Origin of the sequence: Bifidobacterium pseudolongum subsp. globosum (genome assembly GCF_004155535.1) — a bacterium.
GTDB classification, from domain to species: Bacteria; Actinomycetota; Actinomycetes; order Actinomycetales; family Bifidobacteriaceae; genus Bifidobacterium; species Bifidobacterium pseudolongum_C.
The window spans coordinates 115344-173014 of the sequence record NZ_RYUH01000004.1 but is presented as its reverse complement, the minus strand read 5'-3'; the positions used below and the strand labels follow the sequence as shown (position 1 = coordinate 173014).

The window sequence follows — 57671 nt, the reverse complement described above, 5'->3', positions numbered from 1 at the left end:
CGACGGCTTCACGAACAGCGGGTACTGCAACCCCGCCTCGTCCACCAGATCCAGAAAACGCTCGCCGTCGGCGGCGAAGCGGTCCGACGCGTCATACAGGCGCGTGTCGAGCGCCACGCCGGGCGCCACGGCGATGCCGGCGGCCGCGAGCAGCGTCTTCGTATAGTGCTTGTCCATCGCCGCGGCGCTCGCGAGCACGCCGCACCCCACGTATGGCACGCCCATCATCTCGAACAGGCCCTGGATGGTGCCATCTTCGCCGTACGGGCCGTGCAGCACCGGCAGTACCACGTCGATATGCCCCAAGGATTCGAGTGTGCCGTCGGCATTGCGCGCGTAGAAACCATCACCGCCTTCGCCGACGCTCAGCACGACGCTGCGCGAACCGGGTGTGCGCTCCACCTGCGGCAGGCCCTTGTCGAGCGCCCACTGGCGCGGGTCGTCGCCGTCCACGATCCACTCGCCCTGCTTCGTGATGCCGATCAGCACCGGCTCGAAACGGCTCGTATCGAGCGCGCGCAGCACGCTCGCCACGGAAATGCAGGAAATCGGGTGTTCGTCGGCCTTGCCGCCGTACATGACGGCCACGCGCTTCTTGTCTGCCATAGTTCAGTTCGTCCTTTTGCTCCAAAACCCGGATTGCACAACGGCACCCAGAATACTCCGCACAGGCAACGAGAGGACGCGCCACGACGCATGCATGCGAAGGCCCCGGCAGGGCACCGCCCGCCGGGGCCACACCAACGTCACATACCGCGGCGTCACTCCACCGTCACGTCGGCGGGGAACATCTCCGCGATCATCTGCTTGAACGAGATGCCGTCATCGAGCAGGCGCGTCACCGCCTTGGCGAGCGGCGTGCACACATGGTATTGCTCGCCGAGGGCCACGACGGCGCTCGCCGTGGCGACGCCTTCGGCGACGCCGTTGCTCGCCTTCGTGGCTTCCTCCACGCTCATGCCCTTGCCCAGGTTGTAACCGAAGGTGTAGTTGCGCGACAGCGGCGAGCCGCAGGTGGCGATCAGGTCGCCCACGCCGGCCAGGCCATAGAAGGTCTCGGGCAGGGCGCCCGCCGCCGTGCCGACGTCCTTGATCTCGGTCAGGCCGCGCGTCTCGATCATCGCGGCCGTGTTCTCGCCGAAGCCCGCGCCGTGCGACATGCCCACGGCGAGCGCCACCACGTTCTTGAGCGATCCGCACAGTTCCAGACCGATCACGTCGGCGGTGATGAAGGTCTTGAAGTAGTCGGTCGTGCACAGTTTCGCCACGCGGCGCGCCACGTCGATGTCGGTGCAGCCGACCACAGTCGCGGCGGGTTCGCGCGCGGCGATCTGCTTGCTCAGGTTCGGTCCCGAGATGGCCACAAACCGGTCGGTGGGCAGGTCGAGCGCCTCGGTGACCACCTGGTCCATGCGCTTGCCGGTCTTCTGTTCGATGCCCTTCATCAGCGAGACGACCACGGCCTCGTCGGGGATCAGGCCGTTGAACTCCTCGAGCGCCTGGCGCGCGAACTGCGCGGCGATCGCCACCACGACCACGTCGGCGTGCGCCACGGCTTCGGCGCGGTCTCCGGTCGCGGTCATCGAGTCGGGCAGCTTCTCCACGCTCGGCAGACGAACCGGATTGCGGTGCTCGGTCTGGATCGCCTTGACGATTTCCGGCTCGATCGCCCACATCATCACATCGTTGCCAGCGTCCGCAAGCACCTGACCGAATGCCGTGCCCCATGCGCCGGCACCCAATACCGTAATATTCGCCATACTCTGCTCCTTTTATTCAGCCGTGCCGCCGCGCATACGGTGGGCGGCGGTGCACTGGTTTCTATTGTTGGCCCTTTTGCGCAGGCCGCGCGTGATTATGCTCTTGGCTGGGCGTGCACGGGCATATCCGGCAGGTCACCGACCCCACCGCACATCGGGATCGGATCCTGTGCGAGCGCACGCGCATCCACCTGGTGCGGGTCGGCGAACGGCCCCGTCTCGGGCACTTCCTTCATGATCCGGTAGTCGAAGAAGCCCTTCGGCGGCTGCTCGCCGCGGATGTTGGCCATCACGTTCTTCATGCGCACGCGGATGCGCCGCGCCAGTTCGTTCGCGTATTCGACCGGCGGCTCGGGGCCCCAGTCGTCCACGTCTTCGAGCAGGTCACTGTAATCGAGGCGCACGTCGTAGCACATGACGACGTTCTTGCGCGGCCACGGCCAGAAATGATTGATGCTCGCCGCACCCCATGTGACGGCGCAGTACAGCGGGATCTGCCGGCCGAGCCGGCGCGAGGCCTCGAGGGCGATGAACCCCACGCCGTTCTTCATGCTCATCGGCCATTTCTGCGGGTCGCGCGTCACGGTGCCTTCCGGCCAGATCGTCAGCGGGCGGCCGCCGGTCAGGATCGCGATCGACTCCTCTTCAATCTGGCGCGCCTTGCCGCTGCGGCGCGGCACTGGCTGCATGCCCACGGCGCGGAACCATTTGCCGAGGATGGGCCATTTGCCCATCTCGGCCTTCGCCATGAAGCGGGGGCGCCTGCCCATCTCGAACATGGCGATCATCGGCACGAACACGTCGAACTGCGTCACATGCGTGGCGGCGGTGATGTACGGACCGTCGACGGGCACATTGTCGAGGCCCCACGCGCGCAGGCGGCAGCTCGCGCGCAGCACCTTCGCGCAGCCTTTCACCAGACGCGCGGTGAGCTTCGGATTCTGCTCGTTGATCTCCTGCTCGTTCGGCTCGATGCGCCCAGTCGGGTATGGGCGGGTCGGGTCCACGAGGTCGTATTGCGCCGCGAGCTTGGCGACCTGCGCGTCACTGAGCGGTCTGACCGCGGAGCGCGGCGACGGTTTTCCTTTGGATGCCATGCGGCCCATTGTGCCGCACCGCCGGTACATGCCCGGGCGGCGGGCACAATGGGCCGCATGGAAATCAGGGGGGCGTCGAATCAGTCGATCTGCGCGCCGAGCGCGGTGAGCTTGCCGCGGAAATCGGCATAGCCACGGTCAATCAGACTGATGCCACGCACGTCGGACGGGCCGTTCGCCGTCAGCGCGGCGATCAGGTGGCTGAAGCCGCCACGCAGGTCCGGCACGTCGATGTCGCGCCCTTCGAGCGGGGTGGGCCCGAAGATCACCGCGGAATGCTTGTAGTTGCGCTGCTGGAAGCGGCACGGCAACGAGCCGAGGCACTCGCGGTACAGCTGGATCGTGGCGCCCATCTGCGTGAGCGGCTTGGTGAAGCCGAAGCGGTTCTCGTACACCGTCTCGTGCACGATGCTCAGGCCGTTCGCCTGGGTCAGCGCCACGACAAGCGGCTGCTGCCAGTCGGTCATGAAGCCGGGGTGCACGTCGGTCTCAATCGCCACGGGCTTGAGGTCACCCCCCGGGTGCCAGAAGCGGATGCCCTTGTCGGTGATGTCAAACTCACCACCGATTTTGCGGAACACGTTGAGGAACGTCATCATCTCGGGCTGCGTGGCACCCTTGACGAACACGTCGCCGTGCGTGGCGAGCGCGGCCGAAGCCCAGCTCGCCGCCTCGATGCGGTCGGTGAGCGCGGTGTGCGTGTAGCCCTTGAGCTCCTTGACGCCTTCGATGCGGAACGTGCGGTCCACGTCCACCGAGATGATCGCGCCCATCTTCTGCAGCACGGCCACCAGGTCCATGATCTCGGGTTCGGTGGCGGCGCCGGAAAGCTCGGTCTTGCCGTCGGCCAGCACGGCCGCGAGCAGCGTCTGCTCGGTGGCGCCGACGGACGGGTACGGCAGGTGGATCTTCGCGCCGTGCAGGCCGTTGGGGGCGGTGATGTGGATGCCGTCCTTATGTTCCTTGTCCACGTCCGCGCCGAGCTTGCGCAGCGTCTCCAAGTGGAAGTCGATCGGGCGTCCGCCGATGTTGCAGCCGCCGAGCGCGGGGATGAACGCCTCACCCAGGCGGTGCAGCAGCGGTCCGGAGAACAGGATCGGAATACGGCTCGAGCCGGAGAGCGTGTCCACGTCGGCCACGTCGGCGAGCTGCACGTTCTTCGCGTCGATCGTCACAATGCCGTCATCGCCGTTCACGTCCACGTCCACGCCGTGCAGGCGCAGCAGGTCGGAGACCACGTGCACGTCGCGGATCTCGGGCACGTTCTTCAGCACCGACGTGCCGGGCGCCAGCAGCGCCGCCACCATGGCCTTGCTCACGAAGTTCTTGGCGCCGCGCACCTTGATGGTGCCGTTGAGCGGCTTGCCGCCCACAACATGCAGCACGTCATCTGTTGTTTCGACCACGTCTATCCTCTTTCGCCAGTGGTGCACACAATGCGCGGCGCCGGCGCATGGTCCGGTGCCGCGTGTGGGCCGAGTCTGATTGTCTGGTTATCTCTACAGTCGGGCGCGCGGTTTTATTTCCGCGCCGCGCCACGCCGGCAGTTCGTCCGGCGGCGATGTCAGGCAACCAGTTTGCCATAAGGCATGTAATATGCGTGGCGCGTGTGAGGTGCCGGCGCGCGCCACGGGCGGGCGTCAGGCGCCCTGCTCCGCCACGGCCTTCGCGGCCACCGCGCCCACGTAGTAGACGGGCTGGTCGAAGTTCGGTTGGAACAGGAAGTCCACGTTCGCCAACATGTCGATCGTGAACCCGGCTTGGATGGCCACGCTCACCGTGTTCGCCGCGCCCGAGATGTCCGCGGTCGAGCAGAATTGGGCGCCCTTGACGAGCCGTGTCTGCGGGTCCCAGCTCAGGATCGACGTGACCGGCGCGGTGGAGAGCATGAACGCCGGGCGGTAATCCTCCACGAGTTCGGTCGAGCGCACGTCCATGCCGCGGCGGTCGGCGCCCGCCTGCGTCAGGCCGCTCGCCGCGAGCGACAGGTCATAGAGCTGCACGGCGCTCGTGGCCTGCGTGCCCATGTATGTGCGCGTCGGCACATCGATGTTCTGCCCGATGAGCGCGCCCTGGCGCACGGCGTTCGTGGCGAGCGGGATGTAGTCGAGTTCGCCCGTGGGGTTGTAATGCACGGTGGCGCTGTCGCCGGCGGCGTAGACGTATGGCACCGAAGCCTGCATGTACTCGTTCGTGATGATCGCGCCGTTGGCGAGCGTGTCCACTTGGCCGCGCACCAGGTCGGTGTTCGGCAGGAACCCGACGGCGAGCACGGCGAACTGCGCGGTGTAGGCGCCTCCGGTCGTGGTCACGGTCACCGTGCCGTCGGCGTTGTCGGTGAAGGCGGTCACTTTCTCGCCGAGCGCGAGCGTCACACCGTGCTTGCGGTAGCGCTCCTCCACTTGGTCGGTGATGAGCTTGTCGAAATTGTTGGCGAGCACACGGTCGGCGGCGTCGATGAGCGTGGTCTCCACGCCGATTGTGCTGAACTGTTCGGCCAGTTCGGCGCCGATGTAGCCGGCACCGATCACCACGACCGATTTCGCGCCGTGCGCGCGCTCCTTGATCTGCACCGCGTTGTCCCAGTTCTTACACAGCTGCACGCGGTCGGATTCGATGCCGGGGATAGACGGCACCACCGGGCGCGAACCGGTGGTAACCACGAGCTTGTCGAACCGCAGCGTCTGCGAGTCGCCTGTCTCCAAGCTACGGAACTCGAGTGTCTTGCCGGCCACATCGATGTCGGTCACGTCGGTGCGCATGTGCATCGTGGCACCGAGCTTCTCGAGTTCGGCGGGTGAGGAATAGAACATCTTGCGCGGGTCGGACACATGGTCGCCCACCCACAGCGCGATGCCGCATGAGAGGAACGAAAGCGTGTCGCCGCGCTCGAATACGTGCACGCTCCAATCGGGGTGCTCGCGCAGGATCGAAGTGGCAGCGAATGTGCCGGCATGGGTGCAGCCGACGATGGCGACGGTGGTCATGGCAACTCCTTACACATATGTGCGCCCTGCCCGCGGTGTGCGTGCGTGGCGTGAGGCGCTTCAACGAATGGCGCCTGCAGCTAGTTGCGATGATAGGCCACCATGCGGCGGTGTGGAGAGTGTTCGCGCTTCGAGGATTGGCGGTGTCGGTTCGTATCTCGCTTACGCGGGTGCCATAATTCATGGGGTGCCCCCTATGACCCTTGATGCCCCTTGAAATTCCACCGTGTATACCCTTGGGCGCCATGGTTAAGGCACCCGCGTAAGCGAGATACGAAAAAACGGGGCCGAAACATCCGTTGTTTCAGCCCCGATGGGGTTGTTTTGCCTGTGTGTTCGCCCAGGATCAGTCGCCGCCCAGATCGAAGGCGGCCTGCTCGTCTTCACGGGAGTAGGTGCGGAAGGCCATCAGGGTCTGGGTGCCGACCACGCCGTCCACCTTGTCGATCCCCTCGGGGATCACACTCGTCAGGTCCTCGAAGTGGTCGGTGGACACCACGGCAACCAGATCCACGTCGCCCGCCACCGAATAGACGTCCTGCACGCCGTCGAGTTCGACGATGCGTTTCGCCGCCTCGCTCACCATGTCGCTTTCCGTGGTGATGAGCACAATCGCATCAGCCATGCTGCCTCCTTGTTCGTTACTGGTGGTGCCTCCTATGCTACGACGCGGCCTCAGCGTTCGGCAATCGGACCGGGCCAGTCGCCGGCCTCGGGCTCGCGGGCGGAGACCACTGCGGCCTCGGGTTCGCGCAGCACCGGGATCGTCTTCGGCTTGAACGGGAAGCGTTCGGCGCGCATCTTCTCGTAGGCCGCGATGTCGTCTTCGTGCTGCAGCGTCAGGTCGATGTCGTCGTAGCCGTTCATGAGGCGCCAGCGCACGTAGTCGTTCACTTCGAACGGCAGCACCACGTCGCCGCACGTCACGGTGCGGTCCTCGAGGTTCACCGTCATCTGGCGGCCCGGCTCCTCTTCGAGCAGCTTCCACAGCAGCTCCACGGACTCCTGCGGCATGATCGCGGCGAGCACGCCGTTCTTGGCGGTGTTGCCGTAGAAGATGTCGGCGAAGCGCGGCGCGATGACGACGCGGAAGCCGTAGTCGTGCAGCGCCCACACCGCGTGTTCACGCGACGAGCCGATGCCGAAGTCGGGGCCGGCCACCAGGATCTGCCCGTCCGCGTACTCCGGTTTGTTGAGCACGAAGTCCGGGTTGCGGCGCCACGCGTAGAACAGCGCGTCGTCGAAGCCGGTGCGCGTCACGCGCTTGAGGAACACGGCGGGAATGATCTGGTCGGTGTCCACGTTCGAGCGGCGCAGCGGCACGCCCGTACCGGTGAGAGTGGTGAGTTTTTCCATCGTTGAATCAACATCCTCTGTTCAAAAATCGGTCTGGATAAGCCGGGGCCATGCTCACAGGTCGGCCGGTGTGGAGATCGTGCCGCGCACGGCGGTGGCGGCGGCCACGGCCGGCGAGGCGAGGTGCGTGCGCGAGCCCTTGCCCTGGCGGCCTTCGAAATTGCGGTTCGACGTGGAGATCGAGCGCTCGCCCACCACGAGTTTGTCCGGGTTCATGCCCAGGCACATCGAGCAGCCGGCGTTGCGCCATTCCGCGCCGAACTCGGTGAAGATGCGGTCGAGCCCCTCCTCTTCGGCCTGCAGGCGGATGCGCGACGACGCCGGCACCACGAGCACGCGGTGGATCGAATCGGCCTTCTTGCGGCCCTTCATGATCTCGGCGGCGATGCGCAGGTCCTCGATGCGGCCGTTCGTGCACGAGCCGATGAACACGGTGTCCACCGGGATGTCGCGGATCGGCGTGCCCGGCTCGAGGCCCATGTAGGCGAGCGCACGCTCGGCGGCGGCGCGCTCGGTCGCGTCGGCGAAGTCCTCGGGCGCGGGGATGCTCGCGGAGATCGGCAGGCCCTGGCCGGGGTTGGTGCCCCACGTGACGAAGGGCTCGAGGTCCTCGGCGCGCAACGTCACCTCGGCGTCGAACACGGCGTCGTCGTCGGTCTTCAGCGTCTTCCAGTATTCGACCGCCTGGTCCCACAGCTCGCCCTGCGGCGCGTGCGGGCGGCCCTTGAGATACTCGAAGGTCGTCTCGTCGGGCGCGATCATGCCGGCGCGCGCGCCCGCTTCGATGCTCATGTTGCAGATCGTCATGCGCGCGTCCATCGAGAGGTTCTCGATGGCCTTGCCGCGGTATTCGAGCACGTGGCCCTGGCCGCCGCCGGTGCCGATCTTGGCGATCACCGCGAGGATGATGTCCTTGGCGCTCACGTCTTCGGGCAGGTCGCCCTCGATGTTGATGGCCATGGTCTTGAACGGCTTGAGGCTCAGCGTCTGTGTGGCCATCACATGCTCCACTTCGGATGTGCCGATGCCGAACGCGAGCGCGCCGAACGCGCCATGGGTCGACGTGTGCGAGTCGCCGCACACAATCGTCATGCCGGGCTGCGTGAGCCCGAGCATCGGGGCGAACGCGTGCACAATGCCCTGGTCCGCGTCGCCCAGCGGATGCAGGCGCACGCCGAATTCGCGGCAGTTCTTCTCGAGCGTGCTCAGCTGCGTGGCGCTCGTCTCGTCCGGGTTCGGCATGTCGATGTCTACCGTGGGCGTGTTGTGGTCTTCGGTGGCGATGAGCTGGTCCACGTGGCGCGGGCTTCGGCCGGCGAGGCGCAGGCCTTCGAACGCCTGCGGGCTCGTCACTTCGTGCATGAGCATCAGGTCGATGTACAGCAGATCGGGAGCACCGTCGTCACCCTTACGCACCAAATGATCAGCCCAGACTTTCTCGGCCAATGTCATTCCCATAGGTGGATCCTCCTCAGAGTATTCATAAGGCGCAGGGGCGTGTGTGGCCATGGCGTCGCCCAGCCCCGCGTTGTTCACGTCCATATAGCGTATGGGTTGATTAGTCAAGACTTCCGTAATGTGCCGGTATGTGAGATGTGGAGGTTTGATGGAGATACGTTGCACTGCTCAACCGTTGGAATGACAACGGTTTCACCGGTGTGGCAGCACGGTTTTGGAGCATTGGGCACGACTTTTAGACACATCGCTTTTGCATTTCAGAATGTGAGATGGCATAATTCAGTCATGACTTCAAATACGCTTTCCGCAGAATCCAAACAGCACACCGCCGCTGAGTCCACCACTGCTTCCCAAGCGGAAGCGGCACAACCGGCCGACAACGAGATCCACTCCGGCGTTGGGGTGCTCGACAAGACGGTCAAGATCCTCGACGCGCTCGAGTCCGGCCCCGCCACGCTCGGCCAGCTCGTGACCGCCACGAAGCTCGCGCGCCCCACCGCGCACCGCCTGGCGATCGCGCTCGAACGCCACCGCTTTGTGCTGCGCGACCAGCACGGCCGCTTCGTGCTCGGCTCGCGTTTCGCCGAGCTCGCGGCCGCCGCAGGCGAGGACCGCCTGCTCGCCGCGGCCGGCCCGATCCTGCAGACCCTGCTCGACCGCACCGGCGAATCCGCGCAGATCTACCGCCGCCAGGGCGAGCAGCGCGTGTGCATCGCCGCCGTCGAGCGTGCGAGCGGACTGCGCGACTCGATTCCCGTCGGCGCCATGCTGTCGATGGAGGCCGGTTCCGCCGCGCAGATCCTGCTCGCGTGGGAGGATTCCGACCGCCTGCACCAGGGCCTGCGCCATGCACGCTTCTCGTCGGCGAAGCTCGCCGCCGTGCGCAAGCGCGGCTGGGCCGAGTCGATCAACGAACGCGACGAGGGCGTGTGCTCGATCTCCGCGCCGATCCGCAACGCGTCCGGCCAGGTGATCGCCGCGATCTCGATCTCGGGCCCGAGCGGCCGCATGGGTTCGAACCCCGGCCACCGCTACGCGCCGCTCGTCATGGGCGCCGGCAAGTACCTGACCGACGCCCTGATCAAGGCCAGCGCCAGCCGCTGACCCGCATGCGTAGCGCGTGCGCACCACGTACCAACCACGTGCGCACTGCATACCTTCAAGGCACTACCCATATTTGCTACGGGTAGTGCCTTTTGTGTTACGGGTAGTGCCCTACGGCCGCACCCCCATTCAAAAATGGCCATATTCCGCCATTTCTACTCGGAACATGGCGGGAAAAGCACTACCCGTAGCAAAGAAGGCACTACCCGTAACGACTATTTGCCAACGATGGTTGGCAGCTACTTGCCGAGGATGGTTTTGGCGGCGGCATGCACGAAGCGGCTGAAGGCGTTGGGCTTGTGCAGCAGGTGCACGCCTTCGCTCTGCGACTTCGACTCCGCCGCCATGCCATACACATACGCCTTCTTCGCGCTTGGCTTGCCCACGAGCCGCCCGAACTCGAGCAGCTGCGTGCGCGGGTTGTAGGGGTGCCGGATGTCGAATTCGAACAGGCGCGCCGCGCGCCGCTCGGGAATCGGCCCGTATGACCCGAATCCGCATGTGGGACTGGCCACCATCGCCAGCCCACCAGACTGCCCCACAAATGCGTTGCGGTGGTCGTGCCCGGTGGCGATCGCGCAGTAGGCGCCGGTGCCGGTGAGGATCGCGAATTCGCCACTGTCGTCGTCCGGGCTGCTCACGCCTTCGCCCAAGTACCCGCCGGGTTCGGTCGCGCGCTCGTCGAGCACATAGTACTGCCCCGAAAACATGCGGTAGCCTTCCACCGCATGCGCCGCGGTGGACGCGACCGGCTTGAGCAGACGGTAATACTGCGGCAGCGCCGTGTGCTGGAACACCATCGACCGCACGCCCTGCCCCAGCTGCGCCGGCACCTGCCGCAGAAAACGCAGCGCACGCGGGCTCGGCGCGCCGTACCCGCCGGTCGGCGCGTAATCGCCCGAATCCACAAGCACAATGCCGAGCACCGTGGCGCCGCGCTCGTTCGCGACCGGCAGCGCGAACGTGCCCGACTCGCACGCGAACACCGTCTCGCGCGGCAACGCGGCCACGCGCTCCGGCACGCACACGGCGCCGTCCGCCGGCGGCGCAGGCGGGTTGACGCAGCCGTCGAACTCGCGGTAGAGCTCGTCGAGCTGCGCGTTGCTCAGTCCGCATTGAAAATCATGGTTGCCGTACGTGACCGCCCACGGCACGCCCGCGTCGATGAGTGGCTGCACGCACTGCCCGATGGACGCGCGCACCAGCTGGCGCGTGTGCGAGAGCGCGAGTTCGCGCCGCTGGGTGAGCGCCGGCGTCTTCCAGTGGCGTTTGCAATACGTCTCCGCGTAGGCGGGGTCATACCCGGCGATCTGATTGCCCGAGAAGACCACGAGGTCGGGCCGCGCGGTCTCGACCGCCGCGGTGATCAGGCGAATCGTGTCGCTTGAGATGTGCGGACCATCCTGCACATCAGCCAACTGCAACACACGGAATTTCCCCGAACGATGGAACTGCAGGCGCCCCAGACGCGCCGACACAGACAACGGCCGCGGCTGCTCCCCGCGGTCGACCGCATTGCTCTGTTCTCGCTCACTCATAGTTCCCACAGTAATGCACGCGCCCGTGCAGTGCACAATCTCCGCGGAAAACAAAAACCCCCGCCGTAGCGAGGGCTATTTGGCTGGGATGCCTGGACTCGAACCAAGAATGGCTGAACCAGAATCAGCTGTGTTGCCAATTACACCACATCCCAATTGGCAGGTCCATCACCGAAGATGATGAACTTCGTACCCCCAACCGGATTTGAACCGGTGTTGGCGCCGTGAGAGGGCGTAGTCCTAGACCGCTAGACGATGGGGGCATCATCTGTTGCTCCGTGAAGCAACAGATAGAAAATATACACATAAGCGCCTATCAGCGCAAATCACGGCGTGTCGGGCTTCATTCCGCGCTTCAGGCGGCCTGAATCTCAGCCAGATGCTCGCGCAGGTTGCGCAGGCGGGCCATCGAAACCGGCTTGCCCACGATCTCCATCGACTCGAAGAGCGGCGGCGAGACGCGGCGGCCGGACATCGCCACACGCACCGGGCCGAACGCCACGCGCGGCTTGTAGCCGGCGTCTTCGATCAGCGCCTTGTTGAGCGTCTCGTGCAGATTGTCGGTCGTCCAGTCCGCTTCCGGCACCGCGTCGAGCGCGGCGATCGCGGCGTCGAGCACCTCGCCCGCCGTGGCCTTGAGCTGCTTCTTCGCGTCGGCCTCCGGCGCGATGTAGTCGCTCGTCGACAGCAGCGAGCCGGCCATGCCGGCCACCTCACCGAGCAGGCGCACGCGCGGCTGCACGAGCGGTGCAGCGGCGGTGAGCACGCTGCGCTCGCGGTCGGTGAGCTCGTCCCAGTGTTCGGCGGAGACGACGCCATCGCGGAACAGGTACGGCACCGAGCGGTTCAGGAAGTCCTGCGGTTCGAGCATGCGGATGTGCTCGGCGTTGATCGAGACCGCCTTGTCGATGTCGAAGCGCGCCGGGTTGGCTTTCACATCGCGCACGTCAAAGGCCTTGACCATCTCGTCCATCGTGAAGATGTCGTTGTCGGGGGCGATCGACCAGCCCAGCAGCGCCAGGTAGTTGAGCAGGCCCTCCTTGATGAAGCCGTGGTCGCGGTGCAGGAACAGGTTCGACTCCGGGTCGCGCTTGGAGAGCTTCTTGTTGCCCTGGCCCATCACGTACGGCATGTGGCCGAACAGCGGCATCTGCTTGGCCACGCCCAGTTCCATGAGGTAGCGGTAAAGCACGATCTGGCGCGGGGTGGAGCTCAGCAGGTCCTCGCCGCGCAGCACCACGTTGATGTCCATGAGCGCGTCGTCGACCGGGTTCGTGAGCGTGTAGAGCGGGTCGCCGTTGGGGCGCACGATCACATAGTCCGGCACAGAACCGGCCTTGAACGTGATCTCGCCGCGGATCAGGTCGTCGAACGTGATATCTTCGTCGGGCATCTTGATGCGCAGCGCGGGCTGGCGGCCTTCGGCACGGAACGCGGCCTTCTGCTCCTCGGTCAGGTTGCGGTCGTAGCCGTCGTAGCCGAACGCCTTGGGGCGGCCGGCGGCCACATTGCGTGCCTCAATCTCTTCGGGCGTGGAGAACGACTCGTACGCATAGCCCGCGTCGAGCAGCTGCTGCGCCACCTTCTGGTAGATCGGACCACGCTCGGACTGGCGGTACGGGCCATGCGGGCCGCCCACCTCAATGCCCTCGTCCCAGTCGAGGCCGAGCCACTTGAGCGCCTCGATGATCTGGTTGAAGCTCTCTTCGGAATCGCGCTGCGCATCGGTGTCCTCGATGCGGAACACGAACGTACCGCCGGTGTGGCGCGCCTCGGCCCAGTTGAACAGGGCCGTGCGCACCATACCCACGTGCGGGATGCCCGTGGGCGAGGGGCAGAACCGCACGCGCACGTCGGCCGGCAGCTCCGGCTTCACATGCTCGCGCTCCTTCATGTCTTCCACGGAATCTTCGGGTTGGATGATCTTTGCAGCATCGGTGTCAGTCATGCTGTCCATTGTGGCGCGCGAACCGGACGTGCACGCACGCGATCACGCGCTGATCTCGGTGAGCACGGGCGTCTCAGTGCTCGTCTTGATCTGCTTGAAGCCGAGCAGTGCGATCGCGAGCGAAACGAGCGCGAGCGCGGTGACGACCATGAACCCGCCGTGCGAGCCGTTGCGGTCGATGAACACGCCGGCGATCGCGGAACCCGCGGATCCGCCGATCGCGTTCATCGCGCCCATCCACGCCATGCCTTCGGTGAAACGCGTCTGCGGCACCAGATGCAGCATGAGCTGGTTGCCGTTGATCCACGTGGGCGACTGGCACACGCCGATGATCAGGTAGATCACCATGATCACCCACAGGTGTTTGGCGAACAGGAACGACCCGATGCCCAGATTCACCACGGCCAGGCACACGTAGAAGCGCTTCCACAGCGGGATCGTCCAGTTCTTCGCGCCGTACAGCAGCGCGCCGGCGAGCGAGCTCACCGAGAAGCACGCGAACACGAAGCCGGTGTACTGTTTCATGTTCGCTTCGGTGGCGAACGCGACGATCGAGATGCCGGCGGCCGACTGGAACGCGCCCAGGCCGAACCATGTGACGCACACGGCGATGAGGCCCGGGCCCCAGATCGAGTCTTTCTTGCCGCTCATCGCGCGGTCGTACGCCTCGCGCGCCGCCTGCTGCACGGCCGCATCATCGAGCCCTTCGGATGTGGCGTGCACGCGCGTGTCATCCGCGGCGCTCTGCGCGCGCATCAGTCGCGCCTTCTCGTCTTCGCGCGCGCGGAATTCCTTGCGCGTCAGACCGGCTTCGCGCGCAAGCTGCGTCTGGCTCGGCGGGCATGTGGTGAACTCGGTGAGGAACATGAGCGCGCCGACGAGCACGCACAGGCCCGTCACCGAAAACGAGAGGACACCCGAGATGACGGCGAGCGTGGAGGCGAGCGGATTGCCCACGACCCACATCGCCTCGTCAAACACGCCCGAAAGCGAGAGCGCGCGGTTGACGCCCTGCCTGTCGCTGCCCATCAGGTACGTCCAGCGCGCGCGGCTCATCGCGCCCCACGGCGGCACGGCGGCCAGGAACGGCACGATACCGTACAGCACCGCCGGGTTGGCATGCGCGAGCACGCACGAGACGAACGACGTGGCGGCGACCATCCACACGACAATCGTCGGCACGGAGACGGCGCGCTGGCCGAAGCGGTCGACGAGTGTGCCCAGCACAGGGCTCAGCACGGCGCCCGCGATCGCCTGCACGGCGGTCAGTGCGCCGGCGAGCGCGTAATTGCCGTAGTACTGCTGCGTCATGATCGTCATCGTCATGCCGACCATCGGGAACGGCATGCACGCGATGACCGATCCGACGGCGAAGCGTGCGGTGTGTGGGATGCGCAATAGTTCGGCGTACCCGCCGAAGATGCGCTGTGCGACGTCGCGGACGCCGCTGAGGTGATTGGAGGCCATGGTGTGCCGCTCCTTTCTGCTCACGGTGTGTCCCGCGTGCGGTCGTCGCGCCGTTTTGCGTCACGGCTTGATTCCTTCCGCCCGCGGCCGGGTTGGGGTGGGATGTTCGTCGATTGACTTGTTGTGGTCGGGGTCGTCGGCGTGTACCGCCGTCGGCCGGCCGCCGTCTTCACGGTCCGTTGCGCGCGCGGACGCCGCCATGCGTGCCGCGCGCCGCCGCCACTGCGAAGCCGTGCCCGCACACATGGCCGGTTCGGCGTGCGCCTATGCGCCTATTCGCCTATGCCGATTGTGTGCCGGACACGGCCACATTAGTCGCACCCACCGGCGCGACACGCGGTGAAAACGGGCTGCTGTGTGATTTTCGAAAAATATCTCGAATGACTGAACCGCCCACAGGAACGGCGCCTATGCGCTATGCGGCGTGACGGCCTTTCGCCCCGCGGCCGGATGCGACCACGGCGAGGCACATGCCGGCCGCCAGAACTGCGAAGCCGAAGGCCATGAGATGCATGTCGCGCCCACCTGCGGAGGGCAGTGTGACCGTGGGGTCGGGCAGGTCACCCACCGTGAAGCTGGAGCTCGTGACGACCAGTGCCTTGTTGACCACATAATCCCGTAGGGTATTCAGCTTCGACGTCTGGTCGCTTGTACCCGCATTCGAGTCATCGGCGATATAGAAGTAATGTGGCGCATCATCCAGAAGGTACCCATTCGGGGCTGTCGTCTCCCATGCCACATACAGCGTGTTGACCTCGAGACCGGTGACTTGGTCCTCAGCAGCACTGCTTGCGCTGTCGGATTCCGTCGACATGAATTTGATGCGGCCGTTGGAGTCCGTGGTCGCTGTGCGGAACGTACCAGCACAGGTCCAAGGCTGCTGCCTCTTGCCGTCGGCACCGGTGCTATAGGTCATGGAAGCCGTGTTGCTGGTATCCACTTCGCAGACCTTGAACTGTGCCCCTGGCAGACGCGCTGTGCCATCTCCACTGCCATCTACCTTGGTCAGCACGGTCGCACCCTTGGCACCCATATCGGCTGAGGATTTGGCGATGGTGATGTACTGGGTGGTGTTGGATGCGCTGTTGCTGGAGCCTTTCATCTTGGCTGTGTTGCTGATCTGGAGCTGTTGACCGATCACGCCTTTGACCCGCACTTCATACCGCAGCCATACATTGGCGGTGTTCAGATTCCTATCCGCGTTCAACCGTGCGTCTCCCCGGATGCGGGCCGTCACTGTCTCGGTGCCATTATGGGTGCCGAACTGCAGGTTCAGATATTCGGCCCCCAATTTGTGGTCATCTATCTTCAACTCGAATGAACTGCGCACATATTCCGCATTCGGGGACCCCAATTGGTCTTCGAGCGTCAGCCACTCACCTGCATTGAAATCATACCCGCGGTTGTCCCGTATCTTCTTGGTATCAATGTCGACGGTGTACAGGATCTTGTTGTCGCTCAAGGGCTGCCCCCACTTGTTCAACCGCACATTGTCGCCCTTGGCGATCGTCGTGGTGCCGGAAGCCGCATAGCTTTGCCGATCGCCCAGATCGAAATCGATGCGGTTGGTCACCTGTTGTGTGCTGTTGTCTGCGAGCTGGGCGCCCTCCTGTGTAATGAACGTGTCGAATTCGAGCACGATGATCGAATGCCCTTGCACCGGGATGTGCGATTCATCGGCACCCGTCGTCGGATTCGTGCCTTTGATTTCCTTCAGTTCGACGTCCTCATTCTTGGGATCGCCTTGAAAATCCCAATTGGACAACGTATTGTCATTGGGAATGGTGAAGATGATCTGGCCACTGCTCTCGCTGTATGTGGCGCACGTCCCGCGCACACCTTTCTTATCTTCGCAGGTTCCATTCTGCGTGATGTTGAACACGTGCCACTGTTCGGCAGCCTCGTCGTTCTTGGTGCGTTCGTTCCACTCGGTAGGCCACGCTTTGACCTCCTTCGTCCCTCCCCTGCCATCGTCGATCTTCAGGGTGTCGGGATCAGGCATCGACACGAACCAACCGAATACAGGCTTGTTGGTGTTCAGATGCCATTTGTTCGAAGGCAATGTATCAGTGACCTTGATCTGCTTGACCTCTGACAGGTCCTTGATGCCGTTCATGCCTGGAATATCGACCTTGTAGGGTTTGCCATTCGGATCGGTGAGCCAATCACAGAACCACCATGATTTCACGCCGTTGGACCAGACGCGCCAATGCGCCGTCCATCCATCCATTGTCTGCCCAGGATGGTCGGGATCCGGCACCTGCCCGGCAACGGCGCTGTCTTTCCACCCGAGACCGCCATCGTTGTTGGCGCGGACCATCTTGCCCGCCGTGTTGCCCAATGCGAACTCGACATCCGTTTGGGGGACCTCGTAGTGCGGTGTTCCGTTGATTTTGTACATGAACTTCGCGTAATTATGGTACTTGTCCGGAGCGCCGTCGCACAGCGTGTTGTAGGTGATGCGCAGCTTCTTCGTGAAACGCCGTTCGCGATTTTTGAACACAACGCGGAAGGCCGGCGCACCGTCATGGTTGCCATAGGTGTCCACGGAGTTGCGTCCGCCATCGTGGTACCAGCCGCTGGGATAATCCGTCCCGCCGGGCAGTTCGCGGGCATCGGCGGCATAGCAGACATCCGCACGGTCATCGCGGGTCTCCTGCGTACACCCTCCATCGGGGTTGTTCCTGTTCGCCTCGACCACTGTATATTCGGCAGGGTCAATGACAGACCATTGCTCGCCTTCGTCCTGTTCCTGAAGTTTCAGATCGAGATAATCCTTGCTGTACCACATATGTTGTGTATTGCCATCCGAATTGCCGTGAATCCAGTCCTCGTACAGGAACAGATCGGTGATGTTCTTATAGTCTTTGGGATTGAAATCGATCTGCCACGGCACCTTGTAGACACCGCCCGCGACCTCCTCATATCCGTTCTCCGGTTTGGTCGATGTCTTCGTCAGCAGCTTATCGTTGAACTTGTCGCGTACCACCGCATCAACAGGGCCCCCTGGCTGCGGAGCGCAGTTACCCTCCGTGCATCGGAGTACACCTGTGTTCTTCAGTTCCAAAATATTGGGATCCGACACCGTCGTGTAATACACAATCGAGCAGGTCTTCCGCCCCTCACCCTCTGAGAATTTGGGGAACTGGAAGGTGAATCCTGAGGGATCGGCATTGCCTGAGGGATCGGCATTGTAGGCAAATCCCGAATTCTCCACATTGTCAACCCGCTGTGCCCCCTGCCAGTCGTAGTTGACGGTCACACCCGCTGTCTCGTCGTACTCATGCCCCTCGTGCAGAGTATCGACGAACGTGTAGTTGCTCAGATCGAATTTGTCGCTGGCGGTGTTGATCTGTACCTCCCACCGGATGCGTTTACTGCCGTTCTGACCGTATTCCCAGTTGCCGTTTTTCTGTACCCAGTTGTAATGGGCGGAGGGCACTTCCGGTTCGACCGTGCTGCTCACTTCATCATGGTCTTTCCACTTCCATGTCGCGGTGTTGCCGGCATTCGCGTAATGGTTGGAGTCATTGGGTTTCGTCGTGGCGAGTTTTGCATCTATCTGTGTTGTATAGGTTATCGTGTATGCGCCTTTGGGCAGGTATGGCGTCTCGGGATCCCCATGCCGGGGCAGCGACGATTGATCCAATGACACGTTTGCCACACGCCCAGCAGCATCCTCCACATAGTTGAACCTCGGTGTCCACGGTCCTTCCATACCGGCCATCGAAAAATCATCCTTGATCACCAACGCGTCCTGCGGCGTATCGGAGAATTCGAAATTGTCGAAATCGTCTTCGGCATTGAGCGTCACGGTGCACGTAGATTTCAGGCTGGCGACATCGGGTTTTGTGCAGCTTTTCTGCCCGGTGACGCCCCACGGTTCGCGCTGTACAGTAATCACTGTGCTGACGCCGGGGAACTCCCATGATTGTTTGCGCTCGTCGTCAAGACTGTCTGCCTTCCAGTCGGCATCGGCGGTGTACCTGAAAAAGAAACCGGTGTGTTTGTTGTTGTCCTTAACATAGGTACGGTCATAGGAGACCTGCAGCACAGCGTTGCCATTAGAGCCTTTCACGACCTTCATGGCGCCTACTGTCTGGCCACCGTCCTCAATCACATAGACCTTGGCATTGCCGCTGGAATCGGTAACGCCCTTCAATGAATCGTAGGCGACCGGCAACAGGTATTCCCAATCCAACCGATACTGCGACGGGTCATCTGGATGGCCATTATGGATGGCGTCGTCGGTGATGGTGATGTCGAGGTCGAATTTCAGGTTCGCGTGCGCTGGCAGCATGGGCGGCGTATTGAACTGTGTGTATTCCTGACCATTGACACGCAGCATCACCGTCGACTTCCCGGAGACGATTTCGCCTGCCGTCAATGTCCGGTACGCGGATGCAGTGTCACCGGCGGCATCGGATTGCGAGACCGCAGACGCGCCGTCTTGCGCCACTGCGGTCGTGCCCACCACGGGCAGGAAGACCAACGAGATAGCGACGGCGAGCGCGACTACAGCACGTTTCCAAGCGCAAACGCGCGTCTCTGATATACCGGCCTTGGCATCGCTCCTGTGCATAATCGCCATCGCTCCACTCCCGGCACGCTCTCCTCACCGTTGTGCCTGCTGCTCGAACATGCCGTATTGCACCCTGCAATATACGCTCAGAGAGTATATTAGTCAAACGAATTTACTTATTCTGCCTCTTTTTGAATACGCTTTCAGAAAATGCTTTGCGCGTCTCGCACGAAAACCTCACTATGTGACATAAACCGCCAAAATAGCGGTGTTTTCTCCACGCTCACGGTGCACATTTCATGCAACATGAGAGGATCGGGACAATAGTCATTTCACTTACTCATGCCGATATATTCACCACGGCCCATAACAGACTGGCAACGTTGTCACGGCGTGTCGTCGCCATGCCAGACGACCAGACAGATGGAACGCCGCAATCCCCATATTTACCGTCTGCACAGTACGGTAGGAGGCAGCACTTTCCGGGCACACGCAACAGCGCGAAGCGCCCGGAGAACCACACGCATCCAAGGAGCGCGCATGACGGCCACCACAATCAACTTCGTACGCCACGGCAAGGTCTACAACCCCAACCATGTGCTGTACGAACGGCTACCCGGATTCCACCTCTCCACATCAGGGCGGCGCATGGCGGAAACCACCGGCCGGTACATCGCGGCAAGCCCACAGCTCAACACCGCGACCGCCGTCTACTCATCGCCCCTCGACCGCACCCGCGAGACGGCGGACGCCATCCTGATCGAGCTGAACGCATTGCGCGACGAACGCGGGCAGGAACAGCTCGAACTGCTCACCGACAAACGACTCATCGAAGCGGGCAATGAATTCCGCGGCAAGCGCATCGGCCACGGCGACGGCGCGCTGTGGAAACCGGAGAACCTCAAACTCGTGCGCAACCTGTGGCGCCCCACATGGGGCGAAAGCTACCGGTCGATCGCCAGCCGCGTGCAGGATTTCGCGCTCGAAAAAGTCGACGAGCATCCCGGCGAGCAGATCATCGTCGTCTCGCACGAATCACCGATCTGGTCATACCGGCACATGCTCGAAACAGGCCACCCCGAGCACAACATGCTGCTGCGCAAGACGGCGCTCGCGTCGGTCACCTCCATCACCTACGACAACGCGACGCACAACGTGCTCGGCATCACATACGCGGATCCCGTCGCGCGGGCCGAGGCCGCGCGCGCATGACAACAGACAGTTTTCCAGGAGGCACAACATGGATCGAAACAACAATGTGAGCATCGAACAGATCGCGGCAATGCCCGCTGTACGGCAGGCGGCGCAGACAGGCGAGGAACTCGTGGGACTGTGGCCGCTCACAAGCGCCGCGCACATGGGTAACGACGCCCAGTATGCGGAGAACCTGCAGGTGCGGCTCAGCCGTACATTGGCGCAGGTCATGACGGGCGAGGCGGTCAGCATGCCCGACGCCGAGTTTGTGTATGAAGGCGCGGAGTCGATTCCCGGGCGGCTGCAGAGCATTGTTGATGCATTACTCGCGGCGAACGATGCGCTCGACGGGCTGAGCGAACCCGAGACGCCGCAACTGCTCGAAATGGCGCGCACGTTGGGCATCGAGTGGGATGAGCAGACGCAAACGGCCGTGGCGAAGACCGTGGACGGAGCGCTGTCGGCGCAGGACGGCGGGCTGGACGGCAAACCATTCGCGTGGCGGTTCGCCGCGGTCATCGCGTTGTTTGACGAGCTCATGCATGCCGCGCTGGACCAGACGGAAGCGCAATTGGGTGGCGCAGCGGCCCCGCATAGCGGCGGTGCGCCGACGGACCGCGTGATGGGCGTCGAACGGCTGGCGTTGCCGTTCGTGCCGTTCGCCAATGCATACGCGGAGGCGATCGGCGTGCCGGGCATATTTATGACGGCCGAACAATACCACGGCATCGTGACCGCCTACGCCACGCCGAACGGCAGCACCGACGCCGAAGACAGCGCCGCCGTGCTGGCGCAGGTGCTCGGGCCGCTCGCCGCGGCGGAATGGCGCAAACACCGCGAAGACGTGTTGTGGGATCCGGCCGAGGCGAAGAAGCGCGCCAAGGAAGAGGATGAGCGCAAGAACAAAGAGGCCTTGGCCGCCAAGTTCGCGCACATCAAGGACGACCCCACCAAGCCCGAAGTGGAGTTGTAGCGCTCTCCCCGCTACGGGTAGCGCTTCTCTCGCTACGGGTAGTGCTTCTAGCAGCGCACCTCGAGTAGAAACCGCCATTTTCCGAGGTTCCTACTCGGTCCCGCGGCGAAAAAGCACTGCCCGTAGCAGTTGGAACACTACCCGTAGCGAAGAAGATGCCGGCCCCCAACAAGAAATGCCGATTTCTGGAGAATCGCTGTTTGATGAAGGTGGCCAATGGACTGCGGAAAAGCGATGTTTTACCTGCCTTCCAAGCGTTGCTTGGCAAGCTGTTCCAATGTGGTTACGGGCAGTGTCATATATGTCCTGCCGGTCTGGCTTTTCAACGCGGCGCCTATACGGTCAGCCAACAACTGTTCAGCATCGGCAGAAGCAAAATCATTCCGCGTGACCTGCACATACCTCCACCCGGATTCCTCCAAGCGGTTCCTACGTACGCTATCGCGTTCCCACTGCGTTTGATGGAATACACCGTCGTATTCCACAATGGTTCTTTCCTTCACAAAGACGATGTCTCCGTAGTAGCACTCACCGGAATGCACTCGAATAGGATAATTCACTTCGAATTCCGGGAATCCACGCACGATGAGAAGGAGCATGAGACGCGCTTCCATCGGAGATGCCAATTTCTCGCGCATCAATTGCACGGCATACCGGGCATGCACAATGCCGCGTGGCGATCGACGCCGCTCATTGCATCGAACAAGACCGCCCGCATACTCCACGTGATCCTCAAAATCCGCCACGGCATACTGCTGGCCATGCAATGCATGCGGCATCATGATGCAACATCCCAGAGTCACCAGCTCAGGCAGCGACAGGAATGGAGACAGCATGAACCATGTGCCAAGAGGACCGACGCATCTGATTTCCGGCGTCACATCCACAACATCCACGGGCATGTTCACGCTGAAGAAGCGGACATTCTTCGCGTGGTAACGGGTGTTGCGCCGCGGCAGCAATGCATGGAACTCGCCCTCGTTGCCAAGCATCGCGGCGTACCGACGTGGGATGCGTGGGAGCGGGATGCCCAGAAGTTTCAAGGCGGTCATGTGGCAAAACACCAGTCGTGCCCCATTGTCTCTCCTGCGTTTACACAGCTTCCGACATTCGTCCAGTGTGCGGTCCGCGGTTGTCTCCAACAACTGCGTCATGGGTGTGGTCGGGTCATTCATTGTATGCATATATGTGTTCATGCGTCGACGGTAAGGTGCATACGCGGTTGAGCACCAGCTGAACACGACTATGTGTACAGGCGCCCCTATGCGCGTGTCGATGATTGCGGTATTGCTACGGGTAGTGCTCCCTTCGCTACGGGTAGTGCTTCGGATTGCAAGAGCCGGATAAAAATGGCGGAAAATGGAGGTTTCTACCCGATGCGTTGGTGGAAAAGCACTACCCGTAGCGGTTAGAACACTACCCGTAACAAGAAAAAAGAAACAGACAGACGCAAGGGCGGGCAAACACCCGGGGCACAGGCGGCGGCAACGACTACAGTGAGAAAGGGAGCGCGGCACAATCCGTGCCGCCGTACACAAGCATGCAAGGAGCAACCATGCCAGTCATTCACACCCATGTTTCCGTTCCGACCACGCAAGAACAGCGCGACACACTCAAGAACCTCTTCGGCCAGGCGATCACCGCGGTGCCCGGCAAGTCCGAAGGCTGGCTCATGTGCCTGTTCGAAGACAATGTGCCGATGTACTTCGGCGGCTCCGACGACGCCCCGGTCGCGTACGTCGAAGTGAACGTCTTCGGCACGTCCGTCCCGAAGAGCGCGTGGGAGAAGCTGACCCCGCAGATCATGGACGCCCTGCAAGACACGCTGAACGTGCCCGCCGACCGCACCTACATCCGCTACACAGGCACCGCCGACTGGGGTTGGAACGGCGGCAATTTCTGATATCCGCTCCGAGCGCATAGTTGAGTAGTGGCGATGGATTCCGATGAACCTGACGCCAACCCCACAACCACCCCACACAGGAACCACGTAATACAACACAAGGGCCGCAATCGTCCAACGATTGCGGCCCTACGGTCACGAGTCACAAAGCGCGCATGCGCGTACGGCTCACACGATCTTCGGCATCGGCGTAGTGAGCGACGTCGTCAGGTTCACATGCACGAGCCCCGCACCCGAATGCACGTCCACCTTCTTCAGCGTCACGGTGCGCTCGTCGGCCGGCGCGGTGTCGTCGTCGGTCATCGTCGCCGGCGACTTGACCGCAACGAGCGCGAGGTCGTCGAACGCGATGCCCGCGCTCTCACACAGCTCACGCGCCGCCTCGAGCGACTGCGCGAACCCGGCCTTCTCGACGACGCGCGCCTCGGGCACACCGTACGCGTTCTCACACACCCAGTGCAGATTGTCGATCAGGTCCATGCCCTTGTGGCTCGGCGGCGTCTCGAGCGGCTCGCCGTCGGTCACCGCGCCCACGAACTCGTCGAGCTGCGGCACAAGCGCGTCGCCGCCGTCGCGGAACAGGTTGCCGATGATCGGCGCGCGGAACCCGAGCCCGCTCGCCGTCTCGCGCAGCGCCGGCACCTGGTCGTCTTCGCCGGCCCACAGATTGATGAGCGGGAACGTGGGGATGTTGAGTTCTTCGAGACGTTTCACGTGGAACGGATAGCGCCACTGCAGCGCCGGATCGTCGCGCCACGTGGACGCGCGCGTCACCACGACTGCCGCGCTCGGCCACTGCGCGCCGTACTCGCGGCACGCGATGTCGAGCCATTTCTGCGCGCCGGCGTCGGCGCCATACCCGGCCTCGACGATCACGACGTCGTGCTCCGCGCACGCCATCTCCACGGAGACGAGCGAGGGGATGCCAATCGACACGTTGGCGAACGGGCCGCCGTGCACATACACCGGCGAGCCGTTGACGGTCTCGGTCTTGGCAGGCTTGACGGCGTCACCGAGGATGTCGGTGATGCGCCACAGGTCGATGAACTCGCCGAACGTCACGGCCTTGCCGTCCTTCGTGCCGGCGATCATCTTCGCCACGCGCTCGGCGATCTCGTCCATCGAGCGCGAAAGCACGACGATCTGCATGAGTTCGCACGTCGGCGTCAGCACGACCTTTTCGTGCACGTCGTTCTTGCCCGCATCCACCACGATCGAGCGCAGCGAGCGCGACGGCACTTCGGAGACGCGCGGCACGAGCACGTCGTCGAGCAGCCCGTCATCCACGGCTTTCTCCGCGAACGAAACAAGCAGGTTCTGCGCGGCTTCGATCGCGCCCATCTCACCGCACAGGCCCCAGTCGATGAGCTCGGGGTGGGTCAGCGACGCACTGCCACCGCCCGACGCGCCGCCCTTCGACCCGGCGGCGGTGATGCCCATGCTCGGCTGGCGCAGCACGGCGGCGGCGTCGATGCCACGCGCGTTGAGCGCGTCGATCAGTGCGATGGTTGTGGTGGTCTTGCCTTCGCCGCGCGACGCCTTGAGCGGCGTGTCCGCGGTGACGAGCACGACTTTGCCGTGCTTACGGGGAGCGTCAGGATGATTCTTGAGATAGTCCAGATAACCGAAGGCGTCGATTTTCTCTACCAGCCCGTAAGGCTTGGTGAATTGCTCGATGAGCGTCACTACACGTTCCTTTCCGCGGATGTTGTGCTGCCTTTTCAACATATCAGCACACCACGGCCGCGAGCCCGCGCGTGTCACTGTGCGAACAGTGCGCGCGGCCCCTCCCCTATGGCGGCTGTCCGTGGCTATCACCTAGCCACGGACAGCCGCACACACAGAGGCCCGGCCGCCCAGTAATCAGTTGTCGGAGCGGTTGTAGCCGTTGCGCATCTTCATGCTCACCGTGTAGAGCACGCTGTTGAGCAGGTCGTCGGTGCCATCCTTGAGCTGCGCCGCCATCTCGTCGTTCGCCTGCTCAAGCGCGGCACGCACATCGGCGTTGCGTACGGCGGCGATGATGTCCGCCGGTTCCATCGGCTCGATGTCTTCGGAGATATCGTCCGCCTCATACTGCTCGTCGAGCTTCTCTTCCGCCTGCGCATCGGCGCCGACGAGCTCGTCGACCCTCGCGTCCGCCGCCGCGACGATGCGGTTGCCGAGCGCGCCCATCTTCTGCTGGAACCGCTCCACCGCGGCGCTTGTCTCGGCGAACTGTGCATCGCACAGCGCGGCGATGATGCGGTTTTCCCAATACATGTTCTCGGTGGTGACGCGCGTGGTGGTGTCGCGCAGATACGCGGGCGTGTCGTCCACGTTCGGGAAGAACGGCACGAGCGCGTTGAACGGGTTGGACGCGTAGGTGAGCCACTGCACGGCGCGGTTGACCTGCGGGCGGTAGGAGCGGATCTGCATGACGGCCAGATGGTTCTGCCGGTTGATGCCGATCGGCCGGAACAGGTGGCGCGTCGCCTCGGTGCCAAGCGTGCCGTACGGGTCGTATTCGGTGCCCTGGTAGTGCGAGCTCAGCACGTATTTGATGTCTTCGACCGTGATCTTGCGTTCCGGCTGGCGCGCCCACGGAATGTCGTCGCCGGTCGGCTTGTGGTCGGCGTCCGGACCGTCCCAGACCTCGTCATACGGGTTGAAATACCGCTGCATGTACCATGCGCGCGGCGTGTTGTACACGTGGTCGGCGTCGGAGTGCGAGCCGAACGCCGAGCGCGGGTCGAACGCGGACAGCCCCTCCACCGAAAGGTCGAGGTGGTTGCGCGCGATGAATTCGCGCAGGTCGGCAGAGCACATGCAGGCCTGCTGTGCGCCGAACGCGTCATCGAGGTCGAACTCGTCGATGCCGAGCTGGTTCGGCATCGTCACATAACAGTCGTCGGGCACGCGCTTGGCGATCCAATGGTGGCCGCCCACGGATTCGAACCACCAGATCTCGTTCGCGTCACTGAACGCGACGCCGTTCGACTCGTACGTGCCGACTTCCTCGAGCAGTGCCCCGAGCCGTTCGACGCCTTCGCGCGCGGTCGTGATGTACGGCAGCACCACGGTCACGAAATCCTCTTCGCCCAAGCCCCCCGGCACCGCCGGTTCATAGCCGTCCTCGCCTTCCACGCCCTTCGCCGGCACGTATTCGACGAGCGGATCGGCGCCGAGCACGCGCTCGTTCGTGGTGATCGTCTCGGTCGCGCTCATCGCCACGTTCGCCTCGTTGACGCCGGCCTCGCCCCATTCGCCGATGTGCGGGTCGGCGTTCGGCACGGCCGTATACTGCAGCGGGTCATCCGGCAGCGCCACGGTCAGATGGCTCTGCACGGTGGTGTACGTGCGCGGCTGGTCGGCCGGCTTGACCACGGCAAAACGCTTCGGGTCGAACTCCCCGAAGCATGAATCCTCATTGCGCGCGATGATCGTCGATCCGTCGTAGCTGGCGTCCCTGCCAACCAGAATCGTTGTGCAGCTCATTGATGCTCCTCGTGTGTACAGCGGGTGGCGCCCCGTGCGGGGCGCAGTATACGCAGACACCTTAGAGCATTGCACGCCGGTACGCCCAGAGCAAGCCATCATGCGGATAGGGCGGCCGCACACGCACATGGCCCGCACACGCCGCGCATGATTGCGCGGATTGTGCGGGCCATGTGCATGCGGGCCTCGCGCGGTCCGGCGCGCGTGCGGATCAGAAATCGGCCATGCTGAACGCGTTCTTCATGTTGACGCTCGTAGCCTGCAATGCCGCGGCGATCATGGCCTGCGTCTGCTCCTTGAGCTGGCGCGCCATCGACTCGTTGGCGGCGGCGAGCACACCGCGCGCCTCGGTGTCACGCGTGGCGGTCGTGACCTCGGCCGGATCCATCGGCTCCACGTCCGCGGCAATCGCCTCGTCTTCGTCCTCAACCTCACGCGCGGCGGCACCGCGGGCGTCGCGGTCGCCAAGGCGCGCGAGCTGCTCGTCGGTCGCGAAGATCAGCTCATGGCCCGCCGCGGCCACGGTCTGCTTGTAGTGCGCGGTCTGTTCGACGGTGCCGGCGTAGTCGCTGTCGCCGAGCACGGCGAGCAGGCGGCTCGCCCAGTAGTAGCTGTCGAGTGTGACGGTGGGCGTGGTGTCGCTCACGTAGCCGGGCATCGCGTCGACGTTCGCGAAGAACGGCACGGTGGCGTTGAACGGCGTGGCGGCGAAGGTGATCCAGTGGATCGCACGGTCGGCCTGCGGCGCGTACGGGCGGATCTGCAGGATCGAGCGTTCGCATGTGCGGTTGATGCCGACCGGGCGGTACATGTGCCGCGTCGAGGCGTCGCCGCGCTTGCCGTACGGGTCGTATTCGGTGCCCTGGTAGTGCAGCGCGAGCGCGTAATCCACGTCTTCGATCGTGATCTTGTGGTCGGGCTGGCGGCACCACGGAATGTCGTCGGAGGCGGGCGTCAGGTCGGCGTCGGGGCCGTCCCATGCCTCGTCGAGCGGGTTGAAGTAGCGTTCGATCGCCCATGCGCGCGGTGTGTTGTACACGTGGTCCATATCGGAATGCGAGCCGAACGCCTCGCGCGGGTTGAATTCGCCGTCCGGGCCCCACCCGAGGTCCAGGTGGTGGCGGCGCATGAATTCGCGCAGGTCGGCGGAGCACATGTAGTCGTCCTGGTCGCCGAACGCGTCGTCGAGGTCGAAGTCGTCGATGCCCAGGCGGTTCGGGTTCACCACATAGCAGTCGTCGGGCACGCGGCGCGCGATCCAATGGTGGCCGCCCACGGTCTCGAGCCACCAGATCTCGCTCGAATCGCTGAATCCGATGCCGTTGCTCTCATACGTGCCGTATTCCTCGAGCAGCGAGCCGAGGCGCTCCACGCCTTCGCGCGCGCTGTGGATGTACGGCAGCACGATGGTGACGAGATCTTCCTCGCCAATGCCGCCGGGCACCGCGGGTTCGTAATCCGCGCTGCCTTCGGTGCCCTTCGCGGGCGTGTACGGTACGAGCGGGTCGGCGCCGAGCACACGCGCGTTCGAGGTGATCGTCTCCGTGGCCGTCATGGCCACGTTCGCCTCGTTGATGCCGGCCTCGCCCCACACACCGGCGGAGGTGAACGAGTTCGGCGTCTCGGAGTACTGCAGCGGCTCCGGCGGCAGGTCGATCGTCAGATGGCCGTTCACGCTGGTGTAGGTGCGCGGCTGGTCCTCCGGCCGCACGATGATGAGTTTCTTGTTGTTGAACGAACCGGGTTCGTCGTCTTCGTTGCGGGCGATGATCGTGGAGCCGTCGTAGCTGGCCCCCTTGCCCACAAGGATCGTTGTGCACGCCATGTTCAAGCCTTCCTGCGTGTGTGCCCTGCGTAGAGGCACGTACTAGTACGCAGTTCTACAACGGCCAGATGGGAACATGGCTGCACAACCATGGAATTATCCCGCAAGAGAACATGCGGGCGACAGGCAACGGTGAATCAGGCCTTGCCGATGAGCATCACGCCACCGGCGTCGCACACGGACTTGCCGCGTTCGAGCCCGTGGAGCAGCTCGTTGAGCCAGAAGCCCTGTTCCAGGCCTTCGACCGGCTCGCTCGTGCCCCACACCTGCAGCGCATACTGGTGGTCCTTGTCCGGCGGCTGCGGACCGTTGTAACGCTCGATGAGCGCCGGCGCGGAGCCGCGGTTCAGGAACGGCGAGGCGGAGGAGTTGCGGCCCTGCAGTGCCTCGGGCACCATCGAGGGCAGCGAGCGCGAGAAATCGGCCGGAATCGACAGCGCATGCGCGTCGCTCGGGTCGAACATGATCGCGTCGACCGGCAGGTTCGCCACGGTCCAGTGGATCCATTCGAACCCGCACACGGGGATGGAATCCGGATCGCTGAACTCCCAGTGCAGGTACTTCGCACGCGGGTTGAGCTGGTCGATGGTGAAGGGGAACGACACGCACGGCACGGAGTCGACGCGTGCGTCTTCAGGCGCGTCCTTGGCGTACGCGCTGGGGATGATGGAAAAATCTGCGGTGATCAGCATGTTCCCAGTATGGCGCATGGGCTGGCCACCCGGGGGCGCACCGGCGTTTCCAGTGCGCCCCACGGGCATGTCAGCGGGCTCACTCGCCCAGTTCGCACCACTGCGGCGGGTTGTAGAAATCGCCGTTGAGCGCCTTCGCGGCGATCTGCCGCGCCTCTTCGAGCGTGTGCTGCGCGAGTTCCGCGCGCACGTCGTCGAGGGCGACCGGGGTCATCGACAGCGAGTTGACGCCGAGGCCCGCGAGCACGACGGCCAGATCCGGGTCGGCCGCGGCCTCGCCGCACACGCCGACCGGCATGCCGTTCTTGTTGCCGGCTTCGCAGATCATCTTGATGACGCGCAGCACGGCCGGGTGCCATGCGGTCTGGTAGTTCGAGACGGAGCCGAGCGTGCGGTCCGCGGCGAGCGTGTACTGCGTCAGGTCGTTCGTGCCGATCGAGACGAAGTCGGTGACCTGCGAGACCTTGTCGGCCATCACGGCGATCGACGGCACTTCGGCCATCGAACCCACGAACTTCAGGCCGAAGCTCTTGCCAAGCTTCGTGAAGTATTCGGCCTCCCATTCGTCGGCCACCATCGGCGCCATGACCCACAGGTCGGCGGCGGTCTGTGCGTCGGCTTCGGCGAGCGCCTTGAGCTGGCCTTCGAGCACGGCCTTGTGCTGCGCGAGCGTGCGCAGGCCGCGCAGGCCGAGGGCCGGGTTCGGCTCGTCTTCGGGCGTCAGGAACGGCAGCGGCTTGTCGGCGCCGGCGTCGAGCAGGCGGATCACGACCTTCTTGCCGGGGAATTGCGCGAGCAGTTCGGCGTAGGCCTTCGTCTGCTCCTCCACGGTCGGCGGCTCTTCGTTGCCGATGAACAGGAACTCGGTGCGGAACAGGCCCACGCCTTCCGCGCCGTATTCGAGCGCCGTCTTGGCGTCCGACGGCTTGCCGACATTCGCGAGCAGCGGAATGCGGTGGCCGTCCTTGAGCTGGCCGGGCTGGCCGCGCAGTTCCTTGGCTTTGTCGGCGCGCAGTTTCGCGTCATGTGCGGCGGCGAGCTGTTCGTCGGTCGGGTCGGTCGTCACTTCGCCCTTGGCGGCGTTGACGATCACGGTCTCACCGTCGGTCAGGTCCACGGCTTCGGCGGCCGAGACGACGGCCACGATGCCGCGCGCACGGCACAGGATGGCCGTGTGCGACGTGGGGCCGCCTTCCGATGTGACGATCGCAAGCGTCTTGTCCAGGTCGAGGCTCGCGGTGTCCGCGGGCGAAAGGTCCTTGGCCACGAGCACGAACGGCGTCTCGCTCTGCGGCACGCCGGGGGCCGGCCGGCCCATCAGTTCGGCGATCACGCGCTGGCCCACGTCGTGCAGGTCGGCGGCGCGCTCGCCCTGGTAGCCGCCGATCTGGCGGAACATCTCCTCGACCTGGCCGAAGCCTTCGAGCACGGCGCGTTCGCCGGTCTTGCCGTCGTCGACCATCTTCGCGATGTTCGCGGCGAGCGCAGGATCGGAGGCGAACATGGCCACGGCCTGCAGGATCTCGGCGGCCTGCTTGGTGCCTTCGTCGCCGTTCGCGGCTTCCTGCGCGCGGCGGTTGAGGTCGGCGTTCACCGCGGCGAGCGCCTTCGTGACGCGCGCGTTCTCCGCTTCGGCGCTCACCGACGCGGCACGCGGCTCGTCCTTCGGCTCCGGCAGCGGATCGGCCATACGGAGCACTGGGCCCACGGCCACACCACGGCCAATGCCCACACCTTTGAGAATCATTTGGGAACTCCTTCCATCCCACCCATTCCCGCACGCGCGTCGCACACACCGCGGCCGCGGCGCACGCCTGCGCGCGGCTCGACGCGAGCGGCGCGGGAATCCAGTGAATCGATCGTCAGCAATTTTACTCGCGCGCGGCCGCGTGGGGCCGTTTTCCGGTCTCAGCTAATCGCGCGTGCGCCCAAGGTGGGCATGGTAACGTGTGCACTGTCTGCGGTACATCCGCTGCATGTTGTTTGCTTATCAAAGGAGCACATTATGGCAACCGCTACTCGTAGCACCGTGATCAACGATCCCGTGGGCATCCACGCCCGCCCGGCCGCGCAGTTCGCGCAGGCCGCCGGCGCGAGCGGCTGCACCGTGACCATCGCGAAGGGCGACGGCGCACCGGTGCAGGCCGATTCGATCCTCTCGGTGATGGGTCTGGGCGTCAAGCAGGGCGACACGGTGGAGATCACCGTGGAAGGCGACAACGCCGAGGCCGTGGCCGACGAGCTCATCAACACGCTGCTCGCCGTCTGATCCGCGGTACACATCGCATACGGAAAGGCCCGCGGTTCGCAGTACGCGATCCGCGGGCCTTTCCGTATGCGCCCTTGTGCACGCCGATCACCGCTGCGGCAACAGCTCGCAGAACAGCGCCTCGAACACCAGCTGCGGATTGACGTTGCCGATCAGGCGGCGGCGCGCCACGGCGATGCGGTCGAGCCGTTCGATCACCTGTTCGCGGCGCAATGCCACCGACAGGTCCACGATCGCCTTGCGGTTCTCCACGTTCACGAGCCCCACCGAGCCTTCGGCGTCGTTCTGCAACACCGCCACATCGCGGTAGACGCTCGCCACCGAGTTGAGCGCGCGGTCGAGCACGTCGCGCTGGCGGCGCGTGGCCTGCCGTTTGAGCTCATCCTTCTTCGTCAGCGCGTTGTACATGCCGCGCAGGCTCGGCGGCACGCGGTCGTCCTCCCCCAGCCCGTTGACGCGCCGGAACTCCTGCTGCGCGCGCTCGGCCTGCCGGTCCACGTCCGCCTGCGCCTGCGCCTTCGCGCTCGCGATGAGCGAATCGGCGAGCAGCACGGCCTGCGAGGCGCGCGCCAGGCCCAGCACGCCGACCACGAGTTCGTCGCGGTCGGCGAGCACCTGCGCATCGCGCGCGTAGAGCGCGGCGATGCCGATGTGCCCTTCGGCGAGACGCGCCACACGCGCCGCCGTGCCCCGGTCCGCGCCGCAACTGCGTTCCAAGTACGCGGCCACATCCGCGTCGTCGGGCACGCCCAGATTGACGATGCGCGTGCGCGAGCGGATCGTGGGCAGCACATCCTGCGCGCTCGGCGCACACAACAGCCAGATGGTGCGCGGGCTCGGCTCCTCGATCTCCTTGAGCAGCACGTTCGTGGTGCGTTCGAGCATGCGGTCCACATCTTCGATGATGATGATGCGCCACGGCGCCGTGCTCGGTGTCTGCTCGGCCGTGCCGATGAGGCTGCGCACGTCGTCGATGCCGATCGTCACTTTGTCGGTCGTGAGCGTCGTCACGTCGGGGTGTGTGCCGGCGAGCACCTGCTCGGTCACGCGCGTCGGCGTTTCGGAAAGCCCGTGGTCGGGGCTTTCGAGCGCCGCGGCGAACGCGCGCGCCACATGCGACCGGCCTGACCCGGGCGGCCCGCAGATGAGCCACGACTGCGCCAGAGCACGCCCGTCGCCGCTGCTGACGGCGCGCAGCTGGTCCACCACGCGCGGCTGGCCCACAATGGAATCCCATACACTCATACGGATTCACCCAACCAGATTCGCACTGTCTTGGCAAATCACCGCGGCGATGCGCCCGATCGGCTCGCGCGCGTCGAGCACGAGGAACCGCTCGGGTTCGCGCTCGGCGAGATTGAGGAACGCGGCGCGCGTGCGGCGGGCGAATGCCGCGCCGGCCGACTCCATGCGGTCCTGCTCGTGTTCGAGTCGGCCGAGCGAGACCTCCGGGTCGATGTCAAGCAGATACGTGCGCGCCGGCAGCAGGCCGCCCGTGGCCCACAGGCTCAACGCGCGCACGTCGTCGGCGGTCAGTTCGCGGCCGCCCGACTGGTAGGCGAGCGACGAATCGAGGTACCGGTCGGTGATGACGATCGCACCGCGGTCGAGCGCGGGGCGCACGACCTGCGCCACATGCTGCGCGCGGTCCGCGGCGAACAGCAGCGCCTCGGTGCGCGGTGCGATCGGCTCCGCCCCGTGCAGCAGCAGCTGGCGGATCCGCGTGCCAAGCTCGGTGCCGCCCGGTTCGCGCGTGACGACGACCTCACGGCCGCGCGCACGCCAGAACTCGGCGAGACGCTCGACCTGCGTCGTCTTGCCGGCGCCGTCGACGCCTTCGAACGAGATGAACAGTCCGCGTGTGGTCGGTGTGGCCATGCGCTCGCACCCGTCAGCGGTTCGGCACGACCGGCGGCCGGCTGTAGCCGTCGTGTTCGGCCATGTATTCGACGTCGCTCTTCACGGTGGCCGCGGTGGTGCCGAGCTCCTTGGCGATGCGCGAGTTCGCCCACCCCTGGTCGGCGAGTTCACGCACCTTGCGGCGGCGCTCCTCACGCGCCTTCTGCGCGGAACCGGTCGATGTGGCGGCGGACTTGGACTTCGCCTTCGTGGCGGACTTGCGCCCACGGCGCTTGGTGGGGCCGGCCGCGCGCTTTTCGGCAAGCAGACGGAATGCGTCCTCGGCCGAGATCGTCTTGGGGTCGTACTGCTTGGGCAGCGACCGGTTCGTCTCGCCGTCGGTGATGTACGCGCCGTAGAAGCCCTCTTTGATCGTCACCGGCTTGTTCGTGGCCGGGTCGTTGCCCAGCTCGCGCAGCGGCGGCTTGGCCGCACGCCCACGGCCACGGCCGTACTTGGGCTGGGCGAACAGGTCGCGCGCCTGCTGTTCGGTCACGGTGAAGATCGCGTCCTCATTTTCGAGCGAACGGGTCTCGCTCGCCCCGCCCTCGACCGTGCGCGTCAGGTACGGGCCGTAACGGCCGTTGTTCGCCGTCACCGTCACATGCTCGATCTCGCCGGTCTTCGCGTTCGGCTCATCAGCCGCATACACCTCACGCGGCAGGCTCAGCAGGCGCAGCGCATCCGCGAGCGTGACCGTCTCGGGGCTCATCGACTTGAACAGCGAGGCCATCTTGGGGCGTTCGCCCTCCGCCTTCTTGGATTTCTTCGCATCGTGCTCGTGCGCGGCCTGCTCCTGGCCGGGCATCACAAGCGCCACATATGGGCCGTAGCGCCCGTTGCGCACTTCCACCGTGCCGCCGGTGGCCGGGTCGGTGCCGAGCACGCGCGGGCCGCCCGCGTTGCTGTCGATCAGCTTGCGCGCCTCGGCCACAGTCAGCTCATCGGGGGCGAGCGTGTCGGGGATCGTGGCGCGCTTGGGGTTGCCCTCGGCGTCCAGATGCGCACAATCCTCCAGATACGGGCCATAGCGCCCCACGCGCACGGCCAGTCCGTCGCCGATCTCGATCGTGTTGATCGCGCGCGCATCGATCTCGCCAAGCTGCGCGACCTGCTGCTGCAGGCCCTCATGCACGTCGTGCGCGGTGTGCGCGGCATCGCGCCCCGTGCCGAAATAGAACGCAGTGAGCCATTCGCGCCCGGTCTCCTTGCCGTGCGCGATCTGGTCGAGCCCGTTTTCCATGTCCGCGGTGAACTGGTAGTCCACGTACGTCGGGAAGCGCGTCTCCAACAGCTTGGTGACGGCGAACGCGAGCCACGACGGAATCAGCGCGCGGCCGCGCTCATACACATATCCGCGATCCATGATTGTGGAGATGATGCTCGCGTACGTGGACGGACGGCCGATCTCTTTCGCCTCAAGCGTCTTGACGAGCGACGCCTCGGTGTAGCGCGCCGGCGGCTGCGTCTCATGTCCGTCGGCCTGCACGCCGGCGGCGGTGAGCACCTGGCCTTCGCTCATCGGCGGCAGCGACGCCTCGTCGCTCGCCTTCGCCCGCCCCGAGCCGAGCACGCGCAGGAAGCCGGGGAACTCGATCACGGTGCCGGACGCCTGGAACACCGCCTCGCCGAAGTCCGGCGAAGGCGCGGTGAAGCGCGCGACGGCCGTGGAACCGGTCGCGTCGGCCATCTGCGAGGCGAGCGTGCGCTGCCAGATGAGTGTATAGAGCTTGAGCTGGTCCGGCGGCAGCGTGCTCGCGAGCTCGTCGGGCGCGCGGAACCGCGAACCCGCCGGGCGGATGCATTCGTGCGCTTCCTGCGCGCCAGCCGTCTTCGTGGCGTACTGCTTGGGCTGCGGCGCCAAGTACTGCTCGCCGAACTGCTGCGCCACCGACTCGCGCGCGGCGGCGATCGCCTCGTGGCTCAACGTGACCGAATCGGTACGCATATATGTGATATAGCCGTTTTCGTACAGGCTCTGCGCCGCGCGCATCGTCTGGCGCGACGACATGCCGAGGCGGTTGCCGGCGGCCTGTTGCATCGTCGACGTGGTGAACGGCGGTTGCGGACGGCGGCGGTACGGCTTCTTCTCGACCGACGAGACGAGGAAGTCGGCGTCGCGCAACGTGTCGGCGAGCGCCGTCGCATCGGCCTCGGTCAGCTGGCGCACATTGTCGTGCGCAGCCGCGTCGGTCAGCGTGCCCGCGGCGGTGAAGTCCTTCGAGCCGGCCACGCGACGGCCGTCAAGCGTGGTCAGGCGCGCGTCGAAGCCGGTGAGTTCGCCGAGCGCATCGGGGGCCTGCAGTTGGGCCACCACATCCCAGTATGGGGCGCGTACGAACGCCATGCGCTCGCGCTCGCGCTCCACGATCAGGCGCGTGGCCACCGACTGCACGCGGCCGGCGGACAGGCCCGGCCCCACCTTGCGCCACAGCACCGGCGAAAGCTCATAGCCGTACAGGCGGTCGAGGATGCGGCGCGTCTCCTGTGCGTCGACCATGTGGTCGTCCACTTGGCGCGTGTGTTCGAGCGACGCGCGGATCGCCTCGGGCGTGATCTCGTGGAACACCATGCGCTTGACCGGCACCTTCGGCTTGAGCGTCTGCACGAGGTGCCATGCGATCGCCTCGCCTTCGCGGTCCTCATCAGTCGCCAGATAGAGTTCGCTCGCGTGTTTGAGCGCGGACCGCAGTTCGGAGACCGTCTTCTTTTTGTCGGCGCCCACAATGTAATAGGGTTTGAAGCCGTCGTTCACGTCCACGCCGAACTTGCCGTACTGCGCCTTCTGGTCGGCGGGGATCTGGCTGGGCTGCGCAAGGTCGCGGATATGGCCCACTGACGCCAGCACGGTGTAGCCCTCACCCAGATACCCGCCGATCTTCTTTGCCTTGGCGGGAGACTCGACGATGACGAGCTTGCTACCGGTAGTCATGCTCTTCTCCTTACACTTACGCGTTTCGAGACGTCATATTACTCATGCCGTGTGCACAGCGCACGGACGAGGTGTGGCGCATAGCTGAAAACACGGCTGCCGCAGGCGGTCATGCGGCCGCCTTGCGCGGTGGCGCGGGAGGCTCGCCTATCAGGCCGAGGCGCGTGAGCGGGGCCGCGGTGATCTGCCGCATCATCAGCACCATGCCGTTGACGAGCCCGGCGAACCCGACGACCATCGCGGTGGCCGCGGCACAGGCGCCCGGAGCCGCCCACGCCGAGGCGTACTGCAATCCGGGGAACACCTGCCACAGCACATAGGTGCCGTATGCGATCGCGCACAATCCCAATGTGATGAGCGCGGTGGCGGCGATCTGCACGCTCGGCGACGACGCACGGCTGCCCGTGCGGTCCATGCCCGAGGCGCGCGTGCAGGCGAGCGTGAACATCATGCACGCGCCGGCGATGCACACCGACATCACCACGTCCACCGGCCGGTGCCAGCGGTCGTAGATCACGCTCACGCCCACGATCGACATGAACACGGTGGACAGCACCGACGCGCACGCGCGCCATGCGCGCGGCACCGCGGCGAGCAGCATGAGCCCGGCCGCCGCGGCGAGCATGGTATGGCCCGAGGGGGCGGAATTGTTGACCGACGACTCCACATGCACGAGCAGCGGGCGCGGCAAAAGCGGTTTGAGCAGCTTTGCCGCGGCGAACGCGACGGCCGCGAACACAGCGAGCTGGCCGAGCAGCCACCAGCGTTTGCGCGCCGCCGCCACAAGCATGGCCGCGGCGCCGAACGCGAGGCTCACGCCGATGACGAGCCCCGATTTGAGATTGCCGAAGCTGAGCCATGCGGGCATCGTGTCGGCGAAGTTCATGATGGCCAGGTCTTCGTAGCTCTGGCCGTCCACCGTGTGCACACCGAGCCAGTAGACAGCTGCCGCGACCGCCAGGAACACCACGCTGAACACCACGCACAGCACGACGCTCGATGTGCGCGGGCGCAGGGCGAGGGGGTCGGGCTGAGCGAGCGAGGCGTCGATCTGCGCCGACAGCGGGTCTTCCGGGGTGGGCGCGGCAGCCGGAGTGGCGGCCGGCGCGGCGCTGCGTTCCTCGAGCGGCGCCCACTGCGCGGTGTGTTCCGGTGTGGGGGCGTTGCCGGGGGTAGCGCCAGACGCCCTGTCGGGCGCCGGGGCGGACGACCAGCTGGGTTCCGGGGCGTTGGAGTCGGCGCGAGGCTCGTCTGCGGAGGCGGATTCGTGTTGTGTCATGGCTACGACTGTACGAGCACGAGTGAACCTTGGCGCCGAACACGACTGTCCACTGCTTCCCCCAGACAAACGTCACGTCCTCGGCCACCACGCACGACAATCCTCTGCGTTCTTCAGACGAACATCACGCGCCAACCGCGTAGACCCCGTGCTTGCGCGAGGAGATTGCAATGGCATGAACCGAACAGTGCGGGCATGGGTATTCCAGACGGGGCAGTCAGCACCTTTTTGCTACGGGTAGTGCCTCCTGCGTTACGGGTAGTGCCTTGCCGTGCCACCACACAACATGATCCGCCGTTTTCCAACGGTCACAGGTAGATTCTGGCTGCGAGGACGCTACCCGTAGCAGAGAAAACACTACCCGTAGCGATGAAGGAGCCGCCATAGCGGCGATGAACATGTGGAAGTTCATGAATTCGCTATGTACGTCACCGCAATGGCCACAAGTGTCGACGGCCAGTCACCAACAGCCACGCGAGACGCAATTGATAGCCGTGTATGGGTGACCTCAGACACCAACGTCCATCTCAAGCGGCTCCAGCGGCCTTCCGTGACTGAACCTAGACATCTACAGCCACGTAGAGCGCAATCGGTGGTAGTCCCTGTCTGAGCCCAGACAGGAACTACCACCGCAAGGCATTCCTTTGATGGAAACGACTCCCCACCCCAACACAGCTTCGGCACTGGCATCGACTGGAACGAATTACACACCAGCGCCCGCTATCCAAACAGCACCGACTAGAAAGCCAAAGCAATAACTCGTTGACCTATATGCCCCACTTTGGCCTATACCCCACGGATAGTGAAACCACACACATTTGACTTCTATACGACCAATATGCGCCGATGAGCGAGAAGGAGAAGATTGTGCGGGTATGGAAAAACCTCCGCGCACCCACCAGAGGCCACTTACCCTTGCTGCATTCCTGCCCTGGGGGGATTGGGTGACGTAGTGCCACGCGGAGGCTTTGACCAGTGTACACCATGCCGGGACCAAGTGGAACCGGCTGTGGCGTCAGGCCTTCCAGACGTCCTTGCCGTCGGCCTTCGCCTTGGCGACGTCGGCGTTGAGCTGGTCCTCGGTCGCCTCGACCGTGCCGGCGATGAACTCCTCGACGAGCTGGCGTGCCTCATTGTCCTCATGCTGCACGGCCGGGGACTTCATGAAGTACGACGACGGCGCGAGGATCGGACCGGCCAGGCCGCGGTCGAGGGCGATCTTGGCGGCACGCAGCGCGTCGATCACGATGCCGGCGGAGTTCGGGGAGTCCCACACCTCGAGCTTGTATTCAAGATTGAGCGGCACATCGCCGAACGTGGTGCCTTCGAGGCGCACGAACGCGAACTTGCGGTCGTCGAGCCAGGCCACGTAATCGGATGGGCCGATGTGCACATTGTACGGATCCATCTCGTGCGGCACCACGGAGGTGACGGCGCGGGTCTTCGAGATCTTCTTCGACTCCAGGCGCGAACGCTGCAGCATGTTCATGAAGTCCATGTTGCCGCCCACGTTGAGCTGGTAGGTGCGGTCGAGTCGCACGCCGCGGTCCTCGAACAGGCGGGCCATCACGCGGTGCGTGATCGTGGCGCCGACCTGCGACTTGATGTCGTCGCCGACGATCGGCACGCCGGCGTCGCGGAACTTCTGCGCCCACTCCGGGTCGGACGCGATGAACACGGGCAGGCAGTTGACGAACGCGCAGCCGGCGTCCATCGCGGCCTGCGCATACGCCTTGTCCGCTTCCTCCGAGCCGACCGGCAGGTACGAGATCAGCACGTCGACCTTCTTGTCGCGCAGCACTTGGGCCACGTCCACGGGCTCCGCGTCGGATTCCTCGATCATCTCACGGTAGTATTCGCCCAGACCGTCGTACGTGGGTCCGCGCAGCACTTCGACGCCCAGCTCGGGCACATCCGCGAATTTGATTGTGTTGTTCTGCGATGCGCCGATTGCCTCGGACAGGTCCTTGCCCACCTTTTCGGCGTCCACATCAAACGCCGTGACGAACTCGATGTCACGAACCCGGTAGCCACCGAAATTGTTGTGCATCAGGCCCGGGATCTTGTCTTCGTCTTTGGTGTCTTTATAGTAAGTGACACCTTGCACCAGCGACGAGGCGCAATTGCCCACACCGGCGATAGCCACGCGAATGCTCATCTGAAACGACTCCTCCAAAGTTGCGTGCGTTCATACAACCTTCAAGCATACCTTCACACCCCCGCAATTGCCATCACGGGGCGGTTCGACGATAGCCGAAGCGCTGGAAAACCACAGATTGCGGCCGTTTGCCCACCCCTCCCGCAGACAGCCGGACCCCATATTTTCCATTGGCGAACCCGCCTTTTTTCAGGTGGGACGATTACCGTGGTGCCCATGGCTTCACATACACGCACCACAAGCTCACGCCCCAATGGCGCCAAGCCGCGCACCGCCGCCTCCGGTTCCACCGGCAAGGCAGGCTCCTCCACGCGCCGCACCGCCACGCGTTCGAGCAGTACACGTCCCAGTGGCAGCCGCAAGCATTCCAACGGCTCCAAGCAGCCGAAGAACCGCAAGAAAGGGTTGTGGTGGAAGATCCTGCTTGGTGTGATCGGCGCGATCCTGCTCGCCGGCATCGGCTTGTTCATCTACCTGTATGCCACCACGGACATCCCCCAGCCCGAAAAAGTGGCGATCGCCGAAAAGACGAACATCTATTACAGCGACGGCACCACCCCGATCGGTTCGATCTCGTCGCAGAACCGCGAGATCATCGACTGCTCCGTGCTGCCCGACTACGTGGGCAACGCGATCGTGGCGTCGGAGGACCGCTCGTTCCACACGAACAAGGGCATCGACATCATGGGCATGGCCCGTGCGCTCTACAACAACCTGACCACCGGCTCGCGCCAAGGTGGCTCGACGATCACACAGCAGTACGCGGAGCGGTATTACCTCGGCGAAACCACGTCGTACGCCGGCAAGATCCGCGAGGCGATCCTGGCGATGAAAATCGCGAATTCGCAAGACAAAGACCAGGTGCTGTGCAATTACATGAATACGATCTACCTGGGGCGCGGCGCGTACGGCATCCAAGCCGCGGCACAGTCGTACTTCGGCAAGGACGCCAAGGACCTCACCGTCTCCGAGGCGGCCATGATCGCCGGCATCATCCCCGCGCCGAGCTCGTGGGATCCGCAGGAGAACCCCGAGCAGGCGAAGAAGCGCTTCGACCGCGTGATCCGCATCATGAAGGAGGACGGCTACATCACCGACGCCGAAGCGGCCAGCGCCCAGTTCCCGCAGGTCAAGGAGTACACACTCAGCAACGACTTCGCGGGCCCGAACGGCTACCTGCTCTCCACCGTGGAATCGGAGCTGATCAACGCCAAGGCCTTCAACAAGGACGAGCTCGAAACGGGCGGCTACAAGGTGGTGACCACCATCGACAAGGCGTTGCAGGACCGCATCCAGGAGGTGGGCGACGAACGCCCCGAGGGCATGCCGGAAACACTGCAGGTGGGCGGCATAGCCGTCGACCAGAAGACCGGTTCGGTCAAGGCGATGTACGCCGGCTCCGACTACCTCAAGCAGCAGCTCAACAACACCACGCAGTCCACGTTCCAGCCCGGCTCCACGATGAAGCCCTTCGGTCTGGTCGGCGCCGCGCAGAGCGACGTGAGCTTCGCGACGCTGTTCAACGGCAACTCGCCCGAGGAGTTCGAAACCACACCCGGCACCTTCGCCGAAGTGCCGAACGCGCTCGGCATCAGCTGGGGCAACATCAACCTCAACCAGGCCACCGCGAACTCGGTGAACACGGTGTTCATGAACGTCAACGAGCACCTGACGCCGGAACGGTACGCGCAGATCGCGCATGACGCCGGCATCAGCGGCGACATCCAGACCGACACGCTCTACAACATCCTGGGCATCAACTCGCTCACCGTGTGGGATCTGGCGCAGGGCCACTCCACGATTGCCAACAACGGCACGAAGAACACGCTGCACGTGGTGGACCGCGTGCTCAAAGGCGACAAAGACATGTACCAGCCGAACCTCAACACCACCAAGGTGTTCGACGAGAACGACTGCGCCCTGGTGCAGCACGCGATGCTCGGCACCACGCAGTACGGCACGGCCGCCGGCGTGGCAAGCGCGCTCGGCCGCCCGGTCGCCGGCAAGTCGGGCACGGCGAACGACGAGACCGCGGCTTCGTTCGTGGGCTACACACCGCAGCTGATGAACGTGTGGGCCATCTGGAACCCGGGCCCGAACGGCGAGAACCAGGTGGTGCCGCAGTTCGCCGGCTATGGCGTCTCGTCCACTGGCTACCCGTCGCACCTGTTCACCGAATTCATGACGACGGCGGTCGCCGACATGCCGGTCGAGCAGTTCCCCGACGCCGTGGACAACGGCGTGATCGGCGGTCCTGACGGAGACTGGGGTCTGGGCGGCAAGCGCCAGTCCAGCAACAACTACGGCAACCAGCAGCAGGTCCAGCCCACGCCGACGCCGAGTGAAAGCACCACTACCCCGACCACGCCGGCGCCGCAGCCAGAGCAGACGACGCCCGACAAGGCACCGCAGCTGGAGCCAAGCGGAAGCAGCTCGTCTCCAGCCACGCCGGCGCCGGAGCCGTCAGGCAGCACTCCGCCAAGTGAACCGCCAACCGGCAATCAGGGCGGAGGCACCAATCCCGGAGGCGACGCGCAGGGGAACAAACCCCAAGCGTGACAATACGAGGGGTGCAGTTCATCCTGAACAATCAGGACGGCAGCCCCCTCAGCGTATATCAATCACGGGCATCAAAACCGGCATCGACGCTTCAGCACACCATACGTCGCCATCATGCTTGGTTGAGAGCGTGCCACCACATTGTTCGAGGATGCGCGTGCACGCAGCAATGCCTGAGCCGGAGGAGATCCTGATATTCGGCTGTGTGGCACGGGTGTTGCACCACGAGATACGCAATACATCCCCCTGTACATCGGCGGTGAGCACATACGGATGCGTGGAGTCACCATACTTGACCAGATTGCCGAACAACTCGTGAATCAGACCATCGAGCGCGGCCATACGCTCATCGTTGGCTGTGATATACCGCGCGTTGACTTCGACCGATACCAGTCCGTCGAATCCGAGCACATGCACGCGTTGTTTCTGCTGCTCTATCTCCTTCTGTAGAGGCAACGTACGGGGATGTTCCTGAGTAGTAGCTGAGCAATCCCCACCCGATTGCAACAGGTGAATACCTGCCTGCACCGACATAAGTGCATCGTCAACAGCTATGGCGATTGTTGAAAACTGTTCAGCCCGTTCGTCATCAGCGGCTTGCAGTTGACGCAACAGAAGCAACGCATAGACGAGATTGTTGCATGCCACATCATGAAGACCGGAGACAATGACCAATCGCTCGTGCTGCCGACGTTGTTGGGCGCGCTTATGCACTGCTTTCTGCACTGTGCGTACAATAAATCCCGCAGTGGCAACAACGAGCATATTGGCCAGCATCATAATTTCAAGCATCATGGTCGGCGGAGAGCCTGACTGCAGAATCACTACGCGCATCACATGTCGTACAACGACAAATGATATCGAAAAAACTACCGCAAAAGGCATACTGAGATAGCCAAGCACCCCCACGGCTGTCAACCCCACATTGACATAAGATGACGGTGTAGGAATGGGCACTGTATAAGCCAGGCACCATACGATACCAATACCAACGACGCCAATAAGCGGTTTATATGCCAAGAGCCATACACTGGCAATCTCAACAATGACGATGCACCAGAATCCCCAATCGTCTGACCTTACGAACAGATAAGAATCCAAAGCAAGCAATACCGTCCACAGCGCTGCGATACCATGCAGCAACGAATGAGGCACCGACTTGGCACGAACTCGCATGGTAGCGCACAACGGGGCATCGCGGTCAACAGCATTCAATCCATGACTAGAGCATGCCATACCATCGGGCCTTTTCTATGGCTTCACCCCGATTATGCACACCCAATTTCGCAGCAGCCCGTTTGACGAATGCATAGACGGTGTTCCGGGTGATGTTCATGATTCCTGCTACTTCCTTCGTCGATTTTCCTTTCGCATACAAAGACAACACTTCCCGCTCACGCGCGCTTAACGCATCACCGGATACTATGCTCAAACGTCCGCATAAGGCCTGATGAGCCGATGCGGCATCAGGAAAGACACCGGGCTCCATGCTCCCACCTTGGACCAAGGTAGGAATCCACAGCGGCAATCCATGCATGACGACTTTCTTGTTCATAATTCCTTGTGCCCCTGCCATTGCAAGATCTTCTCGATAGTTCTCCGGATCCAGTGCCGTCATACCAAGCATGGCCGGACGAGCCGATTGCCTACGAATGAGCTTGCACAATCCTGGACCGCTCATGGACCCGAGTGCCATGTCCACAAGTAGCACATCCACCGACGGCTGCGCATACAGACAATCATGCACCGCCTGCGCGCAGGAAGTGGTCCCCCATGCCACGGTACACATTTGCGGCTGTGTTTTCAGCCACTGCATTATCGTCCGTAACGCCCATGCATCATTATCGATGACAGCAAGAATTGGCGTGGTCATTCTCCACCTCCCTTTTACCAAAACCTTTCGCATCATCCCTGACACACTTTGGCGAGTTTTTGATATCATCCCCAGTTTGCCTGTCCCAGAAAACTTTACATCGCCTTGTAAGTGAAAACCACTTTTATGCATAGTATCTACACGCAGAGCATCCGCAATCCCAAAACGAAAGGAGCGTTTCTCATGAAACTATTCGCATCCCTCGTCTCGATTTTGCTATTAAGCAATCCAACCACCCTGCCCCATGAGATCCTCACCCCAGATTCCGTCCCATCACAGCAACCGGATAAACATCTCATCATAGAGTGCCCCCCATGGATTCCTCCGTGGTTGTGCAGCTAATCGACTTGGACATGAGCCAGCAATACACATGCATCTTCACCGCCATGGCTTCAGTCATACCAATACCGTGACAATAAGCCACGTCCGGCTGTAGCGGTCCAACATACACAACCAATCGACAATATAGCGCCCGCAAGAACAACAATTGTTGCAAGCGAATCAGTATTTGACCACGAATATGCACGCAACGCAATTCCCATCGATATCTGCCAAGATTGCGTCAACATGTTTACAACAATAAGCCCCAATCCGGCCCATAGACCATAAAACGCATCCAACACCGCCATCGACATAACCAATATAGCCATATCCGCCGTACTATTCACAACAAGCGGCCAGCCGCCAACTGTTCCAAACATCCTTTGTGCGCATATTGTGCTAAACACAGCGCTGCTGAGCGGCACGCAAATCGTCAGCATGAGTCCTTTGAATGCAGCTAGACGAATACGCGACAAACACAAGCACTCCCATGCAATCATTCTCGGCTTTAGGCATACCAATGCTCCTGCAGTGAAAGCAGTTATTAACAGCTCCGCCAACGGCACGATAATCTGCCGCCGCACCATGCCTGCTCCACATTGACTGACACCACTAATCACCATATCGGATGTGTCGACTTGAATCCCGGTACATACAGTATCCGACAGTACGGCTAATAGTCCAGGCTCCCCACGTGTAACTAGCGTCAATATCGCAAACATACAGGAGGAGCCAATCACGAATACCAACCATACCCGCGCATGGCGCGCTGTGAACCAGATACGCAAGGCACTCATCAAGTTCCTCCATCACTCTGAGCAGCATTACCAATCACATCATCTGGGGAGACTTGACATGCACCGAGTGCAGCCTCATGATCTATGACAAATTTGCGGAATTGTTCGTCATTCATTGTCATGAGAATGCGAGCTGCCTCATCTCTGGCTGACCCAGTTAACGTATAGCCGTGTCCTAAACCGGCTAAATTATCCATGCGGTCGGGCATCTGCGTCAAAATGAATGCTGTCACATCGGCGCCATTCATCAATTGATCGTGGTCGAATACATGACGACGCGCCTCGGTAGCGCACTCAGCAGGCAGCCAAATGTCGATAAGCGCCATCGAAAGATCACGGATATCACTGAAGTTGATTGTCGCAGCACTCACCGTATCGGTATGCATCTGTATCACACTTGGCCTCCCCGCTGTTACCATGCGAGAACCGGCCTCCGTCAGATTATAGGGTCGATTCGGGTCTGACGACGTGAACGAATTACCAAGAAGCACAGTGATGGCATGCTGTCGACTCAAAGCCCACTCTGATGGGAACCACGAGGCGAATGATGTCAGCGCCCGAGTATATTTGTCATGCACGGCAGTGTCATCAGGATGCGAGCATACTGTGAGAGCAACACCTTTCACTTGTTTACACATAGGCATAAATGGCTCGCTGCGCATCCAGGGACGAGGACCCATATATCCTATAATCAATCCGACAATGACTATGGGGGTGATGACGGAAGCCGATGCCGCTTTCCATGTCTTCCACCCATAACCTCCCGCGAATACCATGCAGCCAACGGCACAGGAACACAAGACCACCATGAGGAACACGCACCGAGTCACAACAAACCATGGGTCAAGACGCAATCCGGGTTCGAAGCCCATTCCAGAATCCACTACGGGCAATACCCCAGTCCATCTACTGCCCCAATAACGAGGATAGACATTTGATGCCGGCATGCTTGTTCGTACAAAAAAGCCAGAGGCGGCATACAGCAACGCAACCACCAATGAAGGAACAAGCGCCCATTGATTCCCGATGAAGACACCAATGGCGTAGCCGATAACAAACATGATCGCTGGCATCGTCATGCCAAATATCCAACTTCCCCATGGAAACGCAGCTGTAGTTGCATATTGGGTCCTCGTAATGGCAGGCAGCATTGCAACACCGTATGTCCCGGCACAAATAATGGCACCCTTACCCATTGGAGTGACAAAACGTCGCATCATACGGCCACTCGACCACCATGCGTTAATCGGGCATCGTGAAGATGCCGTCTTGGCAGCAAGCCACGTACCATATAATATCGCTATACAGCTGGTTCCCAAATGCATCCACGTCAAATCCACCAATAGAGCGGATTCCCTCAGCACAGGATCGGGACCAAAGCCTCCCAAACCATAATTACGTAGACTCATCAATAATGGGTATGTCACCATAAACAACACGAATATCACAGTACTTGGCCCAGCCAGCGGCGCCAGAATCCCTATTCCCAACCTCTGAGGCCTCTGTTGTATACACATCATAGGCAATCCCCGTACATTTCCACATCTTCTGCATCTTCGGAAATCCGCCCAGCAAGCAGTCTACGGTATCCGGATTCCCATATGGTTGTCATCTCCTCTGCATTTTCTCCCATTGCCGCCAAGTCATCCGCATCACCATCGAAAATCAGGGAGCCACGGTCCAGCACCAAAATATGATCCGCCATCGCGACCACATCATCCACGAGATGTGTACTGAGAATGACGGTATTATCACGGGCATATCCGTGCAATACCTCTCTTAACCGTATGCGTTGCAATGGATCCAAACCCACACTGGGCTCGTCCAATAACAATACGCCAGGAAAAGGAACCATCGCACAGGCAATGCCCAGACGCTGTCGCATTCCACCAGATAGCCCCTTAACCAGTGATTGTGCACGCTCGCGCAATCCAACCAATTCCAAAGCCTCATAGGCCCGTCGACCGGCATCTCGCCAACTTCCCCCATGCAGCCAAGCAGCATATTGGACATTGTGAAGGACTGTTGACGCCTCCAATAAATCAAAACATTGCGGCAAGTATCCAATATGGGTTCGTGCACGTTTGCGCCCCTGTCGGCTCAACGCTTCATCACCATCGATAGACAGGCTCCCCGATTCCGGTTGTATAATCGTGGCCAGCAACTTCAACAACGTGGTCTTACCCGCACCGTTTACACCAAGTAGCCCATACAAACCACCACCAAATGTATACGATACGTCATCTAATACCTTTTTCTGTCCATATCGATACGTGATATGACAAGCCTTAACATCCATGTCTTCCCCGGATACAACACAATCTTCCATTGAGCTCACCTTTATGGATGGCCCTTCAGTGACTGAAGGGCCATCCATAAAGGTGAGTGTCAGCATGACATGAGAATCATGCACTTCCAACTTCCATGCTGACAGGATTGCCACTCGCAGTATCGTTCATACCAAATGGACATCCGCCGGAATAGCTAACACCATTCTTTATCCAACCAGTGTACTGATCGGGCCACATACGACAGGCGATCTTCGCCCGAACGTACACAGGCGAATTAGTGCAGGTCAGCTTGGCCTGATTACTATGCTGCTGAGCCGTACAGGGAACGTTAATCCGTGGGCTGTATGGCTGAATGGCATTAGCGGTGGACCCCGTTCCCAATACGAGCAACAGCGCTGAGATGGCACCAATCAAAGAAGACATAAAATGTCTACCCGAACGATTATTTCCCATATTTCTACCCTCTCATATTGTTTATTAATATTGCGATATAATAATAAGTAAGTGAACCTCAAGAACACAATGCCACGTCATACACTTCTTTACAAAACATACGACCCCGCTACAAATGCAGAAAAGCAGCCGCCAACAGATAGTTGACAGCTGCTTTCTCAGAAAATCACGTAGATCAGCGGCCGGAGCGGTTGATCGCGGAGATGATCGCCTTGAGCGAGCTCGTGATGATCGACGAATCGATGCCGACGCCCCAGACAATGCGCTTCTCCTCGTCCTCCATGCCGACTTCGCATTCCACGTAGGAAGCGGCGAGCGCGTCGGTGCCCACGGACATCGTGTGCTCGGCGTAATCGAGCACCGAGGCCTCCACACCGAAGGACTTGAGCGCATCGAGGAACGCGGCGATCGGGCCGTTGCCGTTGCCGGTGATCTCGCGCGTCACCTCGGGCTCGTGGCCCACGTTGATGCCGCGGTCGAGCACAGTGGCATGCAGCACGGTGTCGGAGCCGTCCTCGCCGGACGACACACTGACCTTGAGCAGCTTGAGGCGGCCCCACTGTTCAAGCGAGGCGTCGCCGATGTCGCTCAGCGCGTCACCGCTCGCCACGGCGCCGCCGTCTTCGACCGGCAGGTACTCGTCTTTGAACAGGCGCCAGATGTCGCCGTCCTTGACTTCCTTCTTCGTCTCGTCGGCGTGCTGCTGCACCACGCGCTCGAACTCCACCTGCAGCTTCTTCGGCAGGTCGAGGTTGTGGTTCGCCTTGAGCAGGTACGCCATGCCGCCCTTGCCCGACTGCGAGTTGACGCGGATGATCGCCTCGTACGACCGGCCGATGTCCTTCGGGTCGATCGGCAGGTACGGCACGAGCCACACGAAGTTCTCGACTTCGCTGCCGGCCATGCCGGCCGCCACTTCGCGGGCCTCGAGACCCTTCTTGATGGCGTCCTGATGCGAGCCGGAGAACGCGGTGAACACAAAATTGCCCGCGTAGGGGTGGCGCTCCGAGATCTTGATCTGGTTACAGTACTCCACCGTGCGGCGGATCGTGGGCATGTCGGACAGGTCGAGCTGCGGGTCGATGCCCTGCGTGAGCAGGTTGAGCCCGATCGTCACCAGATCCACGTTGCCGGTACGCTCGCCGTTGCCGAGCAGGCAGCCTTCGATGCGGTCGGCGCCGGCGAGGATGCCGAGCTCGGCCGCGGCTACGCCCATGCCCTCGTCGTTGTGCGGGTGGAGCGAAAGCACCACGGCGTCGCGGTCGTCGAGGTTGTTGGAGACGTACTCCACCTGATCGGCGAACACATTCGGCGTGGTCATCTCCACCGTGGCCGGCAGGTTGATGATCATCGGGTGCTCGGGCGTCGGCTTGATCACGCCGATCACCGCGTTGCACACCTCCACCGCGTACTCCGGTTCGGTGCCGGTGAACGATTCGGGCGAATACTCGTAATACAGGTCGATGCCCTCGGCGTCGCCCTCGAGCTCCTTGCACAGCGCCGCGGCGTCGGTCGCGAGTTTCTTGATGCCGTCGCGGTCCTTGCGGAACACCACTTCGCGCTGCAGCACCGAGACCGAGTTGTAGAAGTGCACAATCGCGCGCTTGCAGCCCTTGAGGCACTCGTAGGTCTTGCGAATCAGGTGCTCGCGGGCCTGCGTGAGCACCACGATCGTCACGTCGTCGGGGATCAGCTCACGCTCGATGAGCATGCGGATGAAGTCATAATCGGTTTCCGAGGCGCTCGGGAAGCCGACTTCGATCTCTTTGAAGCCCATGTCCACAAGCATGGTCCAGAAGCGCAGCTTGCGCTCGGAGTCCATCGGATTCACCAGTGCCTGGTTGCCGTCACGCAGATCGACGGAGCACCAGCGCGGTGCGCGCTGCAGTCGCTTGCCCGGCCACGTGCGCTCCGGGTAGTCGAACGGCACCTGCTTGTCGTATGCCACGTACTTCGTGTAGGGCATATCGCTCGGCTTCTGCGGGGCACCGATGAAACGCGCCGGAGGCAGCAGCGGGTCGTTGTTCCCTCCGTTGGATGCCGCAGCCACTGCGGCGAGATCAAACACAGACGATTGATCCTGACCCATCTCTCCTCCTTTTTTACTGTTATTGTAGATATAGTTATTCCCTATATAAATAATCAATATGATAGTTCATATAGCGAGTGCGCGCGAGCACGCACAACCGCTACGTTATACAGCCTAGCGAAGAACCGGCGGCGAAACGTCCGAATGCTGGCATATCCACGCATCTTATTTACAACTATCGTGTATAAGCCGGCCATGCGCCCGGTCAGCCGATCAGATTGATGCCGCGGCGCGCCACGCAATACGCATTGCCGAGCCACGTGTGCCGCGAATTCGGCCACACGGATCCCAAGCGCGGCGCGTTCTGGCTCATCCAGATACTCGGCACACGGCCGTCGGCGCTGCGCGAGCCGAGCAGATTGAAGCCGTTCTTCTCGAGCAGCCATTCGGGGTGTTGCGTGGCCACGGCGAGCCCCTCCTCGAGCGTGAGCGGAATGCGCTCGTCGGATTCGATGAGCTTGCGTGCCACGTCGGGCTCGCGGTTCACGTAGCATGTGCCCGTGTGCGGGTTGACGACCAGGTAGAACGGGCCCTCCGGCGGTTCGAACCCGTCGGTCGGCAGGAAGCTCGCGATGTCGCGCGGCGGCATGGTGGTGAAGCCGGCCATGCGGTTGATGCTCGTGCGCGCGATCAGCGATTCGGGCGTGACGAGTTCGCGCGTGGGCACCAGCAGGATGTCGGTGCCGAGGTCGCTGTCTTCGAGCGCGCTGATGAGCGGGCGGGCGAGCGCGCGGAACGAATCCGAGCTCATGTCCGCCACGTCCGGGTAGCCGAGTGCCACAATGCGGTCCAGTTGTTTGGTCGCTTCAATCGATGCCAATGACATGCTTCCCAGCATAGCCGCCGCCCTGTTCGCGCTCGGCGCGAGCATCACCCATGGCGGCGCATGGCAACCTCTTTCCCTCCTACGCTACGGGTAGTGCCCCTTGCGCTACGGGTAGTGCCTCCATAGCCAGATCTCACGTAGAAGCGTTGGTAAATGGCGATTCCTAGAGGCGGTCTGCTGAAACAGGCACTACCCGTAGCGCAAGGGACACTACCCGTAGCAAACAGGTGAGCCGGCCACTCAGAGCTGGTCGGCGAAATGCTTCTGCGCCACGACCTCGGCGAGCTCGACCGCGTTGAGCGCGGCGCCCTTGCGCAGGTTGTCGTTCGTCACAAAGAACGCGAGGCCCTTGTTGCCGTCGACGGCCTGGTCCTGACGGATGCGGCCCACGAAGCTCGGCGTCTTGCCTGCGGCGAGCTGCGCGGTCGGAATGTCCACGAGCTCCACGGCCGGCGCCTCACCGAGCACTTCGCGCGCCTGATCCGGCGTCACGTCCTGCTCGAATTCGGCGTTCACGCTCATGCCGTGCGAGGTGAACACGCCCACACGCACGCACGTGCACGAGGCCTTGAGGTCGGGCAGGTGCAGAATCTTGCGGCTTTCGTTGCGCAGCTTCTGCTCTTCGTCGGTCTCTTCGGAGCCGTCGTCGACGATGTCGCCGATCATCGGCACCTCGTTGAACGCGATCGTGCGCGCGACCTTCGTCGGCTCCGGGAAGTCGATCGCGTCGCCGCCGAACACGAGCTTGTCGGCGCCCTGTTCGACCGCGGCCTTCGCTTCGTTCATGAGCTGCTCCACGCCGGCGCGGCCCGCACCGGAAACCGCCTGGTACGAGCTGACGATGAGGCGCTTGAGGCCGAAGGCGTCGGCGAGCGGCTTCAATACCGGCATGATCGCCATCGTCGTGCAGTTCGGGTTGGCCACGATGCCGGCGGGGATCTCGTCGAGGTCGTCCGGGTTCACTTCGGCCACCACGAGCGGCACGTCGTCATGCAGACGCCACTGCGAGGAGTTGTCGATCACGATGGCGCCGGCTTCGGCGAACTTGGGCGCCCACTGCTTCGAGGTGCCGCCGCCTGCGGAGAAGATCGCGATGTCGATGCCGCTCAGGTCGGCCGTGGCCACGTCTTCGACCGTGATGTCGTGGCCGCGCCAGTTGAGCGTCTGGCCCGCGGAGCGCGCCGAGGCGAGGAAACGCAGGTCCTTGATCGGGAAGTCACGCTCGTCGAGCACGCGGCGCATGACCATGCCCACCTGGCCGGTCGCGCCGAGCACCGCCACATTGACGCCGCGTTCGTTGATTTGTACCATTGCCGGACTCCTTTACCGTGTTTGCCCTGTTGTGCCGTGTACTGTGCTGTTGGTTCAGCGGCCCGTGCCGCCGTAGACGACCGCTTCCACCTGGTCCGCGTCGAGGCCGTAGGCGGTGTGCAGCGCCTTGACCGCCTCGTTGAGCTGGTCGAGCGGCACAAGCGCGGCGATGCGGATCTCCGACGTGGAGATCATCAGCACGTTGATGCCCTTGTCGCTCAACGCCTCGAAGAAGCGCGCAGCAAGGCCGGAATGCGTCTTCATGCCGACGCCGACCACAGCCACCTTGCCCACGTTCGGATTGACGTCGAACGAATCGTAGCCAAGCACGTCCTGCTCCTGCAGCAGCACTTCGCGCACGCGCGCGGCGTCGGCGCCCGGCACGGTGAACGAGATGTCGGCGGTGCCGGTCGAGGCGCCCGCCTGCACGATCATGTCGATGTTCACGCCGATCTGCGCGAGGCGGGTGAACACGCGCGCCGCCATGCCCGGCTCGTCGGTCACACCGCGCACGGTGGCGAGCGATTCGCTGCTGTCGTGCGCCACGCCGGAGATGATCGGCGTCTCCTGGCCCAGGTCTGGGAACAGATCGCCCATCGACTTGTCTTCGTTCTCGTTCATGTTGCTCTCCGTAGGTTCTGCTTGGTTCTGTACAAAGTTTGGTTGAAAAATCCGGGGCCCCTAGAGATTGGGCAGGGTGTGCGGGTCCACGCCTTCAGGCACCACGAGCGTGCCGCTGCGGTGAGAGAAGGAGCTGCGCACGTGCAAGGGCATCTTGAAGCGCTGGGCGTATTCCACGCAGCGCAGCGCGAGCACCTTGGAACCGCACGACGACATTTCGAGGATCTCGTCGTAACCGATCACCGGGATGCGGCGGGCCGTGGGCACAATGCGCGGGTCGGCGGTGAACACGCCGTCCACGTCGGTGTAGATTTCGCACACGTCGGCACCGAGCGCCACAGCGAGCGCGACGGCGGACGTGTCGGAGCCGCCGCGGCCGAGCGTCGTGGCGTCGCCGCGCTCGTTCTCGCCTTGGAATCCGGCCACAATCGCCACACTGCCCTTGTCGAGCGCGCGGCGCACACGGTCCGGCTTGACGGCGCGGATATGCGCGGCGCCGAACTGCGCGTCGGTCATGAACCCGGCCTGCGAGCCGGTGAACGAATAGGCGTGCGAGCCCGCCGCGTGGATCGCCATGGCCAGCAGGCTCATCGAGATGCGCTCGCCCGCGGTCATGAGCATGTCCATTTCGCGCGCCGGCGGGTCGGAATCGATGCTCAGCGCCTGGTCGATGAGGTCGTCGGTGGTGTCTCCCATCGCCGAAACCACCACCGCCACGTCGTTGCCGGCGTTCTTGGTTTCGATGATGCGCCGTGCCACACGCTTGATCGAGTCGGGGTCGGCGACAGACGAACCGCCGTATTTCTGCACGATAAGAGCCACTGCTATCCAATCTTCTTGTCTGGTGAACCGTCCCTCGGTACGCGTTTCAGTGTACGCGGGAAGCGTGATTATTATATGGAACCGCGCACGCGATTCCACAGTGCCGACCATAATGCGGAAAAACCGGGCAGTCTCAGACCGCGCGGCGCCCCTGCAGCGCGCGCGAGAGCGTGATCTCGTCGGCGTATTCCAGGTCGCCGCCCACCGGCAGGCCGCTCGCGAGCCGCGTGACCTTCACGTCGAGCGGGGTGAGCAGCCGGCTCAGGTACGTTGTGGTGGCCTCGCCTTCGATGTTCGGGTTGAGCGCCACAATGATCTCCTTGACTTCGTCGGTCTGCAGGCGGTTGAGCAGTTGGGCGATGTTGAGGTCGTTGGGGCCGATGTTGGCCATCGGGTTGATCGCGCCGCCGAGCACATGGTAGAGGCCGCGGTATTCGCGCGTGCGCTCGATGCTCATCACGTCTTTCGGCTCTTCGACGACGCAGATCACCGTGTGGTCCCTGCGCGGGTCGGCGCACACCGTGCACGGGCTCGTTTCGCACACGTTGCCGCAGATCTCGCAGAACTTCACTTTCGCCTTGACCTCGGCGATGGCCTCGGTGAGGCGCTGCGCCTCGTCGTCGGGCGCGCCGAGCAGATAGAACGCGATGCGCTGCGCGCCTTTGGGCCCGATGCCGGGCAGGCTCGCGAACGAGTCGATAAGGCGCTGGATCGCACCGTCATAAGCCAAGGCCATTGCCGTCTCCTGATCCTCCTAGTCGTATGCGCCGGTCAGTGCTCGTCGTGGTGTTTCTGCGCCTGCAGGTTGCGCGGGTTCTTCGGGTCGTCGGCGCTGAAATCCTCAACAGACTTGACGTCGAATAATTCCTTGACGGCGTCCAGATCCATCATCATCGACGTGCTGATGGATTCGTCGGTCATCGAATACTCGTCCTCATCCGGATCCACCTGTGGCGCAGGCTCGGGCTGCACAGGCTCGGCGGCCTCGGGCTGCGCAGGCGCACGGCCCGGCGCCGACTCCCCCGGCATGCGCTGCCACGGGTCGTCGGGCTTGGCAGCGCGCGCCTGCGCCGCCTGCTGTTCGAACGACGAGACGCGGTCGAAGTCGATGTGCGTCTGCTCGTCTTCCGGGTACGCCCACGGGTCGATGTCGTCGAGCGCGGGCGCCGCGGCCGAGGCAGCGGGTGCAGATTGCGCGGGCGCGGCTCGGTGCACGGCGTCGGCGTCCGACGTCGCCTCGCCGGCCGCAGCGCTGTGCTCGCTGGGTTCGCGTTCCGCACGCCCTGCGATCTGCGACTGCAGGCTGCCGGCCAGCAGCTGCGCTTTGATGCGCTGCTGCTGGTCGGCCGGCAGTTTGCTCAGCGGCGGCGCCACCTGGCCGTCGGCCATTTTCTCGGTCGGTGCGAGCGCCACCTGCGGGCCGAACACGCGGCGCACTTGGGCGCGCAGAATATCCACGACCTTCGTGGTGCCGTCCACGCTTTCGGCACTGACGGCGAGCGCGAACGCGTATTTGCTCATCGGGGTGTCGAACTTGATCCACAGTCGCGAGCGGCCGGTGCGCGGGTCCTGCGCAAGGTTGATGCGCGGCACCTTGGTGCGGTCCACGTATGCACGCACATCCGAGGGCAGGCCGCGCACCAACGCGTCCCAACGCTCGTCGGGGCTGCCGTCGGGTTGGGCGGCGGCCTGCGTGGATGGTGTGGACTGGGCAGGCGTGCGGGCCGCCATGTCGGGCCAGGCGGGTGCGGTGGCCGGCTCAGGCACGGCGTGCGGTTGGGCCGCCGGCTGCGTGGTGGACTGCGCGGGCGCCGTCTGCTGTGCTGCTTGCGCAGGCGCCGGCTGCTGTTGGACCTTGGCCTGATTGGCGATGAAGCCGCCGTGCGGCGCGGGTTTCGTGGGATCGTCGGCGGTCGCCTTGGCGGGCGTGTTGATCGCCGCATAGCCGGTCTCGCGGCCGGCGAGCAATTTCGCGGCGAGCAATTCGAGCCGCATGCGTGGTGAGATCGCGCCGGCCATATGCACGAGCGCGTCGTCCATCGTCTCGGCCATGGCCGTGAGCGTCGGCAAACCCAGCGCCTTGGCCTGCCTATGCAGTTGCTCGAGGTCCTCGACCGCGGCGTCGTCGCTCAGCACGCGTTCGGCTTGGTCGCCGCCGAGTGTGAGCACGAGCAGGTCGCGCGTGCGCGCCAACAGGTCCTCCACAAAGCGGCGCGCGTCGAACCCGCCGACGATCACCTTCTGGATCACGTCGTACAGCTTCGCGCCGTCGTGGTCGATGATCGCGTCGATCGCTGTGCCGATCAGCACGTCGGGCGTGAAACCGAGCAGCGCCACAGCGGCGTCATACGAGATCTCGCCGTCCACCGCGCCCACCATGAGCTGGTCGAGCACCGAAAGCGTGTCGCGCACCGAACCACCGCCCGCGCGCATCGCCAGGCGCAGCACACCGGGCTCGGCCTCGATCTGCTCATGTTCGCAGATCTCCTCAAGGTACGGCCCCATCACCTCGGGCGGCACCAGGCGGAACGGGTAATGGTGCGTGCGCGAGCGGATCGTGCCGATCACCTTTTCGGGCTCGGTCGTGGCGAAGATGAACATCACATGCTCCGGCGGCTCCTCCACGATCTTGAGCAGCGCGTTGAACCCCTGCTGGGTCACCATGTGCGCCTCGTCGAGGATGAAGATCTTGTAGCGGTCGCGCGCCGGCGCGAACCCCGCGCGTTCGCGCAGTTCGCGCGCGTCGTCCACGCCGTTGTGGCTCGCGGCGTCGATCTCCACCACGTCGATCGAACCGGGGCCTCCGGTCGCCAGGTCACGGCAGCTTTCGCAGACGCCGCACGGCTGCGACGTGGGGCCTTCCGCGCAGTTGACGCAGCGCGCCAGGATGCGCGCCGAGCTCGTCTTGCCGCAGCCGCGCGGGCCCGAGAACAGATACGCATGCGTGAGCTTGTGTTCGTCGAGCGCGCGCATGAGCGGCACGGTCACCTGATCCTGCCCGATAACGCCCGCGAACGTGTCTGGACGGTACCGACGATATAACGCTAATGCCATAATGTGCCCTGTTTCCTTCTCGCGATGATTCGCGTAGTGCTGCTACTAAAATACAGGCTGCATCACCCGTGTGGGGCGCGGGCGCGCACCTGTGCACGCGGAATGCCCCGTTGCCTGCGCGTGTTGCACGGCTCCCGTGGTGGCGCATGGGCGCGGGCCGGCGCGCGCCTGCGCCGTGACATGCCGTACGAACGGCACTTGTGTGGCCACACGCGCACGCACCTGCACGTCGTCACCATCCACCATGCAGGACTCGATTGCGCCGCCGTTCGCGCTGGCGATATGCCCAGCGAGAACGCACGGCGTTTCCGTTTCGCCGTACCACAGCGCCTGCGCCGCGCCGACCGCGGCCAGATCGGCCACTGTGCGCGCCTGCCCGCGCCGCAGCACGATGTTGCCGCCGGCAGCGATCAGGCTGAGCAGCAGGGCCGCCGCGCACACGAGCGCCACGCCGGCCATCGTGGCGCTGCCCGCGTCATGCGCGGAGAACTTGTCGCGCATGCGCCGCACGGCGCTGCCGATGCTATGCCTGTCCATCCTGTTTCACCCCCACTGCATTGCCGTGCACACTGCCGGGAATCACGTGCAGCGGATCGGACACGACCCTGCACGTTGTGGTCACGACGTACCGGTCCGCTTCGCCTGTCACCGCGACATGCGCGCCGGCGCCTGCCGAGGCGCGCGCTGCGGCGACGTCACCGTCGAGCACCACGAGCTGGCGCGCCACGGCGGCCGCCGCATCCTGGCATTCCAACTGCACGACACACGCGCGGGCCGTGTAGAGCAGCAGGGCGAGCATGACCACCACGGCGGGGA

Annotated in this window: 43 protein-coding genes, 2 tRNA genes and 1 other RNA gene (2 of these 46 cut by a window edge); 6 read left to right on the top strand and 40 right to left on the bottom strand. The window is 63.3% G+C overall.

Annotation, left to right across the window (positions count from 1 at the left end; genetic code table 11):
- The 8 genes from PG2093B_RS01260 to leuC all read right to left on the bottom strand — a co-directional run.
- On the bottom strand, positions 1-606 hold the 5' portion of the coding sequence (locus PG2093B_RS01260; protein ID WP_129896798.1) for a D-alanine--D-alanine ligase family protein. Its footprint begins 537 nt before the window's first position; only the first 606 of its 1143 coding nucleotides appear in the window; it begins with the start codon at positions 604-606; the stop codon falls past the left edge of the window.
- Between the two features lie 155 nt (positions 607-761).
- Positions 762-1760 carry an NAD(P)H-dependent glycerol-3-phosphate dehydrogenase gene (locus tag PG2093B_RS01255; RefSeq protein ID WP_129896797.1) on the bottom strand — a complete coding sequence of 333 codons (999 nt, stop codon included), beginning with the start codon at positions 1758-1760 and terminating at the stop codon, positions 762-764.
- Positions 1761-1855: 95 nt separating this feature from the next.
- Positions 1856-2857, bottom strand: coding sequence for a lysophospholipid acyltransferase family protein (locus tag PG2093B_RS01250; RefSeq protein WP_129896796.1), 1002 nt, complete (start codon positions 2855-2857; stop codon positions 1856-1858).
- A gap of 80 nt (positions 2858-2937) precedes the next feature.
- On the bottom strand, positions 2938-4263 hold the full coding sequence (murA, locus tag PG2093B_RS01245; RefSeq protein ID WP_026644207.1) for a UDP-N-acetylglucosamine 1-carboxyvinyltransferase: 1326 nt from the start codon (positions 4261-4263) through the stop codon (positions 2938-2940).
- A gap of 234 nt (positions 4264-4497) precedes the next feature.
- Positions 4498-5844, bottom strand: a complete 1347-nt coding sequence (locus PG2093B_RS01240) for an NAD(P)/FAD-dependent oxidoreductase (protein ID WP_129896795.1) — start codon at positions 5842-5844, stop codon at positions 4498-4500.
- A gap of 346 nt (positions 5845-6190) precedes the next feature.
- The gene (locus tag PG2093B_RS01235) at positions 6191-6469 is read right to left on the bottom strand and encodes an Lrp/AsnC ligand binding domain-containing protein (protein WP_129896794.1); all 279 of its coding nucleotides are present in this window, start codon (positions 6467-6469) and stop codon (positions 6191-6193) included.
- A gap of 50 nt (positions 6470-6519) precedes the next feature.
- Positions 6520-7200, bottom strand: a complete 681-nt coding sequence (leuD, locus tag PG2093B_RS01230; RefSeq protein ID WP_129896793.1) for a 3-isopropylmalate dehydratase small subunit — start codon at positions 7198-7200, stop codon at positions 6520-6522.
- A 54-nt stretch (positions 7201-7254) separates the two neighbouring features.
- Positions 7255-8658 (bottom strand): 3-isopropylmalate dehydratase large subunit, encoded by a 1404-nt coding sequence (gene leuC / locus PG2093B_RS01225; protein WP_129896792.1) that lies wholly within the window; start codon positions 8656-8658, stop codon positions 7255-7257.
- 285 nt (positions 8659-8943) lie between these two features.
- Here leuC and PG2093B_RS01220 point away from each other — a divergent pair, with 285 nt between their 5' ends.
- Positions 8944-9762, top strand: a complete 819-nt coding sequence (locus tag PG2093B_RS01220) for an IclR family transcriptional regulator (RefSeq protein WP_129896791.1) — start codon at positions 8944-8946, stop codon at positions 9760-9762.
- Positions 9763-10001: 239 nt separating this feature from the next.
- Here PG2093B_RS01220 and PG2093B_RS01215 read toward each other — a convergent pair whose 3' ends face one another.
- The 6 genes from PG2093B_RS01215 to PG2093B_RS01190 form a co-directional block, all read right to left on the bottom strand.
- The gene (locus PG2093B_RS01215; RefSeq protein ID WP_129896790.1) at positions 10002-11300 is read right to left on the bottom strand and encodes a metallophosphoesterase; all 1299 of its coding nucleotides are present in this window, start codon (positions 11298-11300) and stop codon (positions 10002-10004) included.
- Positions 11301-11380: 80 nt separating this feature from the next.
- Positions 11381-11455, bottom strand: a tRNA-Gln gene (locus tag PG2093B_RS01210).
- A gap of 35 nt (positions 11456-11490) precedes the next feature.
- A tRNA-Glu gene (locus PG2093B_RS01205) sits at positions 11491-11563 on the bottom strand.
- 92 nt (positions 11564-11655) lie between these two features.
- Positions 11656-13194 (bottom strand): glutamate--tRNA ligase, encoded by a 1539-nt coding sequence (gene gltX, locus PG2093B_RS01200; RefSeq protein ID WP_129896845.1) that lies wholly within the window; start codon positions 13192-13194, stop codon positions 11656-11658.
- Between the two features lie 96 nt (positions 13195-13290).
- Positions 13291-14715, bottom strand: a complete 1425-nt coding sequence (locus PG2093B_RS01195; protein WP_129896789.1) for an MFS transporter — start codon at positions 14713-14715, stop codon at positions 13291-13293.
- 415 nt (positions 14716-15130) lie between these two features.
- Positions 15131-19297 (bottom strand): prealbumin-like fold domain-containing protein, encoded by a 4167-nt coding sequence (locus PG2093B_RS01190; protein WP_129896788.1) that lies wholly within the window; start codon positions 19295-19297, stop codon positions 15131-15133.
- Between the two features lie 480 nt (positions 19298-19777).
- Between PG2093B_RS01190 and PG2093B_RS01185 the strand changes: the two genes are divergently transcribed.
- Both PG2093B_RS01185 and PG2093B_RS01180 read left to right on the top strand, forming a co-directional pair.
- The gene (locus tag PG2093B_RS01185) at positions 19778-20449 is read left to right on the top strand and encodes a histidine phosphatase family protein (protein ID WP_129896787.1); all 672 of its coding nucleotides are present in this window, start codon (positions 19778-19780) and stop codon (positions 20447-20449) included.
- A 28-nt stretch (positions 20450-20477) separates the two neighbouring features.
- On the top strand, positions 20478-21404 hold the full coding sequence (locus PG2093B_RS01180; protein WP_129896786.1) for a hypothetical protein: 927 nt from the start codon (positions 20478-20480) through the stop codon (positions 21402-21404).
- A 239-nt stretch (positions 21405-21643) separates the two neighbouring features.
- Here PG2093B_RS01180 and PG2093B_RS01175 read toward each other — a convergent pair whose 3' ends face one another.
- Positions 21644-22456: a DUF559 domain-containing protein gene (locus PG2093B_RS01175; protein ID WP_165369666.1), complete on the bottom strand. Its 813-nt coding sequence runs from the start codon at positions 22454-22456 to the stop codon at positions 21644-21646.
- Between the two features lie 503 nt (positions 22457-22959).
- Between PG2093B_RS01175 and PG2093B_RS01170 the strand changes: the two genes are divergently transcribed.
- Entirely contained in the window at positions 22960-23307 is a 348-nt protein-coding gene (locus PG2093B_RS01170; protein WP_095507386.1) for a phenylpyruvate tautomerase MIF-related protein, read from the top strand.
- A gap of 168 nt (positions 23308-23475) precedes the next feature.
- Here PG2093B_RS01170 and PG2093B_RS01165 read toward each other — a convergent pair whose 3' ends face one another.
- The 5 genes from PG2093B_RS01165 to ptsP all read right to left on the bottom strand — a co-directional run bounded on the left by PG2093B_RS01165 (position 23476) and on the right by ptsP (position 31048).
- On the bottom strand, positions 23476-24993 hold the full coding sequence (locus tag PG2093B_RS01165; RefSeq protein WP_129896784.1) for a formate--tetrahydrofolate ligase: 1518 nt from the start codon (positions 24991-24993) through the stop codon (positions 23476-23478).
- A 177-nt stretch (positions 24994-25170) separates the two neighbouring features.
- On the bottom strand, positions 25171-26784 hold the full coding sequence (locus tag PG2093B_RS01160; RefSeq protein ID WP_129896783.1) for a C69 family dipeptidase: 1614 nt from the start codon (positions 26782-26784) through the stop codon (positions 25171-25173).
- A gap of 211 nt (positions 26785-26995) precedes the next feature.
- Positions 26996-28609 (bottom strand): C69 family dipeptidase, encoded by a 1614-nt coding sequence (locus PG2093B_RS01155; protein ID WP_129896782.1) that lies wholly within the window; start codon positions 28607-28609, stop codon positions 26996-26998.
- Positions 28610-28746: 137 nt separating this feature from the next.
- A complete protein-coding gene (locus tag PG2093B_RS01150) occupies positions 28747-29301 on the bottom strand; it encodes a YbhB/YbcL family Raf kinase inhibitor-like protein (protein WP_129896781.1) in 555 nt (184 codons plus the stop codon).
- A gap of 79 nt (positions 29302-29380) precedes the next feature.
- Positions 29381-31048 (bottom strand): phosphoenolpyruvate--protein phosphotransferase, encoded by a 1668-nt coding sequence (ptsP, locus tag PG2093B_RS01145; RefSeq protein ID WP_129896780.1) that lies wholly within the window; start codon positions 31046-31048, stop codon positions 29381-29383.
- Positions 31049-31306: 258 nt separating this feature from the next.
- Between ptsP and PG2093B_RS01140 the strand changes: the two genes are divergently transcribed.
- On the top strand, positions 31307-31570 hold the full coding sequence (locus PG2093B_RS01140; RefSeq protein WP_022858101.1) for an HPr family phosphocarrier protein: 264 nt from the start codon (positions 31307-31309) through the stop codon (positions 31568-31570).
- An 87-nt stretch (positions 31571-31657) separates the two neighbouring features.
- Here PG2093B_RS01140 and PG2093B_RS01135 read toward each other — a convergent pair whose 3' ends face one another.
- The 6 genes from PG2093B_RS01135 to PG2093B_RS01110 form a co-directional block, all read right to left on the bottom strand.
- Positions 31658-32815: a DNA polymerase III subunit delta' gene (locus PG2093B_RS01135; protein ID WP_129896779.1), complete on the bottom strand. Its 1158-nt coding sequence runs from the start codon at positions 32813-32815 to the stop codon at positions 31658-31660.
- 6 nt (positions 32816-32821) lie between these two features.
- Entirely contained in the window at positions 32822-33448 is a 627-nt protein-coding gene (gene tmk, locus PG2093B_RS01130; protein ID WP_129896778.1) for a dTMP kinase, read from the bottom strand.
- A 13-nt stretch (positions 33449-33461) separates the two neighbouring features.
- Positions 33462-36401 carry a type I DNA topoisomerase gene (topA, locus tag PG2093B_RS01125; protein ID WP_129896777.1) on the bottom strand — a complete coding sequence of 980 codons (2940 nt, stop codon included), beginning with the start codon at positions 36399-36401 and terminating at the stop codon, positions 33462-33464.
- Between the two features lie 109 nt (positions 36402-36510).
- Positions 36511-37680, bottom strand: a complete 1170-nt coding sequence (locus PG2093B_RS01120) for a phosphatase PAP2 family protein (protein WP_129896776.1) — start codon at positions 37678-37680, stop codon at positions 36511-36513.
- Positions 37681-38555: 875 nt separating this feature from the next.
- Positions 38556-38652: signal recognition particle sRNA small type (gene ffs / locus PG2093B_RS01115), an RNA gene on the bottom strand.
- Between the two features lie 43 nt (positions 38653-38695).
- Positions 38696-39838: an inositol-3-phosphate synthase gene (locus PG2093B_RS01110; RefSeq protein WP_101398245.1), complete on the bottom strand. Its 1143-nt coding sequence runs from the start codon at positions 39836-39838 to the stop codon at positions 38696-38698.
- A gap of 216 nt (positions 39839-40054) precedes the next feature.
- Here PG2093B_RS01110 and PG2093B_RS01105 point away from each other — a divergent pair, with 216 nt between their 5' ends.
- Positions 40055-42397 (top strand): transglycosylase domain-containing protein, encoded by a 2343-nt coding sequence (locus PG2093B_RS01105; RefSeq protein ID WP_129896775.1) that lies wholly within the window; start codon positions 40055-40057, stop codon positions 42395-42397.
- A gap of 48 nt (positions 42398-42445) precedes the next feature.
- Here PG2093B_RS01105 and PG2093B_RS01100 read toward each other — a convergent pair whose 3' ends face one another.
- From PG2093B_RS01100 to PG2093B_RS01035, 14 genes are all read right to left on the bottom strand, one after another.
- Positions 42446-43633: a hypothetical protein gene (locus tag PG2093B_RS01100; RefSeq protein WP_129896774.1), complete on the bottom strand. Its 1188-nt coding sequence runs from the start codon at positions 43631-43633 to the stop codon at positions 42446-42448.
- A complete protein-coding gene (locus tag PG2093B_RS01095) occupies positions 43620-44270 on the bottom strand; it encodes a helix-turn-helix transcriptional regulator (protein WP_165369665.1) in 651 nt (216 codons plus the stop codon). Before PG2093B_RS01095 ends, PG2093B_RS01100 begins: the two co-directional genes overlap by 14 nt.
- Before the next feature lie 392 nt (positions 44271-44662).
- On the bottom strand, positions 44663-45388 hold the full coding sequence (locus PG2093B_RS01090; protein ID WP_129896772.1) for a hypothetical protein: 726 nt from the start codon (positions 45386-45388) through the stop codon (positions 44663-44665).
- A complete protein-coding gene (locus tag PG2093B_RS01085; RefSeq protein WP_129896771.1) occupies positions 45388-46467 on the bottom strand; it encodes a hypothetical protein in 1080 nt (359 codons plus the stop codon). Before PG2093B_RS01085 ends, PG2093B_RS01090 begins: the two co-directional genes overlap by 1 nt.
- Before the next feature lie 437 nt (positions 46468-46904).
- Positions 46905-47831 carry an ATP-binding cassette domain-containing protein gene (locus tag PG2093B_RS01080; RefSeq protein WP_242502764.1) on the bottom strand — a complete coding sequence of 309 codons (927 nt, stop codon included), beginning with the start codon at positions 47829-47831 and terminating at the stop codon, positions 46905-46907.
- Between the two features lie 476 nt (positions 47832-48307).
- Positions 48308-50221, bottom strand: coding sequence for a 2-isopropylmalate synthase (gene leuA / locus PG2093B_RS01075; RefSeq protein WP_129896770.1), 1914 nt, complete (start codon positions 50219-50221; stop codon positions 48308-48310).
- Positions 50222-50426: 205 nt separating this feature from the next.
- A complete protein-coding gene (locus PG2093B_RS01070) occupies positions 50427-51047 on the bottom strand; it encodes a DUF5701 family protein (RefSeq protein ID WP_129896769.1) in 621 nt (206 codons plus the stop codon).
- Between the two features lie 240 nt (positions 51048-51287).
- Complete coding sequence (locus PG2093B_RS01065; protein ID WP_026644142.1) at positions 51288-52358, bottom strand: aspartate-semialdehyde dehydrogenase; 1071 nt, start codon at positions 52356-52358, stop codon at positions 51288-51290.
- Between the two features lie 54 nt (positions 52359-52412).
- Entirely contained in the window at positions 52413-52979 is a 567-nt protein-coding gene (locus tag PG2093B_RS01060; protein ID WP_022858111.1) for an ACT domain-containing protein, read from the bottom strand.
- Between the two features lie 60 nt (positions 52980-53039).
- Positions 53040-53801 (bottom strand): aspartate kinase, encoded by a 762-nt coding sequence (locus PG2093B_RS01055; protein WP_022858112.1) that lies wholly within the window; start codon positions 53799-53801, stop codon positions 53040-53042.
- 133 nt (positions 53802-53934) lie between these two features.
- Entirely contained in the window at positions 53935-54537 is a 603-nt protein-coding gene (recR, locus tag PG2093B_RS01050; protein ID WP_129896768.1) for a recombination mediator RecR, read from the bottom strand.
- 35 nt (positions 54538-54572) lie between these two features.
- Positions 54573-56855 carry a DNA polymerase III subunit gamma/tau gene (gene dnaX / locus PG2093B_RS01045; protein WP_129896767.1) on the bottom strand — a complete coding sequence of 761 codons (2283 nt, stop codon included), beginning with the start codon at positions 56853-56855 and terminating at the stop codon, positions 54573-54575.
- A 45-nt stretch (positions 56856-56900) separates the two neighbouring features.
- Entirely contained in the window at positions 56901-57392 is a 492-nt protein-coding gene (locus tag PG2093B_RS01040; protein WP_129896766.1) for an Rv3654c family TadE-like protein, read from the bottom strand.
- Positions 57379-57671: the 3' portion of a TadE family protein gene (locus tag PG2093B_RS01035; RefSeq protein WP_129896765.1), read on the bottom strand. 73 nt of this gene lie beyond the right edge of the window; 293 of the gene's 366 nt are visible here — the last part of the coding sequence; the start codon falls outside the window, past its right edge; its stop codon occupies positions 57379-57381. The genes PG2093B_RS01040 and PG2093B_RS01035 overlap by 14 nt, the downstream gene beginning before the upstream one ends.

Excerpts from the sequence above, each read along its gene's own strand:
- PG2093B_RS01090 (WP_129896772.1), bottom strand. The coding sequence starts at position 45,388 with ATGAGTGCCTTGCGTATCTGGTTCACAGCGCGCCATGCGCGGGTATGG.
- ptsP (WP_129896780.1), bottom strand. The coding sequence starts at position 31,048 with ATGATTCTCAAAGGTGTGGGCATTGGCCGTGGTGTGGCCGTGGGCCCA.
- dnaX (WP_129896767.1), bottom strand. The coding sequence starts at position 56,855 with ATGGCATTAGCGTTATATCGTCGGTACCGTCCAGACACGTTCGCGGGC.
- topA (WP_129896777.1), bottom strand. The coding sequence starts at position 36,401 with ATGACTACCGGTAGCAAGCTCGTCATCGTCGAGTCTCCCGCCAAGGCA.
- gltX (WP_129896845.1), bottom strand. The coding sequence starts at position 13,194 with ATGAAGGAGCGCGAGCATGTGAAGCCGGAGCTGCCGGCCGACGTGCGC.
- PG2093B_RS01180 (WP_129896786.1), top strand. The coding sequence starts at position 20,478 with ATGGATCGAAACAACAATGTGAGCATCGAACAGATCGCGGCAATGCCC.
- PG2093B_RS01175 (WP_165369666.1), bottom strand. The coding sequence starts at position 22,456 with ATGACCGCCTTGAAACTTCTGGGCATCCCGCTCCCACGCATCCCACGT.
- leuD (WP_129896793.1), bottom strand. The coding sequence starts at position 7,200 with ATGGAAAAACTCACCACTCTCACCGGTACGGGCGTGCCGCTGCGCCGC.
- PG2093B_RS01215 (WP_129896790.1), bottom strand. The coding sequence starts at position 11,300 with ATGAGTGAGCGAGAACAGAGCAATGCGGTCGACCGCGGGGAGCAGCCG.
- PG2093B_RS01255 (WP_129896797.1), bottom strand. The coding sequence starts at position 1,760 with ATGGCGAATATTACGGTATTGGGTGCCGGCGCATGGGGCACGGCATTC.
- PG2093B_RS01155 (WP_129896782.1), bottom strand. The coding sequence starts at position 28,609 with ATGGCGTGCACAACGATCCTTGTGGGCAAGGGGGCCAGCTACGACGGC.
- PG2093B_RS01185 (WP_129896787.1), top strand. The coding sequence starts at position 19,778 with ATGACGGCCACCACAATCAACTTCGTACGCCACGGCAAGGTCTACAAC.
- PG2093B_RS01190 (WP_129896788.1), bottom strand. The coding sequence starts at position 19,297 with ATGCACAGGAGCGATGCCAAGGCCGGTATATCAGAGACGCGCGTTTGC.
- tmk (WP_129896778.1), bottom strand. The coding sequence starts at position 33,448 with ATGGCCACACCGACCACACGCGGACTGTTCATCTCGTTCGAAGGCGTC.
- PG2093B_RS01140 (WP_022858101.1), top strand. The coding sequence starts at position 31,307 with ATGGCAACCGCTACTCGTAGCACCGTGATCAACGATCCCGTGGGCATC.
- PG2093B_RS01070 (WP_129896769.1), bottom strand. The coding sequence starts at position 51,047 with ATGTCATTGGCATCGATTGAAGCGACCAAACAACTGGACCGCATTGTG.
- PG2093B_RS01110 (WP_101398245.1), bottom strand. The coding sequence starts at position 39,838 with ATGAGCATTCGCGTGGCTATCGCCGGTGTGGGCAATTGCGCCTCGTCG.
- PG2093B_RS01250 (WP_129896796.1), bottom strand. The coding sequence starts at position 2,857 with ATGGCATCCAAAGGAAAACCGTCGCCGCGCTCCGCGGTCAGACCGCTC.
- PG2093B_RS01095 (WP_165369665.1), bottom strand. The coding sequence starts at position 44,270 with ATGACCACGCCAATTCTTGCTGTCATCGATAATGATGCATGGGCGTTA.
- PG2093B_RS01120 (WP_129896776.1), bottom strand. The coding sequence starts at position 37,680 with ATGACACAACACGAATCCGCCTCCGCAGACGAGCCTCGCGCCGACTCC.
- PG2093B_RS01235 (WP_129896794.1), bottom strand. The coding sequence starts at position 6,469 with ATGGCTGATGCGATTGTGCTCATCACCACGGAAAGCGACATGGTGAGC.
- PG2093B_RS01060 (WP_022858111.1), bottom strand. The coding sequence starts at position 52,979 with ATGAACGAGAACGAAGACAAGTCGATGGGCGATCTGTTCCCAGACCTG.
- leuA (WP_129896770.1), bottom strand. The coding sequence starts at position 50,221 with ATGGGTCAGGATCAATCGTCTGTGTTTGATCTCGCCGCAGTGGCTGCG.
- PG2093B_RS01170 (WP_095507386.1), top strand. The coding sequence starts at position 22,960 with ATGCCAGTCATTCACACCCATGTTTCCGTTCCGACCACGCAAGAACAG.
- recR (WP_129896768.1), bottom strand. The coding sequence starts at position 54,537 with ATGGCCTTGGCTTATGACGGTGCGATCCAGCGCCTTATCGACTCGTTC.
- PG2093B_RS01100 (WP_129896774.1), bottom strand. The coding sequence starts at position 43,633 with ATGGCATGCTCTAGTCATGGATTGAATGCTGTTGACCGCGATGCCCCG.
- PG2093B_RS01220 (WP_129896791.1), top strand. The coding sequence starts at position 8,944 with ATGACTTCAAATACGCTTTCCGCAGAATCCAAACAGCACACCGCCGCT.
- PG2093B_RS01065 (WP_026644142.1), bottom strand. The coding sequence starts at position 52,358 with ATGGTACAAATCAACGAACGCGGCGTCAATGTGGCGGTGCTCGGCGCG.
- PG2093B_RS01085 (WP_129896771.1), bottom strand. The coding sequence starts at position 46,467 with ATGACGATGCCAGCGATCATGTTTGTTATCGGCTACGCCATTGGTGTC.
- PG2093B_RS01135 (WP_129896779.1), bottom strand. The coding sequence starts at position 32,815 with ATGAGTGTATGGGATTCCATTGTGGGCCAGCCGCGCGTGGTGGACCAG.
- PG2093B_RS01105 (WP_129896775.1), top strand. The coding sequence starts at position 40,055 with ATGGCTTCACATACACGCACCACAAGCTCACGCCCCAATGGCGCCAAG.
- PG2093B_RS01195 (WP_129896789.1), bottom strand. The coding sequence starts at position 14,715 with ATGGCCTCCAATCACCTCAGCGGCGTCCGCGACGTCGCACAGCGCATC.
- PG2093B_RS01240 (WP_129896795.1), bottom strand. The coding sequence starts at position 5,844 with ATGACCACCGTCGCCATCGTCGGCTGCACCCATGCCGGCACATTCGCT.
- leuC (WP_129896792.1), bottom strand. The coding sequence starts at position 8,658 with ATGGGAATGACATTGGCCGAGAAAGTCTGGGCTGATCATTTGGTGCGT.
- PG2093B_RS01160 (WP_129896783.1), bottom strand. The coding sequence starts at position 26,784 with ATGAGCTGCACAACGATTCTGGTTGGCAGGGACGCCAGCTACGACGGA.
- PG2093B_RS01150 (WP_129896781.1), bottom strand. The coding sequence starts at position 29,301 with ATGCTGATCACCGCAGATTTTTCCATCATCCCCAGCGCGTACGCCAAG.
- PG2093B_RS01040 (WP_129896766.1), bottom strand. The coding sequence starts at position 57,392 with ATGGACAGGCATAGCATCGGCAGCGCCGTGCGGCGCATGCGCGACAAG.